Source organism: Paenibacillus sp. EC2-1 (assembly GCF_049311625.1).
Lineage (GTDB): Bacteria > Bacillota > Bacilli > Paenibacillales > Paenibacillaceae > Paenibacillus_AQ.
In genome coordinates, this window is record NZ_CP186006.1 from 4,627,501 (window position 1) to 4,684,513 (window position 57,013).

Annotated in this window: 61 protein-coding genes and 1 riboswitch (1 of these 62 cut by a window edge); of the genes, 11 read left to right on the forward strand and 50 right to left on the reverse strand. The window is 43.9% G+C overall.

Features of this window, described 5'->3' with window-relative positions; translation table 11 throughout:
• Positions 1-50, reverse strand: partial view of a hypothetical protein gene (locus tag ACK8P5_RS21720; protein WP_422658298.1) — the 5' portion only. Its footprint begins 832 nt before the window's first position; only the first 50 of its 882 coding nucleotides appear in the window; it begins with the start codon at positions 48-50; its stop codon lies off the left edge, out of view.
• Positions 51-168: 118 nt separating this feature from the next.
• Between ACK8P5_RS21720 and ACK8P5_RS21725 the strand changes: the two genes are divergently transcribed.
• Entirely contained in the window at positions 169-552 is a 384-nt protein-coding gene (locus tag ACK8P5_RS21725; RefSeq protein WP_422658299.1) for a YgzB family protein, read from the forward strand.
• A gap of 145 nt (positions 553-697) precedes the next feature.
• On the opposite strand, the gene ACK8P5_RS21730 is transcribed toward ACK8P5_RS21725, so the two are convergent.
• The 20 genes from ACK8P5_RS21730 to ACK8P5_RS21825 all read right to left on the reverse strand — a co-directional run bounded on the left by ACK8P5_RS21730 (position 698) and on the right by ACK8P5_RS21825 (position 15,752).
• Positions 698-2,314: a glycosyl hydrolase family 18 protein gene (locus tag ACK8P5_RS21730; RefSeq protein WP_422661544.1), complete on the reverse strand. Its 1,617-nt coding sequence runs from the start codon at positions 2,312-2,314 to the stop codon at positions 698-700.
• A 188-nt stretch (positions 2,315-2,502) separates the two neighbouring features.
• Positions 2,503-2,922: a peroxide-responsive transcriptional repressor PerR gene (gene perR / locus ACK8P5_RS21735; protein WP_422658300.1), complete on the reverse strand. Its 420-nt coding sequence runs from the start codon at positions 2,920-2,922 to the stop codon at positions 2,503-2,505.
• 89 nt (positions 2,923-3,011) lie between these two features.
• Positions 3,012-4,328, reverse strand: a complete 1,317-nt coding sequence (locus tag ACK8P5_RS21740; RefSeq protein ID WP_422658301.1) for a DUF4097 family beta strand repeat-containing protein — start codon at positions 4,326-4,328, stop codon at positions 3,012-3,014.
• Between the two features lie 33 nt (positions 4,329-4,361).
• On the reverse strand, positions 4,362-4,976 hold the full coding sequence (locus ACK8P5_RS21745; RefSeq protein ID WP_422658302.1) for a hypothetical protein: 615 nt from the start codon (positions 4,974-4,976) through the stop codon (positions 4,362-4,364).
• 152 nt (positions 4,977-5,128) lie between these two features.
• Entirely contained in the window at positions 5,129-5,842 is a 714-nt protein-coding gene (locus ACK8P5_RS21750) for an MgtC/SapB family protein (protein ID WP_422658303.1), read from the reverse strand.
• Between the two features lie 18 nt (positions 5,843-5,860).
• Entirely contained in the window at positions 5,861-6,325 is a 465-nt protein-coding gene (locus tag ACK8P5_RS21755) for a GNAT family N-acetyltransferase (protein WP_422658304.1), read from the reverse strand.
• A gap of 144 nt (positions 6,326-6,469) precedes the next feature.
• Positions 6,470-7,909, reverse strand: a complete 1,440-nt coding sequence (gene gatB, locus ACK8P5_RS21760; protein WP_422658305.1) for an Asp-tRNA(Asn)/Glu-tRNA(Gln) amidotransferase subunit GatB — start codon at positions 7,907-7,909, stop codon at positions 6,470-6,472.
• Positions 7,910-7,941: 32 nt separating this feature from the next.
• Positions 7,942-9,396, reverse strand: a complete 1,455-nt coding sequence (gene gatA, locus ACK8P5_RS21765) for an Asp-tRNA(Asn)/Glu-tRNA(Gln) amidotransferase subunit GatA (protein ID WP_422658306.1) — start codon at positions 9,394-9,396, stop codon at positions 7,942-7,944.
• Positions 9,397-9,418: 22 nt separating this feature from the next.
• Complete coding sequence (gene gatC / locus ACK8P5_RS21770; RefSeq protein ID WP_422658307.1) at positions 9,419-9,706, reverse strand: Asp-tRNA(Asn)/Glu-tRNA(Gln) amidotransferase subunit GatC; 288 nt, start codon at positions 9,704-9,706, stop codon at positions 9,419-9,421.
• Between the two features lie 138 nt (positions 9,707-9,844).
• Positions 9,845-10,228 carry an ATPase gene (locus ACK8P5_RS21775; RefSeq protein WP_422658308.1) on the reverse strand — a complete coding sequence of 128 codons (384 nt, stop codon included), beginning with the start codon at positions 10,226-10,228 and terminating at the stop codon, positions 9,845-9,847.
• Positions 10,229-10,327: 99 nt separating this feature from the next.
• Complete coding sequence (locus ACK8P5_RS21780) at positions 10,328-11,104, reverse strand: ABC transporter permease (protein WP_422658309.1); 777 nt, start codon at positions 11,102-11,104, stop codon at positions 10,328-10,330.
• A complete protein-coding gene (locus ACK8P5_RS21785; RefSeq protein WP_422658310.1) occupies positions 11,101-12,027 on the reverse strand; it encodes an ATP-binding cassette domain-containing protein in 927 nt (308 codons plus the stop codon). The genes ACK8P5_RS21780 and ACK8P5_RS21785 overlap by 4 nt, the downstream gene beginning before the upstream one ends.
• Positions 12,024-12,218, reverse strand: coding sequence for a PLDc N-terminal domain-containing protein (locus ACK8P5_RS21790; protein WP_422658311.1), 195 nt, complete (start codon positions 12,216-12,218; stop codon positions 12,024-12,026). Before ACK8P5_RS21790 ends, ACK8P5_RS21785 begins: the two co-directional genes overlap by 4 nt.
• A 44-nt stretch (positions 12,219-12,262) precedes the next feature.
• Entirely contained in the window at positions 12,263-12,475 is a 213-nt protein-coding gene (locus tag ACK8P5_RS21795; RefSeq protein WP_422658312.1) for a hypothetical protein, read from the reverse strand.
• A complete protein-coding gene (locus ACK8P5_RS21800) occupies positions 12,472-12,810 on the reverse strand; it encodes a YxlC family protein (protein WP_422658313.1) in 339 nt (112 codons plus the stop codon). The genes ACK8P5_RS21795 and ACK8P5_RS21800 overlap by 4 nt, the downstream gene beginning before the upstream one ends.
• A gap of 2 nt (positions 12,811-12,812) precedes the next feature.
• Positions 12,813-13,340, reverse strand: coding sequence for an RNA polymerase sigma factor SigY (gene sigY / locus ACK8P5_RS21805; protein ID WP_422661545.1), 528 nt, complete (start codon positions 13,338-13,340; stop codon positions 12,813-12,815).
• 226 nt (positions 13,341-13,566) lie between these two features.
• On the reverse strand, positions 13,567-13,761 hold the full coding sequence (locus tag ACK8P5_RS21810) for a hypothetical protein (protein WP_422658314.1): 195 nt from the start codon (positions 13,759-13,761) through the stop codon (positions 13,567-13,569).
• 173 nt (positions 13,762-13,934) lie between these two features.
• Positions 13,935-14,570 carry an MBL fold metallo-hydrolase gene (locus tag ACK8P5_RS21815; RefSeq protein ID WP_422658315.1) on the reverse strand — a complete coding sequence of 212 codons (636 nt, stop codon included), beginning with the start codon at positions 14,568-14,570 and terminating at the stop codon, positions 13,935-13,937.
• Between the two features lie 4 nt (positions 14,571-14,574).
• A complete protein-coding gene (locus tag ACK8P5_RS21820) occupies positions 14,575-15,141 on the reverse strand; it encodes a thioredoxin family protein (RefSeq protein ID WP_422658316.1) in 567 nt (188 codons plus the stop codon).
• Between the two features lie 2 nt (positions 15,142-15,143).
• Positions 15,144-15,752: a DedA family protein gene (locus tag ACK8P5_RS21825; RefSeq protein ID WP_422658317.1), complete on the reverse strand. Its 609-nt coding sequence runs from the start codon at positions 15,750-15,752 to the stop codon at positions 15,144-15,146.
• Positions 15,753-15,905: 153 nt separating this feature from the next.
• Between ACK8P5_RS21825 and ACK8P5_RS21830 the strand changes: the two genes are divergently transcribed.
• Positions 15,906-16,220 (forward strand): hypothetical protein, encoded by a 315-nt coding sequence (locus ACK8P5_RS21830; RefSeq protein WP_422658318.1) that lies wholly within the window; start codon positions 15,906-15,908, stop codon positions 16,218-16,220.
• Here the strand turns inward: ACK8P5_RS21830 and ACK8P5_RS21835 are convergent.
• The 5 genes from ACK8P5_RS21835 to yyaC form a co-directional block, all read right to left on the reverse strand.
• The gene (locus ACK8P5_RS21835) at positions 16,198-18,351 is read right to left on the reverse strand and encodes an O-antigen ligase family protein (RefSeq protein WP_422658319.1); all 2,154 of its coding nucleotides are present in this window, start codon (positions 18,349-18,351) and stop codon (positions 16,198-16,200) included. The two genes, ACK8P5_RS21830 and ACK8P5_RS21835, sit on opposite strands and share 23 nt — an antisense overlap.
• Positions 18,352-18,525: 174 nt before the next feature.
• The gene (locus ACK8P5_RS21840; RefSeq protein WP_422658320.1) at positions 18,526-19,746 is read right to left on the reverse strand and encodes a class I SAM-dependent methyltransferase; all 1,221 of its coding nucleotides are present in this window, start codon (positions 19,744-19,746) and stop codon (positions 18,526-18,528) included.
• A gap of 85 nt (positions 19,747-19,831) precedes the next feature.
• Positions 19,832-20,512, reverse strand: a complete 681-nt coding sequence (locus tag ACK8P5_RS21845) for a DUF6483 family protein (protein ID WP_422658321.1) — start codon at positions 20,510-20,512, stop codon at positions 19,832-19,834.
• Between the two features lie 160 nt (positions 20,513-20,672).
• Complete coding sequence (locus ACK8P5_RS21850; protein WP_422658322.1) at positions 20,673-21,464, reverse strand: alpha/beta fold hydrolase; 792 nt, start codon at positions 21,462-21,464, stop codon at positions 20,673-20,675.
• Between the two features lie 105 nt (positions 21,465-21,569).
• Positions 21,570-22,109 (reverse strand): spore protease YyaC, encoded by a 540-nt coding sequence (gene yyaC, locus ACK8P5_RS21855; protein ID WP_422658323.1) that lies wholly within the window; start codon positions 22,107-22,109, stop codon positions 21,570-21,572.
• Between the two features lie 167 nt (positions 22,110-22,276).
• On the opposite strand from yyaC, the gene ACK8P5_RS21860 reads away from it, so the two are divergent.
• On the forward strand, positions 22,277-22,501 hold the full coding sequence (locus tag ACK8P5_RS21860) for a DUF1128 domain-containing protein (protein ID WP_422658324.1): 225 nt from the start codon (positions 22,277-22,279) through the stop codon (positions 22,499-22,501).
• Positions 22,502-22,597: 96 nt separating this feature from the next.
• Here the strand turns inward: ACK8P5_RS21860 and ACK8P5_RS21865 are convergent, their stop codons facing one another.
• Positions 22,598-23,314, reverse strand: coding sequence for a pirin family protein (locus ACK8P5_RS21865; protein ID WP_422658325.1), 717 nt, complete (start codon positions 23,312-23,314; stop codon positions 22,598-22,600).
• A gap of 159 nt (positions 23,315-23,473) precedes the next feature.
• Positions 23,474-24,478 (reverse strand): asparaginase, encoded by a 1,005-nt coding sequence (locus ACK8P5_RS21870; protein WP_422658326.1) that lies wholly within the window; start codon positions 24,476-24,478, stop codon positions 23,474-23,476.
• A 294-nt stretch (positions 24,479-24,772) separates the two neighbouring features.
• On the opposite strand from ACK8P5_RS21870, the gene ACK8P5_RS21875 reads away from it, so the two are divergent.
• From ACK8P5_RS21875 to ACK8P5_RS21885, 3 genes are all read left to right on the forward strand, one after another.
• Positions 24,773-25,030: a GlsB/YeaQ/YmgE family stress response membrane protein gene (locus ACK8P5_RS21875; RefSeq protein WP_422658327.1), complete on the forward strand. Its 258-nt coding sequence runs from the start codon at positions 24,773-24,775 to the stop codon at positions 25,028-25,030.
• 50 nt (positions 25,031-25,080) lie between these two features.
• Entirely contained in the window at positions 25,081-25,488 is a 408-nt protein-coding gene (locus ACK8P5_RS21880) for a YtxH domain-containing protein (protein WP_422658328.1), read from the forward strand.
• A 93-nt stretch (positions 25,489-25,581) separates the two neighbouring features.
• Entirely contained in the window at positions 25,582-26,046 is a 465-nt protein-coding gene (locus ACK8P5_RS21885) for a DUF5665 domain-containing protein (protein ID WP_422658329.1), read from the forward strand.
• A gap of 51 nt (positions 26,047-26,097) precedes the next feature.
• On the opposite strand, the gene ACK8P5_RS21890 is transcribed toward ACK8P5_RS21885, so the two are convergent.
• The 11 genes from ACK8P5_RS21890 to ACK8P5_RS21940 all read right to left on the reverse strand — a co-directional run bounded on the left by ACK8P5_RS21890 (position 26,098) and on the right by ACK8P5_RS21940 (position 38,118).
• Positions 26,098-27,084 (reverse strand): magnesium transporter CorA family protein, encoded by a 987-nt coding sequence (locus ACK8P5_RS21890; protein WP_422658330.1) that lies wholly within the window; start codon positions 27,082-27,084, stop codon positions 26,098-26,100.
• Between the two features lie 130 nt (positions 27,085-27,214).
• Positions 27,215-27,985 (reverse strand): sigma-70 family RNA polymerase sigma factor, encoded by a 771-nt coding sequence (locus tag ACK8P5_RS21895; RefSeq protein ID WP_422658331.1) that lies wholly within the window; start codon positions 27,983-27,985, stop codon positions 27,215-27,217.
• Entirely contained in the window at positions 27,982-28,434 is a 453-nt protein-coding gene (gene rsbW, locus ACK8P5_RS21900) for an anti-sigma B factor RsbW (RefSeq protein ID WP_422658332.1), read from the reverse strand. Before rsbW ends, ACK8P5_RS21895 begins: the two co-directional genes overlap by 4 nt.
• A gap of 16 nt (positions 28,435-28,450) precedes the next feature.
• Positions 28,451-28,789 carry an STAS domain-containing protein gene (locus ACK8P5_RS21905; RefSeq protein WP_422658333.1) on the reverse strand — a complete coding sequence of 113 codons (339 nt, stop codon included), beginning with the start codon at positions 28,787-28,789 and terminating at the stop codon, positions 28,451-28,453.
• 116 nt (positions 28,790-28,905) lie between these two features.
• Complete coding sequence (locus tag ACK8P5_RS21910) at positions 28,906-30,582, reverse strand: response regulator (protein WP_422658334.1); 1,677 nt, start codon at positions 30,580-30,582, stop codon at positions 28,906-28,908.
• A 17-nt stretch (positions 30,583-30,599) separates the two neighbouring features.
• The gene (locus tag ACK8P5_RS21915; protein ID WP_422658335.1) at positions 30,600-31,469 is read right to left on the reverse strand and encodes a CheR family methyltransferase; all 870 of its coding nucleotides are present in this window, start codon (positions 31,467-31,469) and stop codon (positions 30,600-30,602) included.
• Positions 31,470-31,533: 64 nt separating this feature from the next.
• Complete coding sequence (locus ACK8P5_RS21920) at positions 31,534-35,199, reverse strand: response regulator (RefSeq protein WP_422658336.1); 3,666 nt, start codon at positions 35,197-35,199, stop codon at positions 31,534-31,536.
• The gene (locus ACK8P5_RS21925) at positions 35,196-36,368 is read right to left on the reverse strand and encodes a PP2C family protein-serine/threonine phosphatase (protein ID WP_422661546.1); all 1,173 of its coding nucleotides are present in this window, start codon (positions 36,366-36,368) and stop codon (positions 35,196-35,198) included. The genes ACK8P5_RS21920 and ACK8P5_RS21925 overlap by 4 nt, the downstream gene beginning before the upstream one ends.
• A gap of 217 nt (positions 36,369-36,585) precedes the next feature.
• Positions 36,586-36,933 (reverse strand): general stress protein, encoded by a 348-nt coding sequence (locus ACK8P5_RS21930; RefSeq protein ID WP_422658337.1) that lies wholly within the window; start codon positions 36,931-36,933, stop codon positions 36,586-36,588.
• A gap of 77 nt (positions 36,934-37,010) precedes the next feature.
• Positions 37,011-37,538: a hypothetical protein gene (locus ACK8P5_RS21935; protein ID WP_422658338.1), complete on the reverse strand. Its 528-nt coding sequence runs from the start codon at positions 37,536-37,538 to the stop codon at positions 37,011-37,013.
• 61 nt (positions 37,539-37,599) lie between these two features.
• Positions 37,600-38,118 (reverse strand): DUF948 domain-containing protein, encoded by a 519-nt coding sequence (locus ACK8P5_RS21940; RefSeq protein WP_422661547.1) that lies wholly within the window; start codon positions 38,116-38,118, stop codon positions 37,600-37,602.
• A 272-nt stretch (positions 38,119-38,390) separates the two neighbouring features.
• Here ACK8P5_RS21940 and ACK8P5_RS21945 point away from each other — a divergent pair, with 272 nt between their 5' ends.
• The gene (locus ACK8P5_RS21945) at positions 38,391-38,555 is read left to right on the forward strand and encodes a DUF1328 domain-containing protein (protein ID WP_422658339.1); all 165 of its coding nucleotides are present in this window, start codon (positions 38,391-38,393) and stop codon (positions 38,553-38,555) included.
• A gap of 103 nt (positions 38,556-38,658) precedes the next feature.
• Here the strand turns inward: ACK8P5_RS21945 and ACK8P5_RS21950 are convergent, their stop codons facing one another.
• The gene (locus ACK8P5_RS21950; RefSeq protein ID WP_422658340.1) at positions 38,659-39,234 is read right to left on the reverse strand and encodes a hypothetical protein; all 576 of its coding nucleotides are present in this window, start codon (positions 39,232-39,234) and stop codon (positions 38,659-38,661) included.
• A gap of 227 nt (positions 39,235-39,461) precedes the next feature.
• Between ACK8P5_RS21950 and ACK8P5_RS21955 the strand changes: the two genes are divergently transcribed.
• Positions 39,462-39,845, forward strand: coding sequence for a hypothetical protein (locus ACK8P5_RS21955; RefSeq protein WP_422658341.1), 384 nt, complete (start codon positions 39,462-39,464; stop codon positions 39,843-39,845).
• Between the two features lie 74 nt (positions 39,846-39,919).
• Here the strand turns inward: ACK8P5_RS21955 and ACK8P5_RS21960 are convergent, their stop codons facing one another.
• A complete protein-coding gene (locus ACK8P5_RS21960) occupies positions 39,920-40,789 on the reverse strand; it encodes a cation diffusion facilitator family transporter (RefSeq protein ID WP_422658342.1) in 870 nt (289 codons plus the stop codon).
• 258 nt (positions 40,790-41,047) lie between these two features.
• On the opposite strand from ACK8P5_RS21960, the gene ACK8P5_RS21965 reads away from it, so the two are divergent.
• Positions 41,048-41,230: a hypothetical protein gene (locus ACK8P5_RS21965; RefSeq protein ID WP_422658343.1), complete on the forward strand. Its 183-nt coding sequence runs from the start codon at positions 41,048-41,050 to the stop codon at positions 41,228-41,230.
• A 72-nt stretch (positions 41,231-41,302) separates the two neighbouring features.
• Here ACK8P5_RS21965 and ACK8P5_RS21970 read toward each other — a convergent pair whose 3' ends face one another.
• The 5 genes from ACK8P5_RS21970 to ACK8P5_RS21990 all read right to left on the reverse strand — a co-directional run bounded on the left by ACK8P5_RS21970 (position 41,303) and on the right by ACK8P5_RS21990 (position 46,718).
• Positions 41,303-42,928 carry an ABC-F family ATP-binding cassette domain-containing protein gene (locus ACK8P5_RS21970; RefSeq protein WP_422658344.1) on the reverse strand — a complete coding sequence of 542 codons (1,626 nt, stop codon included), beginning with the start codon at positions 42,926-42,928 and terminating at the stop codon, positions 41,303-41,305.
• A gap of 213 nt (positions 42,929-43,141) precedes the next feature.
• Positions 43,142-44,146, reverse strand: coding sequence for an MBL fold metallo-hydrolase (locus tag ACK8P5_RS21975; protein WP_422658345.1), 1,005 nt, complete (start codon positions 44,144-44,146; stop codon positions 43,142-43,144).
• A gap of 83 nt (positions 44,147-44,229) precedes the next feature.
• On the reverse strand, positions 44,230-44,331 hold the full coding sequence (gene cydS / locus ACK8P5_RS21980) for a cytochrome bd oxidase small subunit CydS (RefSeq protein ID WP_422658346.1): 102 nt from the start codon (positions 44,329-44,331) through the stop codon (positions 44,230-44,232).
• A 6-nt stretch (positions 44,332-44,337) separates the two neighbouring features.
• A complete protein-coding gene (locus tag ACK8P5_RS21985) occupies positions 44,338-45,369 on the reverse strand; it encodes a cytochrome d ubiquinol oxidase subunit II (protein ID WP_422658347.1) in 1,032 nt (343 codons plus the stop codon).
• Positions 45,369-46,718, reverse strand: a complete 1,350-nt coding sequence (locus ACK8P5_RS21990) for a cytochrome ubiquinol oxidase subunit I (RefSeq protein ID WP_422658348.1) — start codon at positions 46,716-46,718, stop codon at positions 45,369-45,371. The genes ACK8P5_RS21985 and ACK8P5_RS21990 overlap by 1 nt, the downstream gene beginning before the upstream one ends.
• Before the next feature lie 313 nt (positions 46,719-47,031).
• Here ACK8P5_RS21990 and ACK8P5_RS21995 point away from each other — a divergent pair, with 313 nt between their 5' ends.
• Together ACK8P5_RS21995 and ACK8P5_RS22000 are read left to right on the forward strand one after the other, a co-directional pair.
• A complete protein-coding gene (locus ACK8P5_RS21995; protein ID WP_422658349.1) occupies positions 47,032-48,165 on the forward strand; it encodes a virulence factor in 1,134 nt (377 codons plus the stop codon).
• Between the two features lie 100 nt (positions 48,166-48,265).
• Positions 48,266-48,448, forward strand: a riboswitch (Lysine riboswitch).
• A gap of 106 nt (positions 48,449-48,554) precedes the next feature.
• Positions 48,555-50,006, forward strand: coding sequence for an amino acid permease (locus ACK8P5_RS22000; protein ID WP_422658350.1), 1,452 nt, complete (start codon positions 48,555-48,557; stop codon positions 50,004-50,006).
• Positions 50,007-50,071: 65 nt separating this feature from the next.
• Here the strand turns inward: ACK8P5_RS22000 and ACK8P5_RS22005 are convergent, their stop codons facing one another.
• The 4 genes from ACK8P5_RS22005 to xylA form a co-directional block, all read right to left on the reverse strand.
• Positions 50,072-51,214 (reverse strand): transglutaminase domain-containing protein, encoded by a 1,143-nt coding sequence (locus ACK8P5_RS22005; protein WP_422658351.1) that lies wholly within the window; start codon positions 51,212-51,214, stop codon positions 50,072-50,074.
• A gap of 143 nt (positions 51,215-51,357) precedes the next feature.
• Complete coding sequence (locus tag ACK8P5_RS22010) at positions 51,358-53,709, reverse strand: YcdB/YcdC domain-containing protein (protein WP_422658352.1); 2,352 nt, start codon at positions 53,707-53,709, stop codon at positions 51,358-51,360.
• A 320-nt stretch (positions 53,710-54,029) separates the two neighbouring features.
• Positions 54,030-55,523 (reverse strand): xylulokinase, encoded by a 1,494-nt coding sequence (gene xylB, locus ACK8P5_RS22015; protein WP_422658353.1) that lies wholly within the window; start codon positions 55,521-55,523, stop codon positions 54,030-54,032.
• 160 nt (positions 55,524-55,683) lie between these two features.
• Complete coding sequence (gene xylA / locus ACK8P5_RS22020; RefSeq protein ID WP_422658354.1) at positions 55,684-57,000, reverse strand: xylose isomerase; 1,317 nt, start codon at positions 56,998-57,000, stop codon at positions 55,684-55,686.
• Positions 57,001-57,013 lie beyond the last annotated feature (13 nt).

Consider the following 57,013-nt stretch of genomic DNA (forward strand, 5'->3'; position numbering starts at 1 on the left):
TCATTGTCAACCGAATTGCTATAATAAAAAGAAAAGTTGGTTAATTCCACGATTCCCTCCATACATTTCTTGGCGAATTTTGGCCAATTCAGTTATAATGTAATTCTACATGTCCATGTAAGTTCCTTCTTTTATAGAATAACTATTTGAATGACAGGAGCACTTATCATGATCTTTAAAACTGCAAAGATTAATGCTTTTCGTACTTGGGGCTTGTTGCTGACAATGATCGGCATGGGTCTTATGGTACTCGGGACAGCTGGTATCGTCTTCTGGGGCCAATCTGGAAAAATCGTTGCCGGTATCGGTCTCGTGCTTGGACTAATCACCATGATGGGGAGCCTAGGTATCTACTTCTGGGCAGGCATGCTTTCTACAAGCGCTGTTCAACTCCAATGCCCTGAATGTTCAAAACTGACGAAAATGCTCGGAAAAACAGACCGCTGCATGTTTTGTCGAACGATGTTGACGTTAGATCCTAACGTAGCAAATGTAACAGCTGAAGAACTCGAAGCTCAGCAGGCTGCTGCTAAATCAACAGAAAACTTCTGATCGAGCGGAAACTACAACAGAGACCAATCATAATCATATTTGTACAGAAATTTAGGCACTAGCCGCTTACAAAGCGATTTAAACGTACAATAGACAAAGGACCGATCCCAAAAGGGTCGGTCCTTTGTCGTAACAAAAAGAATAATTAATTATGAATACCTTTTAACACATGCCAAGCCTCTTGAACAGCAAGGCTACGTGTCCACGATGCAACTCCACCCAGCTCAAGCGATTGCGCCATCTCAACTCGAGCCTTGAGTGAGGTTTCGTCTTCAATCCAAATTCTTTTCAGTGTCTTCTCTTCTTTGTACTCTACATAATTCTGTCCAGCAGCTGCATCAAACTGAGGTTCAAGTTTCTTCTCAAGGATCAACTTTCGAATCGTGTCCATGCCAACGGCAGTTGAGGACACCTTGCCCCCTCCATTCTCACCCTGTTCTGTCCATATACGTGTATACATAGGTATACCCAGAATCAATTTAGATGATGGAACATCATCTTCTTCAATAATCCGCTCTATCGTTCTTCTCGACCAGGACAATGAAGATACTGATCCGGCTTTTGGGCTCGAAGCCCAATGTTCGTCGTACGACATAACCATCATGTAATCTACAGCCAATGCGAGTTCACGGCGATCTAGGAATGCTGACCACATTTCACTATTTGATTTTGGCGTCACATCAATAGATATAATAAGTCCTTTTTGCTGAGCTAGAGGTTTCATTTCTCTCATGAACTGAACAAGGTTTTCTTTATCTTTTGTATACACGTTCTCAAAATCGATATTAATGCCGTCCAACTTATATTTCTCAGCATACTGAAGAATCTGTGTTATTGCACGAGACCTGGTTTCAAAAGATGATAAAAAGGAAGTGGTGATATCGGGATCAAAGCTATTACTCATAAGAGCCCATACCTCCATCTTTTGACCATGTGCCCACTGCACATATTCCGGGTCCGCCTTCGAATCGACGTTTCCTTCGCCATCCACTACACTAAACCAAGTAGGACTAACCACATTGATTCCTGGCAGTTTGCCAATAGATTTCGGATCTGGTCTTCGGGAATAAACAGCTTCCCATACCAGATTCACTGACTTTCCTTTCCACTCGGATTCAGCTCTTGAGACAGGTGCGGGCAAAGTATCAACCTGCTTTTCGCCTTGTGATTCGATCTGATCTGTCTTTACATAACCGGTAAACCCAGAATCCGTCTGCACAAAATACCAACCTTGCTCCTCTCCCCACACACGAAGCCGCTCACCTGCAGGCATGTCCATAAGAATTGGAGACTTTACGGAAGCCCCCTCTCTTAAAGCCACTGTATCTCCGCTCTTGGAAGGCTGAGCTTGAGCAAGTGTGATACGGTCACCAGCATTCATCAGAATGACGGCACTGTTCTCTCCTTCCTGATGTACAGTAATACCATAGGCTTTTTTCAAAGGAACTATAGGCACATAAACCACACCATTGATTAGTTCAGGCGCTTCCGAGAAGGAAGTGTTCTTTCCGTTCCATTTCCCTTCAATACGATCTATCTTCATACGTGCAACTGTTGAGGCTGTTGTTAATATGATTGATTTCGTTTCTTTCTCATAACGTATATGTGAATCGACGACCTCTTGCAATACAGGCAGTGGAAGCTTTAAATCTTCTCCCGAGCCCATTGCCGGGTAGTCCATCATCTTTCCTTGTACAAAAATCGGTTGTTTCATCCCTCGCCAGTCTGGCTCGGTATGTGTAGAATTCGGAAGCCTGTCCATCACTCCCCACCAAAGTCCTGCCACAATAAGAATGATGCCAAATAATACAGACTTCCGCCCACGACGGCGTCTTCTCTGTCTACTTCTAACTGCCAATACTGTCCCCCCGTTTCAATCCATTTGTTGTGTATATAAAAAAATAAAAACGTGTGGAATCTGTTATTCCGCACGTTTTATGAGAACAGATATTATTTACAGGATTTGCAGATCCCGTACAGTTCCATTCGAAGCCCATTAACCTGAAATCCCGTGCTCTTCTCTGCCTCACGTTCTACATCTGCCAAAGAAGGATAACTGAAGTCCTCTATTTTGCCGCACTTTTCGCAAATCACATGATAATGATCGGAAACGTTGGCATCAAACCGGCTGGAGTTATCGCCGTAGGTAAGTTCACGCACCATGCCCGCTTCGATAAACATTTTCAAATTGTTATATACTGTGGCTACGCTCATACTTGGAAACTTAGGTTCCAGAGCACGATATATATCATCAGCAGTCGGATGACCCATCGATTCCACCAAATAGGCTAAAATCGCATGACGTTGCGGCGTAATGCGGACACCAGTTGTTTTCAATTGTTCCAGTGCATGCTGCACGGCCGTTCCCATGTTGTCCACCGCCTTCATAGAATCAAGATTGTATTACTTAAAGTTTAAAACAGCTTATTTTTTATTGTACGGCTACCTTCGGAATTTTGTCAATGTGGAAGGGGCGTCTGCCCACGTTCAATTGGAATATCATACTTCGGGTAACTTTTAAAGATGTTAAGGTCACTGTTGCCCTCAATCTTGAGGTTAAACTCACCCGTTCCTTGTGTTCCCCGTACCGTCTTTTGCTCGACCGTAAAATACGGAATTTCCGTCTGGATGCTTCCATAGTTGATCACACCTTCAAAGTTGTAATCCCCTACCACAGGAATGTGAACATTCATCTCTCCTACACCACTGTATACATTCCAATCACCACCGATAAGTCCGGAGCGTACATCTATACTTCCGTTGAGTGATTCAACATTTAGATTCTTTTCAGCGTCATACACCTTTATATTTCCATTCCGGGTCTTCAAGTCAATGTCTTTTGAAAATCTTTTTGCTAAAATATTGCCGACTTGCGTAGTAAATATACCATTACCTGTAACGTCAAATGCCTTTACATTGCCACGATTCGTAGATAACTTCACATCACCCATTACATTTCGTACGTTCAGATCACCATTTAGTGTTTTGCCCGTCACATCTCCGTAAACACGACTTAGAGTGATTGGCCCATTTCCGCTCTCTAGCACAATATTACTGATTGCCTGTACATTCAACAATTTCAATGCACCATTCATCGTGCGAATCTCTAAATTAAAGCGTCGGTCGTCCGGGATTGCGATATTCAGGTTCATCTTGGGCTGTCTTTTTCCAGATTGGCCATAAGCTTTACCCTTCGCCCGAATAATAATCGTATTCCCTTCGTCTGCTTCGACGGTCGACTGCTCTGCGATCCCTTCTGCCACTCCCTTATCCTCTTGATCCACCCATATTTCTGTATCCACGATAATATGATCTACATCCGACTTATAAAGCGTAATATCTCCATTCAAGTGATCTATCATGATTTTACCCGTGTTTAGAGAAACCGGAATTTCTAACGCTTTCAACTGAAAGCTATTATCCGCAGCTTCACTATAATCAACTCCGGCTGCCGTCAAATTCAAACTAACCCTATTCCAAAGATGAAGAAAATGTTCTTGTTGAGTCACAACAAAGACTGAAGCAACTATACATACTGAAATGATTACTCCACGAAAATCGCCACGAAAACGAAATTCTCCCTGTCGTCTCTGGATATAAGATGCCGTGAATCGCAGTAAATACTCGATGCCCCAAATGATAAATAGGGCCGGCCACCATTTGAGCAGCAGAAAAATATGATCTGTACCATTTAATTCATCTGCAAGTAAAAGAGCTCCGGTAACGATAAGCAAAACGGATGCCGTATACCGTCCAATTCTAATTCTGTGCTTCATCCCTCTTCCCCCTACTCTCGTATTCCGGCATGACTATGACCGTTTTCGATTACGTCCTGTTTCACGAATCACAGCCAATAGTCCACCAAGGATAAGTAGTACGGCGGTTATCTCTGCGCCATAATCACGTATTCCAACTTGTAGCCACTGCGGTTTCTGATGAAATAAAATCAGAAGTACTCCACCCCCTACAAGCATCAAACCAAATGAAAGCCCACGTTCCCCCTGAAACGGATTTGCTCTAGAAGGCTTGTCATCTTGAATGTTCGTGGTGAGTGCTGTAGTTTCCTCACGCCGACGCCGGGAGAGTATAAAATCTGCCGTTTGAAGTACATCGTATACGTTATAAAAGTATCCGATTGGAATGAGTAGACCCAGTATAATAAGTAACGGCACATTGATCTGCATACCGATGGATGAGAAATATAACATTGCCGATATATCAAGTATAAGCAGCATAATAAATGTAATTCCTTTACGATATAGGCCCAAGTAGACATGTCCCATCCCCGGGAACAGAGCTGCTAGCAAGAGTGCGGGGAATTTTCGCCGTCTTCTCTGTAAGCCCGAATGCTTTTTTACCCTTAGCGTTCTTTTCAATTTCGACTTCGGCTTATGTATTGGTGCTTGATGCTCCGGTACACTCATGAGATGTTCTCCTTCCCGTTCAATAGTACGTACACTTGTCTTGATAGTACCCTAAACGAAAGGCACAGTAACTGTAAAATAAATGGATAACCTATAAAATAAAAAAAGCCACTGCCCTTCATTTATTAGGGAGTGGCATTTCTCTCTGTGATCTATTCTGCAGTCACCATCGTCACTCCACCCATATCACGGACCTGTTGAGTCAGTCTTACAGGATCGAATTTCCTGTCCGACAGCACTTGTAATGAGATTTCAACACCTGCGATGGCCGGCTGAACATCTCCATATGGGATAGCGCTTCGTTCGTTAATAATCAGCTTCTTGATCACGCAGCCTTCATGCTTAAGCATTGCGGAAATACCATCTAAAAGTCCAGGAGCATTCGAAGCATGTATTGTAATGAGGTGAAGCTTACTCCCCCGAATGTAGCGCTGCTCCAATTTATTGAACACAACCAGATTTAGAAGAATCAGCATCGTAGAAACGATAGCGGCAAAGTAAAATCCTGCTCCTATAGCAAGGCCAACTGCTCCAACCACCCAGATCGACGCAGCTGTTGTAAGTCCTGTAATGGATTTACCCGTAAACAAAATGGTACCAGCGCCAAGGAAACCAATTCCTGTAATTACAGCTGTCGCCAGACGGGCGGGGTCAATTCGCACATTTACCTCTTTCACAAAATCTGTAAAGCCATAAATCGAAAGCAACATAATAAGGGTCGAGCCTAGACATACCAAAATATGAGTTCGAAGTCCTGCTGCATGATTAGAGCGTTCACGTTCCAGCCCAATTAATCCTCCCATTAACATGGAGAGAAGTAATCGTACCAGAATATTTAAATTATCAATAACCCAAGGGTTATTCAAAGCCGTCCCTCCTTTTTTCTAGGTGTTAGTGATAGAGAGATAAAACTCCGTTAGCTCCACACCTGGCGCCACTTCAAATGTATGTACCGGTGTGAACCCAAATTTTTTGTACAAACTGACCGCTGGGGTGTTCTTTGTTCCCGTCGATACGATAAACAACGAGGTGTTCGCATACGTATCCAGTATATATCGTATCAGACTTGCTGCAATCCCTTTTCTAAAATGAGCAGGATGTACCATCATTCTAGAAATTGTCACCTGAGTATCTTCCTTTTCCACTGCAATAGCACCAATCAATTCTTCATCTTCATTAAACACACCATAAAAATCTTCGCCACTTGCTGAAATGGTATCGAATGTGTCCATAAGCGGGGGGAGTTCTGTGAAACCGATCAATTTTCCCTCTAAAGGATACGCCATGTGCTGCAATGCCCATATTTGTTGTACCATGTCACGACTCTCTAATGACAAAGAACGTATCATCCCCTCTAACCTCCTGTAGTACTGCCTCTAAAAAGCCCGTACTTATATATAATCCCTATGAAGCTAAATGATAACGAGAAAGCTCTAATCAGAAAAAGAACTCGCCTGATTTCACAGGCAAGCTCATCTTCACAAATTTATATATTAACTATTCAATACATCAACCAGCAATTGATTAGCAAGCGCCGGATTGGCTTTACCTTTACTCTCTTTCATAACCTGACCCACGAGAAAACCAATCGCTTTCTGTTTCCCCGCTTTATAGTCCTCAACGGACTGAGGATTAGCAGCGACCACTTGCTCTACAATCGCTTTGATTGCTCCTTCATCACTGATCTGAACGAGCCCTTGCTCTTCCACGATCGCTTGAGGAAGTTTACCCGTCTCAAGCATTGCTTTAAAGACAGTCTTTGCGATCTTGCTGCTGATCGTACCCTTTTCAATTAAACCTATCATCTCGCCGAGGCCTTGTCCGGTGATCTTCACCTGTGATAGCTCAAGGTTGTTAGCATTCAGGTAACCCATCAGATCACCCATAATCCAGTTAGCAACGGATTTGGCATCTTTCGTATAGTTAAGGCTATCCTCAAAGAAATCAGCCAGTGGTTTCGAAGCAGTAATAACTCCAGCATCATAATCCGGTAGACCATATTCGGATGTATAGCGAGCCTTACGTGCGTCAGGTAGCTCTGGAATCGTAGCTCGTACTGTCTCTTTCCACTCATCACTAATTCGTACCGTCACCAAGTCTGGATCTGAGAAGTAGCGATAGTCGTGAGCTTGTTCCTTACCACGCATGGAAAGAGTCTTTCCTTGAGCTTCATCCCAGCGGCGAGTTTCCTGAACAATCACACCGCCCTCATCAAGAGTTTCAGCTTGTCTATATTCTTCATATTCCAATCCACGCTGAACACCACGGAATGAGTTCATATTCTTAAGCTCAGCTTTCGTTCCAAGCTCTTTCTGTCCCCAAGGACGAAGACTGATGTTAGCATCACATCTTAGTGAGCCCTCTTCCATCTTCACATCAGATACATCACAGTACTGCATGATCGCACGAATCTTTTCTAGATAAGCCTTAGCTTCTTCCGGTGAAGAGATGTCCGGCTCAGACACAATCTCCACAAGTGGAGTACCCACACGGTTAAAATCAACGAGTGATGCATAGCCTCCATCGACATGTGTCAATTTACCCGCATCTTCCTCCAAGTGAAGACGTGTGATTCCGATTCGTTTTGTCTTGCCATCCACTTCAATGTCGATCCATCCATTCAAGCCGATTGGCTGATCGTTCTGCGAAATTTGATACGCTTTTGGCGAATCTGGATAGAAGTAATTCTTTCGGTCAAACCTGCTAACGTCTCCAATTGTACAGTTGAGAGCCATCGCTGCTTTGATCGCATATTCTACGGCCTGACGGTTCAGTACCGGCAGCACACCAGGATGCCCTAAACAAATCGGACACGTATGTGTGTTAGGTGGAGCTCCAAACTCCGTGGAGCATCCACAAAATATTTTGGAATTCGTATGCAATTCAACGTGAACCTCAAGTCCGATTACCGTTTCATATTTAGATGTAGACATGTCTTTGTTTCCCTCCTTCTCTGACGGGCACTTTATAGCGTAGGCCGCTGTTTGTGGTGTTCAGTATTTTGTTCATAAGCGTGAGCAACACGCAGTACAGTAGACTCATCAAAAGCTTTACCTATCACCTGCATACCGACAGGCATACCACCTGCAAAACCGCAAGGAACACTAATGGCAGGCACACCTGCAAGGCTGACCGGAATAGTCAATATATCGTTCAAATACATCGTCAGCGGATCATCAACCTGAGCTCCGAGTTTGAAAGCCGTTGTAGGTGCTGTTGGTCCGATGATGACATCATATTGTTCGAATACTTTATCGAAATCTTGCTTAATGAGTGTCCGCACCTTTTGTGCCTTCAAATAGTAAGCATCATAGTAACCGGAACTAAGTGCATAAGTTCCTAGCATAATCCGGCGCTTCACTTCATCACCGAAGCCTTGGCTACGGGATTCATGATATAGATCTAACAGGTTTCCTGTATCGATACGTTGTCCATAACGAACCCCATCAAAACGAGCCAGGTTCGAAGATGCCTCTGAGGAAGCGAGCAGATAATAAGTAGCCACGGCATATTCTGTATGCGGCAAGGATACCTCTTCCCATACTGCGCCCAAACCTTCAAGAACCTTCAAAGCGTTCATTACACTTTCTTTCACTTCAGGGTCGACGCCTTCACCCAAGTATTCTTTAGGAACAGCAATACGAAGTCCGGAAATATCTCCGCTGAGTGCGCTAGCATAATCAGGGATGTCCACTTTCGCAGAGGTCGAGTCCATGGAGTCATAACCAGCAATCGCTTGTAGCACGTACGCAGAATCTTCAACATTTTTAGTTAAAGGTCCGATCTGATCAAGCGACGAGGCAAAAGCAACTAAACCAAAACGGGATACAAGGCCGTATGTAGGCTTCAGACCAACAACGCCACAGTATGAAGCTGGCTGGCGGATAGATCCGCCTGTATCTGATCCGAGTGTGAAGTATGCTTCTCCCGCAGCAACAGCTGCTGCCGATCCACCACTTGATCCCCCAGGTACTCGCTCCAGATTCCATGGATTATGAACTGGAGAAAAGCTCGAATTCTCATTCGATCCGCCCATGGCAAATTCATCCATGTTGAGCTTACCAAGCGTTACTGTATCAGCCGCACGAAGCTTAGACGTAACGGTAGCATCATAAACTGGATTAAAATTAGACAAGAACTGGCTTGCACAAGTTGTACGAAGTCCTTCCGTCACAATATTATCCTTAATACCCACTGGTAGGCCGAACAAAGGGCCCCGAGCTTCACCCGAAACCAGCTTGTCATCAAGCCGCTTCGCTGCACGGCGAGCTCCATCCTCATTCAGTGTAATATAAGCCTTTACTCGATCTTCACGCTCCTGGATATTTTGAAATGCGTGATCTACCAGATCGGTAACCGATAGCTCCTTCTCTTGCAGCTTGTTATGTATCTCTGACAATTTATAATCAAACAGACTCAAGACTGTGTCCTCCCTTCAATTTCTACTCTAGTACCGCTGGTACTTTAAACTGTCCATCTTCCTCGTCTGGTGCATTAAGAAGTACCTTCTCAATCGGTAAGCTTTCACGCACCTCGTCTTCTCGCATCACATTGCTAAGATCAAGTACATGCGTTGTAGGCTGTACACCTTCTGTGTCCAATTCATTTAACTTCTCGGCATATTGTAAAATTGCGTTCAGCTGGCCGGTGAACATTTGCTCTTCCTCCGGTGTCAAATTCAGACGGGCTAGCTTAGCAACATGCTGAACGTCTTTCGGTGTAATGTTCATCATTTTCACTCCTCTTCGTTCCCCTTCTATACTAAAGGGATAAAGTCTGCGGATAACTTTTCTCATTATATTGTAGAAACATGGACAATTCAATCATAAGGGATATTGCAAAAAGAGCCGGCCCTTAGGCCGACTCTCTTAAATCCAAGCTCGAAGATTCACTTGTTTGATGAAGTCTGCCTGAGACAATGTTTCCTGTGTCTCTTCTTCTTCCTCTTCGGCGGATTCCACATCCCCGTTCATCAATTGATGAAACAACTTTTCATTATATGTCGACAGGGCAAAATCGATCAGCGCTTCCCGCTCGACACGCTCGGCTTCCTGCTTCAACACAACAGATTCCAGTTCAATATCATCAGCTGGAACAAAAAAATTACGGTTGAGAGACGGAATTCGAACCACGTAATCGAACGCGTTGTCCGGATTTCGATCATATGCAATCACATAGGCATACTGACCAATCGGAAGATTCTGCTCAAAGGTGTCCTCGATGATTGTAACCTTTTCCCCTAAACGCAGCATCGTCTACCTCCTGAGATGTCATTCTTTTATCTCAATAGTCTACTAAAAAGTAATAGAGATGTCCATGCTGTTTACATAAAAGCTAATGCAGCATTGATTCTAAACCTGCGAGGATAAGGGTCTCTGTCTTAATAACTTCGCTCCTATGGCAACGGACAGTATCAAAATGATCACTGCAGACCAGACAGGTGCCCATGTTATAACGCCACTTCCCGTAAGCCAATCTACTGCAATTTGACTAAGTCTTCCTGGATTCCACATCCAGTTGGAAGGGAGTAGGCTGGAGAGCAATGAGCAAACAGCTGCTATGCCTAGACTAATAAAGGCTACGGCAGGCCCTTTAAGTACTGCACCAAGTGGCAGCACAAGCGTCACAATCCAGGCGAGCCATAGGGCATAAATTGCACCTGCCCCCATAAGCATATCCCATTCCACCGGGCCAATTAACTGATAAGTATAGTAAGCCGATCCCGCCAATCCGATTCCAATGGAAAGCAAGAGTATGGTCATCATCGCTGCCCATTTGGCAGTGATTACAGAAACGGTTGAAACCGAGCGAGCCAGTACCAATTCTATCGTACCCGTCGCGCGTTCACCGGCGACTACATTCATTGCAGATAACACGAGAACCAGAAGTCCAATCGTACTGAACTGACTTAAGGTTGCAGCAATAACCTCTGCAGGCGGTGGTGTTGTAAACAATGCAGCTGCTTCAGGCGGAATATCCCCTGACATGCTAAGAATTTCTGGTAGATAGACTGTTGTCACCGGCTGCATGATGCCAAGCAGTAAGAAAACGATGGGCACCCATATGAATTTATGGTTACGCCAAGCTTCAAGCATTTCCTTCTGATAATAGATCCAAATTCCTTTCATGAGCCCACCACCTTCATAAACATATCTTCAAGTGAGGATGCTCCAGCTTCAAAACGTAGAAGTCCAATTCCCGTATCGGAAATCTCGCGAAGTAGAGTCGTTCGGGCAAGATCCATATCTGTTACGAATAACTTGGCTCCGTATGCCCCAAACTCTGACTCTTCTACAAATTCACGATCGGTCAGACTATTTAGCCATTTCTTCTCTCGTTCCCTATGCTCCACCTCAATAATCAACACGGGTTGACGATATTTCATGCGTAGCTCCGCAAGCGTGCCGCTCTCTGCCATTCGCCCATCTACCATAAGTACCATATCATCACAGATTTCTTCAGCATCATGAAGCACATGTGTAGAAAATAAAATTGTAACATCTCCACGTAGTGTAGTCATGAGATCCATAACCTCTCGACGTCCAATTGGATCAAGCGCCGATACCGGTTCATCGAGCAAAATTAGCTCTGGATTATGAACAAGGGCCTGTGCAATACCGAGCCTTTGCTTCATTCCTCCGGAGTAACCAGATATGCGGCGTTTGGCGGCTTGCTGTAGACCGACCATCTCCAGCACCTCCGAGCTTCGCTCTGCTGCTTTACGTTTCGAAAGCCCTGACAGTTTGGCACTAAAATTCAAATATTCGATCCCAGACATCCAACCATAAAACTTCGGGTACTGTGGTAAATAACCGATACGATTTCTCCAGTTGATTATCGGTTCTGCCCCAGCGGGTATATAAGATATTTCTCCTTGCGTAGGTGAGAGAAGTCCTGCCAGCATACGTAATGTCGTTGTTTTGCCAGCACCATTTGGACCGAGAAGTGCAGTGCAGCTTCCACGCTGTAACACGAACGACAATTCATTAACAGGTACTACACTTCCGATTCTTTTGGTGAGATCTCTAATTCTAAGCAGCTCATTCGTCATACTTCCTTCCTCCCAGCAACAAAGTAAGCGATGCTACCTACTATATTTAATAGTACAATGATGAGCACCCACATCCATTTCGGACCACGCAAGTTCGCCGTCTCTACCTTATATAAGGATATCAACGCAGTAACCATCAGTACGAACTGTAATGCAATCAGAGGCCAGATTAATCCCCAGTTGATATTCATATCCATTCCAATCACCTAACTTTCTTTATCATATATAGAAGCAATTAATTTTTTCGATAATCTCGGCGAATCACAATGAGCCAATACAGCAGTAGTGGAACAGGTAGCGATATTGATCCCCATAATCCCCAGAACCAAGCCATTTTGCCTAAATCTCGACTTCTTGCATTCCGGAAAAGCCATGCTCCCTGTAGTAATACAAGTATACAAAGCAAGACCAACAGCCACAGTGGGAGTGTGCTTATATCTTCCTTCATTGGATCTCCCTCTTCCCTTTACCTCTAACTCCCTCGCTAAATAACAAAATAGCGATGCCTGTTAACAAGCTAATTCCGTGAATAATTAAGAAAACTCTTGGTATTGCTAATGCTGCCATCAAACAGCTACCCACGATGAACACCGCAACCAAGAGAAAAATCAAAAACTCTTTTCTCTGCCGGAGATGACGATTCTTAGCAGTTCGCACAGCCAACATCTCCAGTTCCTCGAAGGAGGGGGAATTCACCTCTTCAAACATCTGATCCAATCGATCAAATTGACGATTTAAGCCTTCCATCCACAGTTCATCCTCAAGCTTAGGATCCTTCCCCATGTTCACTCATCTCCTTTTCGTAATTGTCGTATACCGTAGGCTACTCGCGATTTCACTGTACCTGCTGGAATGCCGAGCATTTCACCGATCTCATCATATCCATATCCGTAATAGTGCTTAAGCAATATAGCAACACGATGTTCTTCCGTTAATTCGGACAAGCCTTGGAGTAAATCGTTCCACTCCGCTCCCCGGTATTCCACTTGCCATCGCATAGCTCTTGCTGTTTGCTGTTGTTCCTGCACAAGCCATGCTTTCTCCCGTTTCTTCTTCCTAGTCCCATCAATATATAGTCGAGTAGCAATCGTAATCATCCAGGATGTGAACGAGGAAGTGCCATTATATCGAGAGATGTTCTCCATACATCGCACAATGGTATCCTGTGCAGTGTCCTCAGCCAGCATGGGGTCCATCGTTACCTTAATTAGGTACTTATATAGGAAGGAGTAGTGCTTCTTGAACAACAGAGCCATTGCAGCTGTATCTCCTTGTTGTGCTCTGCAAATTAAATCCTTGTCATCAAGGACCATGATGTATCCATCACCTTCTTTCACGTTCTACCTTAATACGTTTAGGATGATCATTTCGTTCAAATCAATCTATAAATTTATCGTGCACTAAAAAGTTACGGATTAGATCAATCTTTCAAAAATATGTATGCATTTAAGGCCATCGTACGTTGATAACATGAAAAAAGAAGCCCTCCCCAAGCAAAACAATCTACTTACGGGAAGACTTCTTATTCTTACTTTCTTCTTATCTATGTCGAAGATTCTGTAAACGATGGTGCCAAGGCTGTCGAAATAAACTTGCACCACTAATAAATCGATCCCAAACAACCTTGGAATTCTTCTCCGTCTCTATTAAGCGATATAATTCTGTGCTATCAGCGATTTGTTCACACCGAACGATGAAAGAATTGTCCAAAAGCGATAGGTCATCATACTTCACAACATTTCCCCCTACACCCTGCCAAATATGAGCGCATAAAAAAAGAACGCAAACCGGGATGTACTCCACAGTCTGCGTGCTTCGCAATGGTTATCAATTAATTAACCGTATTGTATCAATCTTGTCTTCATTTGTCTAGCATTAAGCCTCATTATTTGTCGGATATTTCCTATTTAGCTATTCGCCGAAATATATGGGTTCCTCTGTTTCTCATAACCGATGGTTGTACGAGGACCGTGTCCTGGATAAACTGTGACTTCATCAGGGAAAGTATAGAGCGTATTCTGAATCGAATCGATCAGATCACGTTCACGTCCACCCGTTAAGTCTGTTCGACCCACACCCATCCGGAATAACACATCCCCAGAGAACAAATCATTCCCACACAAAAAGCTAACACTTCCTGGAGAGTGACCCGGTGTATGATACACCGTAAAGGTATGACCAATGAAGTTCAGCTTCTGCCCAGCGGCAAGATCGAATTCAGCTGGATCTGTAGATAGAGGTGGACTTACCTCTGGCCAATTCAATGAGCCGTTTAATTTCGGATTCCCGAGCCAATCACTTTCCAGATCATGCAGATAGACCGGGCAGCCTTTAAGTTTCCGAATTTCTTCTACGCCACCCATGTGGTCAAAATGAGCATGCGTCAGTAAAATGGCTTCGATATCTAAATCAGCAATCCGTCTAACAAGTGCTCCAGGATTCATACCCGGATCTATAATGATAGCTTTGCCTTCCTCTGATCCAGTTATTAAATATGCATTCGTCTGTAACGGTCCTAGGTTAAATGTTTCAATATTCAGCATGTCATTAAAACCCTGAGATCAATTCACGCAGTTCTGAGATAATGACTGCGCTAGACTCTTTTCCTTCCCCATATGCTTGTATCATCTCTTGGCGAACCCGTGCCATCTTCTCCTGATAATCGGGGGCTTCACGATCACTGTTATCCTTCTTGAACTCGATCATATACTTCTGAACATGTGCAGGTCTTGGTCCCCACTGACCAAGTACGTAACCGCCAGTATCTGCAAAAATAACAATTGGAACGGAGCGTCCTCCCATGGTCAGAAACTGATCCATCACATCTAAATGCTGCTCCATTACGAGCACTTCGGTGTCGAACCCCGCCGTTTCAAGTGCATGGAAGACTACCGGTACATTACGAACTACATCTCCACACCAATCCGCAGCTAGAATAAGCACACGAATATCATCTCGAAACTGAAGACTTTCGAAGAATTCACGATCCTCATCATGATTCCATGAGAATTGATCATAATTAGTTTGAAACTCTTCCTTATTCTTCTCCATCCCCTCCATAAACTGCTTCGGGGAAATTCCGGTACCTAGCTTGTGAGATAAATCAACTGCCATATTTAAGACCTCCCTTTTCTGGATCTAATCCATTTGATTACAAAATAAATAATCATAAGTGCTAACGCGCCAAGCAAAAAATCTCGAACAAATGGAGCTGCCTTCTCATCAATATTCTCCCATTGTTCTCCAAGCACCAGACCCAAATATAAAAATAACGCCGTCCATGGTATGACCGCCAGGGTGGTAAGAAGCGTAAAGCGCCAAACGTTCATCTTGGAAATGCCTGCCGGAATAGAAATCGCATGTCGTACGACGGGAACAAAACGGGCAGTAAAAATTACGCCTGTGCCGTACTTCTTAAACCAATCCTCAGCGTAATCGACATGCTTCTTCTTAATCAAGATATACTTCCCGTACTTATCGAGAATGGGCCTGCCGCCGTATCGTCCGATCCAATACACAAACAGCTGGGCCATAACCCCACCGATTGTACCGAAAATCATAGCTCCAAAAAAGTTGATCTCACCGATGAAAACGAGATACCCGCCATATGCAAGCACAATTTCACTCGGTATAACTTCAACCATAAGACCAAGCATAATACCGAAATACCCTAGGCTCTGTATCCAGTCAAACAATCGTCCGACCAAATCATAAACAACCTCCACGTTCTCCCCTCTTCCTGACAAGCCATCGCTCTTTATATTAACTTATTCTATCACAGCTCTGGACATGCCTTCTAGTGAGCCCAATTGATTCGTCGCTTGTGACTCTGGCCTGTATTATCACATATGGTAAGTTAAAAGGAGTGAGCACAACTTATGCATACATCTCACAATAAGCAGACTGGCAGTCGCCCACCCACACCCAGAGGCATTCGTAGAGCCTGCGGCAAGGAACTGTACCGGACGACAAAGCGACTCAAGCAGTATGTTTCACCCGAATTAATCAAACAGGGGGAAGATCTGTATTATCGAAAAGTGATTGGTAACCTCATCTGGATTCACGATAACTACAGTAATAAAAAAGCGCTGTGTGACTGGTGGGAGAAAGAGGTATGTGCTGAACTTTCTGAACTATGGCAAATACCTGAAAAACCGCTGGCTTCCGCGTTTAGAGATGCTTTTGGCGGATAACAAGCGGTTGTACATTTATAGATTTAATCATTCGTTCCAGTCTTTCGCCTTCTAGTGTCGCTTGTTGTGTAATCCGGAAATTCCGATCATTTCGGACCTTAACATCTGCTACAAGTAGCTCCCCCCTATTTCGATACAATTCATAGAGACCGAGCGCGGCATATGCTGTGTGTACAGCTACTTCTTCTCTGCCTGAAGCCCACTGCTTCTGAGCGATATTCGCTAGATAAAATACAGCTTGTGTATGTTTGGTAGCATTATATTTGTCGTTATTTAAGCTGATTCGATACCATTTTGCAGCTTGTACAGCATCTCCGCTCATCGCATGTAGTTCAGCCATTCTCCAAGTGAGTTCCGGATGACCCGGTGAGCGGTTAAGACTATTCATCAAAAGAAGGACCGCTTCGTCTGTTGAAAGTTGATTGGACAGCAGCAATACAGGTTCTACTGAAGCAGGGTTCCAGCTTATTGCTGATTTCAACAACTTTTCACGCTCTCCCATGTTCGAAGAATGCATTGCCTGTTCATACGCATGGTTACCCTTCCAGTATAAAAAAGCCAGCGCTGTCCAAACGGTTATTCCAACCATGCTTATTATTAATACATGACGCAGGTTGAAGGTTCGATGTGGCTGAGATAAAAGTGTGATCTTGAGGTTTATTTCTTTCCTCTCACTCTCATCTCCCATTACAGCAAGCCAAAGAAGCAGAAGCCATATCAAACCAAAGCTCCAATCAAAGTCGATCATACTATGAAGTAATAGGACTAGGAATGAAGGAAGTAGGCGTGGGCAATTACGGCGAATTCGGAATGCAGCCATGAACAGTAATGTTAAGACGATCAAAAGACCGATGCTACCGATGTTTAACAGTAAATCGATGTAGCCGCTATGGACTTCAGAACCCACATAAGGCTCTGACTGAATTGCTCGGTATGATAGGCGCCATGTGTCTCCACCTTGTCCAAACCATGGTGCGGACCGAAATAAAACCCACGCATCCTTATACATAAGCTGACGGGCACTCATCGTCTCTCCTTCTCCTGCTAAACGTGAGCCCACCGGGATTAATACCGTAAGTAATGCAATGATGTAACAAACGGCTGCCGTGATCAGCCTAACTGGATGCGAGTGAACGGCGTCCTGTGGCTGAGCAGAAGCCATGCTATGCGAATGCCCGAGGGCGGAACTCGCGGTAGCGGGTAGCCCCCTGCCGGGGCTGTGCTTCGCAGCCCGGCATAGCAACAGGCCGGCGAACATGCTGCCGGCCCAAAGCCCGGCCAGCCATAGCAGGCCGGGCAACACCGCTGGAGCCAGCTGGACGATTGCCAGCTGGCGGTAGAGCAGTGCCGCGCCTAGTATGGGCGCGGCAGCAGCCGCAAAGATCGGCGCCGCGAAGCGCCGATCTGCGGCCAGCCCGGCCGCGCACGCTAGTGCGGCCGCGATCCAGGCGCCGCGCGACTCCGTCAGGAGCAGCGCGGCGGTGTATGGCGCGAGCGGCAGCAATGCCGCCGCAGCGCGAAGCCAGGAAGCCCGCCCGCGGAGCGCGGCGGGCAGCGCAAACAGCCGCTCGAGCAGCATGGCGGCCATCACTGCCCCGAACGCGTTCGGGTATTGCATCAGACCGCCAAGCCTCGCGCCGGTAGCGCTAATGGAAAGATCATCCGTACGAAATATCCCGTACGGCACATCAAGCAGTCCGTATACGGACAGAAATGCACTGCCACACAAAATCATACCGGTTGTATGCCAAACCCATCGGAGCAGCTTACCATCATCTCGCCCTCTTTTAACGATCCAGGCAATCCATAGAATACTGCCAAACAAACCCCAGCGAATAATTTCATCCCCAGTTCCCTTCATAGACAAAGGTTTATTCACCCCGTGCCATGTGTAAATGAACAGCATAAATCCTGTAAGAATCAACAATGGAAATAGTGGGCTTTTATGCTGGATTGAAATTTTTTTATCACCAAAAGCTAAATAAACCATAAGGAATAGCAGACAGACTACTCCCCAAAATGTGCTGATTGCATATACATCCCGATCAAAAAACAATCCAGCACGCAGACTGGCACTCCACATCACAAGCATTAGTATCCATACACCCATATACTGAACTACCTTATTCATGAATTCCCCCCTTCCACATTGAAGATCCGTGTTTATCGCTTTCCATATCTCCATTGTGGTCGAGCACCAAACATTGTATTCGAACGTTAGGCTTGGAAAATCGTAATTCATAAAGTAAAAAAAGCGGATTGATCTTGGTCAAGTCCAAGGTCAATCCGCTATATAAAACTTCATCTACTTCACTTCATCATTTGCTTCTTCCGATAGTCTTGCTTGTGGAATCAGATCCCGGCAAGCTTTCTCCAAATATGGAGCAGCGCTCAAGAAATCCCTAAATGCCGTATATTCCTGCCACAACCTATCCTTATCTCCAGCCGTTCCCTTCACAGCCCGAATGAGGATGTTTTTCGGTGTGTGCTCCATATCAATAAACTCTAGCAACTGAGTACGATACCCCATGATATCAAGCAGCTTGGCACGGATCGCATCTGTTGCAAGTGCTGAAAAGCGCTCCTTCAAAATCCCATGAGACAAGAGAGGATCCATTACAGGATTCTTCACTTGTGAGAACAGCTCGTGCTGACAGCAAGGAACGGATAGAATAACCGATGCCCCCCAGCGAACTGCCTTTTCCAGAGCCGCATCTGTTGCCGTATCACAAGCGTGCAATGTAACCACCATATCTACTTGCTCTAATTCATCATAATCCGCAATGTCCCCGACAAGAAATTGCAATTGTGAATAATTCAGCTTTTTCGCCAGCAGACTACAGTGTTCGATGACATCTGCTTTCAGATCCAAACCGACGATTTTCAACGATCTTCGCACGGTGACCGCCAAATAGTGATAAAGGGCAAAAGTAAGATAGGATTTACCGCAGCCAAAGTCCACAATTGTCAACGGACGATCATCCGGCAAATGAGGAAGCACATCCTCAACCATTTCTAAAAAACGGTTGATCTGCTTAAACTTATCGTACTTTCTCGAAAAAACTTTCCCTTCGTCATTCATAATCCCAAGCTCTACTAAGAACGGGACAGGAGTCCCTTCTTCCAGTACATAGGTCTTTTTACGATTATGTGACATGTCACTTTGTGTCTTCGTAGGTGACTTGGTTAGAATAGACACCTTGTATTTTTTAGATACAAGCACCTGGTAATCTGCTTCAGGTGTACAGACGATCGCTTGTCGGAACGTTTCTTCCATTAGTTTCGTCATTACAGCTTCTGCTTCTTCAAAAGGCACATTCTGATGTGTTACCTTCGTTCCAGAATAGTAGGCAAATTGATAATGGAGCTTGTTTTTTAATTCAACGGGTTTAACCGTCACTTTCGTATAAGAAATCCCATCCCGCTTGCGCAGCTGGCTGAGGGTAGCTGTAATCAAAGATGTATCATCAATGATTTGGTGAATAAGTTTACGCAGTGCATCCAAGTGGGTACATCTCACTTTCATGTTGTATTTGCAGCCCATAAAACCACATTAAATATGATAACATCCCCGGTCAATGTTGCCCAAGTTATGCTTACAAATTTCTAGATTAACACCTGGTTATCTTCGGATCTATCCCATGTGAAAATCGTTCATTCCATTCCTTAAGTCCTTCCTCCACCTCGATCAGCGGAAGTCCTCCTCGCTCCAACACTTCCGGCTGAAGTGCAAGAAGTCGTTCATAGAAAAGCTTACCTATCTCATAGTCTAAAGCTTCACGTCCAAGCAGTCGATAGAGGCTGTCCTCTGCCGAAGCAAACTTGCCTTCTTGTACAGCGTATGTAAATAAAAGGTGTTCTGTCGCATCAGATAACTCCTGTATACGGACCCGCTTCAGGAGATCATTAATACGGTGCGGTAGATCGTATAAACGCGGATCACCACCATGTATCGATGCGGATAGATATAAGTGAAGGACCTTCACGAATAAAGTATTCCCTTCCTCCTGCTTATCCATATCCACAAGAATATCTGCCTCTTCCTCCAAAAGCCTCGCTGCACTCTGAAGCTTGTCCGCCTCAACGATTTCACCATTACGGAAGAGCTGAACGATGTCCTCTGGAGATAAAGAATGTAACAGTTTTGAATTCAGACGGAATTGACGACTTAGCATTTCATCGATTTCCCAGAGGGCTTCGGTATGCTTCTTCTGCTGCTTCAATCCGAATACCTTGGATAACATCTGTGTCATTTCCTCCACAAGACGAAGAAGATAATCCTTCCGATACATACCGCTTCCTCATTTCTAAACGAATCTCTTCCTATTAATACCCTTATAAATTGTAAAATATCTGTCTGTAGATTACCAGTACATGAATTCACTTACTAAATATAAAAAAGCCGGAGCATCTCATCTCCGGCTTCACACTTCTCACCTTCATTAACAAAAATTATGAGGAGTGAACGTTATTTAAAAATTGTTGAATGGCTTCGCTCAATTCTTCCGGTTTCTCCATCATACTCATATGTCCCGCCTCATTAATAACAACCTGCGTAACATTAGGATGATCGGTAGTAAAGACACGTTCAGTTGGAATGAGCCCATCCTTCTCCCCTGCAACTAACAAGACCGGAAGAGGTGACGCGGATAGAACATCACGTCGATCTGGTCTCTCTCGCATCGCAAGTGCTGCACCGATAGCTCCTTGCGGTGGTGTTAAATAGCCTATTTCCTTGGCCTTTTGGATACATTCGGGCTGTCTTTCTTCCATTCCCGGTGCAAATAGACCTGGTACAAGACTATCAACAAAGTTAGTGATCCCTTCTTGTTGAATAACACTTACCGCTTTTACCCTCTTCTCCTTGGCTTCCTCCGAATCCGGAAAACCTGTAGAGTGAATTAACCCAAACGCATTCAATCTTGAAGAGTATCGTTGGACAAATGACAACGTTATGTATCCTCCAAGCGAATGTCCAAGCAGTGTTGCCTTTTCAATCTCCAGCTCGTCCATCAGAAGCAGCACATCATCAGCCATCTGTTCAATCGTATAGGGACCCATCGGCGCATCTGAGCGTCCATGACCTCTAAGATCCGGTACAATGACCCGGTAGTCGTGCAGATAATTCAGTACCTGTTCCCAGTAAGAGGAGCTTCCGCAATATCCATGCAGCAGAATAACGGGTTCTCCCTGTCCCTGTTCCAGATAACATATCGTATGACCGTTGCATTGTACTTTATCCATTACAATACCCTTCTTTCTATTTATTGCTGCTATTCGAAGCAGCTACAGTTTTGTAAAGATGTACTATTATTAACCCATAAATCGGTCTGATTGAAACGTCTATCTTCAAGGTTTTAGTCCGAAGGCAGATGCTGCAGCCTGTGCTATCTCCTCCGCCATATTCATCACCAAGTAAAGCGAAGTTACTTGCAGCGTCCAGTACGGCTTAGGCCCCTGTACATTCACCACTGCAGCAATACTATAATCTCCTACAGAAGGAAGTGGCTTTCCCACAGACTGAGCAGGATGAAGAGGACCAGCAGATACAAAGAAACTATGGACAGAAGAAGCCTGGCCTAAGCAAGCATCGATGGCAATCACAACCGTTCCAACTTCAACCTCCATGAGCTTCGCCTCAAGATTACAAGCATCACACGGATCGGGGAGCGTTCCAATTACATTGGGAAATCCATATTCGAGCAGCCTACTTCCTGTCAGAGGGCCTAGTGCGTCACCTGTTGAACGGTCAGTGCCAATACATACAAAAGTGATTTGGTCCTTGGAATATAGCTGGGATATGTTTATGAAAAAACTATGCAATTGTTCTCCTGACAATTTGATTTTTGTTGCAGGTTCTGCCTGCCGAAATCCCGCATAATCGCCCATTACCTTCCCCCTTCAAATACAAGCATTTGCTACAGATGCATACAACATATGACTTATCATTCTCCTGATTTTAACCTAATGCGTGAACGGTGGCAAAAACATTGGTTCGTCCGGCGGCGGCATGGTACAATACAGGGACGAAATGAGTGAGAGGAAGGGTGCCGAATATGGATCTGAATGAACAATCTCAAGAGAACATTGAGTATATGATTGAACAAATTAAGCTAAAGCTCCGCATGGCTTCAGGTGCTGCAATGCAGGCTTCAGCCTTCTCCAAAGATCAATATGAAGATATACGTGATCTGTATGATCTGGTTATGAGTAAGAAAACACTAAGTATCTCTGAGGTAGAAGCTCTTGTATCAGAGCTTGGACGCTTGCGTAATAACTAATCTCTAAAGAGTAAATGTTAGCTAAAAGCCCCCACCACGGCCCTTTCTGAAAGGAAAACCGCGATGGGGGCTATTTCAATTTCTTAGGTGAAGTCATTACGGTAAATCAATCAAAATCAATTCTGCATCTCCATCACTTGAAGTACCTTTAAGTGTAATCTGATCGCATCCTTGAAGACGAGCAGCATCCCCTGGAGTTAAGTCAAATGATCCATCTTCACAGGAGATTTCAATATTACCTTTGATAAGATACACATGGACTCTACGTCCCTCCGCAAGAGAATAATTGATTTGCGTTCCGGTCTCAAGAACGGATCCATAGATTATGGTATCTAGAGCAATTGAAAGTGGAGCTTCTCCATCACGCCCACTAACCAAAGGCAACAAACCATTTTTCTGCTGGTCCCGCTCGAAAGTCTTTTGATGACGTGTTGAAGTGATATCCGGCTGATTCGGTAAGAACCACATCTGAATAAAACGGGCATCCTCCGTATCTGATCCATTCTTCTCACCATGCGTTAATCCTCGCCCAGTACTAACAACTTGAACAGCCCCCGTTTCGAGCCGTTCCTTACCATTCTCATCTTCGTACTGAATGTTTCCTTCCAATACAATATTAACGATTTCCAAGTCATGGTGTAGTTCCGGATCAAACATGCCGCCTGGCTTTAGAATATGATCATTATGAGCCAGAAGAGAACCGAAGTGCTCATTATGCGGATCGTCGTACTCCGCAAAAGAAAAGCTATATTCGCTGTGTACACATTCTTTTTGTGATGTATGTCTTTCCGCCGCAGTCATGATCTTAATCATGCCCGCTCACCTCCGCGTCTTCACTTTCCATGTAGGAAAGCGAGATAAAGTTTTCTCCCTGTGGGATTATACTTTAATACCCCGGCGGATTTTAAATTAATCATCAATCTGAATATAGTCCTTACCTGAAGCAACCAAGATATGAGGAAACTGATGTATCTAAACGCGTTGTAAAGTAAAGACCGTCTCGGCTCTACCCACCTTTTGTCCCCCATCATTATAGATATCCTTGGTGTATGCTTCCTTTAAACGATCCATGGTGGCTTTGTTCTTATAGCCGATCTGATCAAGAATGGATTCAGCAACATAGCCCCATTCTTCTTCAGAACCATCCAATATTTTGAATGTAATCCCCAGTCTCTCTTCCTTGAGCCCAAAGCAGTAGACTCCTTTAAAACCACCCTTAGCAACAATATTCTTATCCTGTAGCAGCAATGTATCTACTCTACCGCTTCCTGCCACCATAAAAGGGTGAGCATTCATCGCCTTCGTAATCTTTTCAACTGCTAAGCGTGTAGCTTCGTCTTCAATTCGATCCGGACAGGCAAGCTTCATATAAGCTGTTGCTAAAGCATGCATAGGTAATGCAAACACCGGAAGACCACAACCGTCCGTTCCGAGAATAATCTCGTCTGTAGATAAGCCACTCATATAGGCTACCGTATTTAATATCTCCTGCTGTACAGGGTGGTTAGGGTTCTCATACCCTTCAAGGGTATATCCCTTCATCTGACTGTAAGCTAGTAAGCCCAGATGTTTACCTGCACAATTATGATGAAGTTTACGTTTATTACTTCTGTTACGGATTAAAGAATGTCTAGCTTCATCATCAAGCGGGTAACTAGAGGCACATACAAGCCGATCTTCACCAATCCCTGTTTTGTTCAGGAGATTAATCAATGTCTCTTGGTGCTCATGCTCCCCTCGGTGAGATGCAGTCATAATTGCAATTTCTTCATCTGTCAAATGATAATGATTCGCTAATTGTGCACGAATAGCAGGAATAGCCTGCAGAGGCTTAGCAGAAGACCGAGTAAACGTTACATAGTTAGGGTCACCCGCATACGCTTCAACCTTACCCTCTTCATTAACGATACATATATGCCCACTATGGGCGCACTCCATAACATCTGCACGATATTCCTTCACTAGCATTGTCTCCATGATGCCTCACTCCTTCTGTTGCTTCATCCCTAAGTTGCTTAATTAAGTATAGTACAAAAATCAATATAGATCAGTAGGCAAAAATAAACACAAATAAACATTACGAATTTTGTAAAGCTTCAAAATCTTCAAAATTTAACACTTTTATCATTCTTACTTATAATTTTTACACAATACCTTTCATTTACTCTATTTCTCATCTTTCTTGTTTCAGTGCCAACTCTCAAGTTTAAATACCAGATAAGCAAGCCCAAACAAACAAGGGTCAAGACATCTGAATAAGGAGGCGATGATATGTGGGGAATAATTATCAGCATCGTGATGGCAATTGTTATTGGAATCATCGGTGATGCCTTAGTAGGTAATGATATGCCAGGTGGTATTATCGGCTCCATGGTTGCCGGCTTTGTCGGTGCTTGGCTCGGACCCATGCTTATGGGTTCATGGGGGCCTGAAATCGGCGGTTTCGCAATCGTTCCAGCTATTATCGGTACAGCTATCTTCGTATTCCTGCTGGGACTCGTATCCAAAATGTTTAGACGCACTACCTAATCTTCCCGATTAGACATATTAAATGAAATTAATCTAAAGGAGTGAATGTCATGAATCACACAGAACAAGAATATCCGGTACAGAGTGGATCAACTTTCTTTAAAGGTGCTTTCATTGGAGCTTTGGTTGGAGCTGCAGCAGCCCTTCTATTCGCCCCAAAACCAGGTCGTGAACTCCGTGGAGATTTGTCCGAAAAGATTACATTAGTTACGGATAAAACCAAAGAGGTCGCTGGTGTTGTTGGTGATAAAGCTACAGACATTGCTAAGACCGTAGGCACAAAAGCTTCCGACGTTATGACCACAGTTAATGAAAGTCGAGGCAACATCATGGCAAGTGTTAAACAAGCTTCCAATGATGTAAGTGATGAAGTTGCAACTGCTTCCGAAGACGTCAAACATGTGACGAAAAATGCTTCCTCTGACGTCAGCCAAGAGTTGAAGACACCTAGAATCTAAACCGCAACTTTCGGGTTATAGCCAGCTGACACAGCTGGCTATTTTTATTTCAGCTTCTTCCCCATCATTATCAAAGGAAAGTAGGGATTCGATATGAGCAAAGCAGCCCCCTATAATGGCAGCGGAAGTACAATTGAACATTCAGATCGTCCTGAGCGTTCACGAAAGCGCGACCATGACCGAGATCGTGACAGGAATTTAAAAAGAGAAGAATCTTCAAAACACTCTGCTCAAAAGTCGAATACTCGCGGAGTATATGAGGTAGAAGAGCATCCCTTTGAGTTAAGACATGAAGTCAAACGACTGAATACTCGTCTGGACAAAATTGCAGATTCTCTTGAAAAATCTGACTTTAAGGACATTGTTGAGAATTACATGAACCCTAAAAAGCGGATGATTACCAATTTTACCGCTGGTCTTTCAAGAGGACTTGGAATGACTATAGGTACTTTCGTTATTCTCGGTATCCTGGGATATATACTTAGCCTATTTGTTGACTTGCCGCTTATTGGTGATTATATCTCTGAGTTACAGGGATATATTGATCGATCTAAATAAAGACAGCAAAGAGTCCGGTCAATGGAAGCTTCCGGACTTTTTGCTGTTCGTTTATATATTTTTGTTACGATCCCGAGATTTAACCCTAAGAATATCCCCTGTCCATCCCTTCATATGCATCCATAAATACATGCCTGCGGTCATGGCTAATGTTAACAACATAGAAGCAGTGAAACCCCATGAATACTTGATTAAAGGAAGATTATCGAAGTTCATTCCCCATATTGCACCTATTACCGTGGCCGGTGTAAAGATGACTGTCATGATTGTCAGGGTCTTCATGATCTCATTTCCTCGAAATCCAGCTATCGCATTGTCGATGGACACAAGTGTATCGATTTCACGTTCATAATGATGAAATAACCTTTCCATTCGTTCTACCCTATAAAACAGCTGCTTATAGAATCGGCTATCATCTAAATCTTCTTGATACCCCTCTTTGGAAGCCGTAATCAATTCCTGAAAGGATATAAATGAATTATTCCAAAAGATCAACTCGAACCTTGATGTTAAAATACTATCCATTAGATAGCGCTTATTCTGATGCTTCATCCCCGCCTCTAGTTTCCGCAGGCGATGCTCAAACTTATCCATTCCAACATGAAAATAATGCAGGATGGCTCTGGAGAGGACAAACATCCCATCAATCGGCCTCGTACATTGATGCAGCATGGAGACGCGCCCCTCCTCTCGCATAATTCCTCTCGTATGTTCATCCAGATTGAAGGTGATTAACGCGTCTCCATCAATATAAAAATAAAACTGTTCATTCGAATGATCATCATTCACAGCAGAAGCAACGGTATAGAGGATAGAACCCACCATAATAGGATTTTTCCCATCGGGAAAATGAACAGACAAATAGTTCTTATCTTGAAGCGTTGAAACAAGGTCAAACCATTTCGATGAATAAGGAAATTGATTACGCAATTCTCCAATTAGAGGTGAATCCCAATTTCTGATTTGAAGGTCATACCAACTCCATCCACCTCCAAAATGATACACATTGTCTTCCTTATCCAGCTGCAAGATCGTCACCCATCACTCACGTCCTTCTTCATTTGTCCTATTTATTATCACTAAAAAGGCACGCTTATCCTTCTTTCAGGAATAGCGTGCCTTTTATGTAGGCTGGTCTTTACACCTGATATAGAAAGGCTTGTCCATATCAATACGATGAATTAGACATAATTTGTTTCAGCTTCTCTGTTGCTCTCTTCTGTATACGAGATACACTCATCTGTGAAACACCAAGTTTCTGAGCAATGGCTCTCTGCGATTGACCATCTTGGAACGCAAGTAGTAAGACTTTTTGCTCCTGCTCTTTCAACTGACTTAAAGCCTGCTGTAAATCCATTCGCTTCTCGACGGAATCAAAATCATTCACATCCGAGCTAATAAGCTCACCAAGGGTAGCGCCGGTCTCTTCTTGTGATAATGGAGAATCAAGAGATACATAATGATAGCACTCACGCCCTGCGAGAACTTCTAACGTCTCCTCAACCGTCAATTCCAGGTACTCAGCAATCTCCTGTACAGCCGGTGATCTTTCTAGTTTGATGGTTAATTCATCGATAGCATGCTGAACGAGTGCGCCCTTCTCCTTAATACGGCGTGGAACTTGGATATACCAAGATTTATCTCGCAAAAAGTTCTTCATGTGACCGATCATACTCTTCATCGCATAAGGCTCAAAAGGAATACCTAGACTTATATCATATTGTTGAAGCAGACGGATCAGAGCCATCTGTCCAACCTGATATAAGTCCTCATAAAGGTCTGGCCTATTCCGGGCAATTTTGCCTGAAGCCATCTTAACCATAGGTTCATACTTTTTAATTAAGACCGTAGCGATCTCATTATCTTTCGTCTGCTGGTATTCCCAGATCAGACTAATTGCTTCATCTCTTGACTCTGGGGGAGTCACCTTTTCACTCATACTGGCTCCTCGCTTCTCGCAAGCCGCTTAGTAAGAATAACTTGTGTACCCTTTCCTGTTTGATTCGTCACACTTACTTCATCCATAAGTGCCTCCATGAGATAGAAGCCAAGACCACCAATTTGAACTTCATTCAATTCTTTATCATGAAGAGTTGTACGGTTGTCTACCCGTTCATCACTATCAAAACTCTCCCCTTCGTCTTTGACCGTGATGGATAACGAATCAGCAGAAACGTCGAACACAACTTCAACCATACCTGCTTCTTGACCGTATGCATATAAAACTGAGTTATTGCAAGCTTCTGAAACCGCAACTTTCATGTCTTCGATCTCTTCATAAGAAAATCCCATTTTTGATGCAATACCATACAAATTCAAACGAACAATATCAACGTATTCTGCACTGGCAGGTAAATTCAGCGTAACTTTATGTGCTTCAGCATTCATTTTTTTCTTTCCTTTCCTATTGGGAATTCTCCTGAGGGGCAAAGAACTTCGCAATACCGGTCATATCAAACAGCTTCTGAATTTGTTGAGGAACCTCTTCAACAGCAAAGCGTGCTTGCATACCATGTCTTGCTTTCAAAATGGATAATAGAATTCCGATCCCTGTACTATCTATATATGTCATGTCCTTCATGTTGACGATCAAATCCATTTCTGAATTGCTCACAAGTGGTTCCATAACTAATCGAAAATCTGGTGCAACGGACAAATCAAGTTCTCCGCTTAAAAACACCGTGCAGACACCTTCACCCATGTGAGTCTTAGCATTGAATTTATCATTATTATTTGTATTCATAGACACTCTCTCCCGCAATTTGTTTTTCATTACAAATAACCCGTTATTTCATGTGTTGAAACAACCCAGCAACCATTTTGTTCATGGTTTTTTTTGACATGACAGGTGCGGTCGATTTACATCACCGATTGTTGCCCATGAGATAGGACATGTTCATGATATGTGGGCAGTGCATACTTAGACAAAACTTGCTTAATACCGTTGATTTTTACTGGCTTACTGATATATTCATCCATACCAGCCTCCAGACAACGTGTCTGTATACCATCCATAACATTAGCCGTCATAGCAACAATCACAGATCTCTTTCCAAACACCTGTTGTTTCCGAATTAATCGAGTAGCCTCCAGACCATCCATGACTGGCATTTGAAGGTCCATAAATATCATGTCATAATGGTGCCCTGCCCTTACCAGCTTCACAGCCTGCTCTCCATCTTCAGCAATATCTGCTTCTAGACCTATCTTACCAAGCATACTTAACATAAGCTTTCGATTAATGGGGTGATCATCTACAACGAGTACATTCGGTAAACAGTTCCTTTCTTTCATATCATATGCATCATCGGGTTTATCCTGGCCTCGCAGCGGGTCTTCTTCCTCATGCTGGCGAACCTTAATCGTAAACAGGAAGGTTGCGCCCTTCTCTTCCGTAGATTCCACCCTGATTTCTCCACCCATCATCTGAACCAACGACCTACAGATTGCAAGACCAAGACCAGTCCCACCATACTTTCGAGTCATAGATGAATCCAGTTGGGAGAATGGCTTGAACAATCGGTCAACTTTATCCGCCGAAATCCCAATGCCCGTGTCCTTAATATTAAACTCAAGGGTTAGGGATTCATTCTCTCTCTCAATCAGAGAAACGACGAGATAAACTCCCCCTTGATTCGTAAACTTAACCGCATTAGATACGAGATTCATTAACACCTGTCGCAGACGTCCCATATCTCCATACACCATTTGGGGGATTTGATCTTCAATAAAGTACAGCAACTCTAAATTCTTCTTATTAGCTTCAGCTGAAAAAAGTCCAAATACCTCTTGCACACAAGATTTCAATTCAAATGGATGCTCTTCGAGCTCCATCTTCCCAGACTCCATCTTCGTAAAGTCTAAAATATCATTAATGATAGAGACAAGTGCATCAGCACTGTTCCGGATGATGTCTGCATATTCCCTCTGTTCATCCTGTAGGTCACTATCCATCAAAAGATCAATCATCCCGATCACACCATTCATGGGTGTACGAATTTCATGACTCATCATGGCTAGGAATTCGGTTTTTGCTTTGGCTGCTATCTCAGCAGCATCCTTTGCTTGTACAAGCTCATGATTAATCTTTTCCAGTTCCTGTGTCTTTTGATGAAGCAACATAGACTGTGTCTTGAGTCTTTTGTTCGTCAAATGCATATCTACAAAACCCTCAATCTTAGACTTCAGAATCTGAGGAATAAACGGTTTGACCATATAATCAATAGCACCGGCAGAGTATCCAGCAAAGAGATGTTCCGCCTCCTTGCTGTTCGCCGATATGAAGATGATGGGAATGTCTTTCGTCTTGTCTCTTGCTTTTATTAACCGTGCTGTCTCAATTCCGTCCATGCCTGGCATTTGAACATCAAGAACAATCACAGCGAAGTCATATTTCAAAAGACATCTTAATGCTTCTTCCCCGGAAGTCGCCTTAATCAGCGTGTATTGTTCGCTGTCTAGCACAGCTTCCAGGGCAAGCAAATTCTCAGGGCGGTCATCTACCAGCAAAATATGAATTGGATCATGAAACACCATGGAATCCTCCTAAAACTCTATTTAATCTTCCGGTAAATCTTCTCTGCCCGATCAAGCGCTTCATACGAATCACTATAATTCGTAAAATGAATCGACTCCTTGGCTCCCAGTACGAGAATACCAAAATGGCTTAAGCTCTCATGAAATAGTCCATGCACGTGATTGCGAAGTTCATCGTTAAAATAAATCATGACATTCCTGCAAAAAATGACATTAAACTCATTAAATGAACGATCCGTCGCTAAGTTATGTTCTGCAAAGATCATGTTTTTCTTAAGGAACGGATGAAAAATAACCGAGTTATACTTCGCCGTATAATATTCGGAGAACGAGCGTGTTCCACCTGCCTCCAAATAGTTCTTGGTGTATTGTTTCATGCGCTTAATATCAAAAACGCCTTCCTTGGCTTGCTGCAATGATCGTGAATTCATGTCTGTAGCATAAATGCGCGCCTTATCATAAAGACCTTCCTCATGTAGCAAAATAGCCATGGAATATACTTCTTCGCCTGTAGAACATCCAGCATGCCAAATACGGATATATGGATAAGTCCTCAGGAGTGGCACTACCTTTTGCCTGAATGTTAGGAATAAGTTAGGGTCCCTGAACATTTCCGTGACCGGAATCGATAAATTATATATAAGGCGTTCAAAGCACGCCCGCTCATGTAATACCTTTTCTTGCAATGACGATATGGAGGACAGACCTTCGGCATGCACATGATGCCAGATTCTTCGCCTCAATGAAGGGAGCGCATAGTTGCGAAAATCATAACCGTAAAATCGATGAATGCCTTCAAGTAAAAGTTCAATCTCGATTTGTTCCAGCTCCCGGTCGTTATGCTCCTCCGTGTTTAGTTCAATATCCGTTTGGTCACTTGATGTCATGATTGTACACCGACTTTCTCCCTTTACGTTAGTCTATCAATTATTCTTTACCCAAAACTCTCTCTTACGAATACAACCATACGCGCATTAGAGAAAGAAGTTGCTCTGTTTGAATTGGCTTTTTCATGTAATCGGAGGCACCAGCCTCAATACATTTCGCCCGATCTTCTTTCATCGCTTTTGCCGTGAGCGCAATGATTGGCATCTTTTCAAATTGAGGCATTTGACGCAATCTGCTCATCGCCTCATAGCCGTCCATTTCCGGCATCATCATATCCATTAGGACGAGGTCATAATTCGGATCAGCCTCTAATAGCTCTAATGCTTCGCGTCCGTTCTCGGCAAAAGTCACCTCCATGTTGTAACCTTCCAGCACACTCGAAAGGGCAAACACATTTCGAATATCATCATCTACAAGCATGATTTTTTTGCCTTCAAAAAGAACTTCTTTATTATGCAGCTTTTGCAATATTTTACGCTTATCCTCCGGTAAATTCGCCTCTACTCGGTGCAAGAACAGTGTCGTCTCATCCAGCAATCTCTCTGGTGATTTAACATCCTTAATAATAATCGACTCCGCATATTTACGCAGACGGGTTTCTTCCTTGCTATCGAGTTCTTTCCCCGTATAAATAATGATTGGTAAATCGACAAGCTTCTCATCATCGCGAATTTGATCAAGCAAATCAAAGCCTGTCATATCCGTCAACATCAAATCAAGGACCATACAGTCATATCTCTGTGTTCTGAGCTTCTCAAGAGCTTCCTTACCTGTAGATACAGCTGTAATCGAAACATCATCATGACCAATAAGTTCAATGATGGAATGTCGTTGAATATCGTCATCCTCCACGATGAGCAGTTGTTTCATAGATTGCTCCGCATAGGACTCAATATGAGAAAAGGCTCCTTCAAGCGCTTCACGAGAAGAAGGTTTCTTCAGGTAAGCGATCGCCCCCATCATAAGTCCTTGCTTCACTTCATCCACAACGGAAACGACATGTACAGGAATATGACGTGTTACCGCTGAGCTCTTCAGCTCACCAAGCACAGACCACCCATCCATAACCGGCAGTTGAATATCTAGAATAATGGCGTCAGGCTTGTACGATTGGGCCATCTTAAGACCGATGTCCCCTTGTAATGCGACTAATGCTTTAAAGCCGCGACCTCTTGCCATATCCAGCAAGATCTTAGCAAACTTATCGTCATCCTCAACGATTAAGAGTACCTTATCTGTAGGTCCGATATCATCCCGATCATCATCAATCTGAACGGATGGATTCGCTTCCCCTTCTTTAACTTTCTTAGGAGCAACAAAGCTTTTATCTATTAGAAGTTCACTTGTTGTTTGAGTTGTAGCTGCCGCTTCTTGCTTCGCTGAATCTATGGCTTGTTCACAAGGTAAATACAATGTAAAGCAGCTACCCTGTCCTTCTTCAGACTCGAGATTTATGCCGCCCCCTAGGAGACGTGCCAATTCCCTGCTTATGGACAATCCAAGTCCCGTTCCTCCATATTTTCGACTCGTTGTACCATCGACCTGTTGGAAGGCTTCGAATATCAAGTCTGTTTTATCTGCTGGAATACCAATTCCCGTATCGATCACAGAGAAAGCAATATAATTACGTTCTCGATCCAAGAAAAACGGAAGTTTATCCGGATCACCGTGAGTTACGTTGACTTCAACTGAACCCTTACTTGTAAACTTAAAGGCATTGGATAGCAGGTTTCGAAGGACCTGCTTCACCCTGTGACCATCCGTGATAATGCTCTCAGGCACACCATCCTCGACATGAACTTTCAGTGCAAGGCCTTTCTTAAATGCAACAGGAGCAAAGTTCTGCTGAACAAACGCTTCGATTTCGGTCATATGCACAGCTTCATTATTAATCTCCATCTTGCCTGCATCCACTTTGGATAGATCAAGAATCTCATCGATCATTTTAAGAAGGTCCGCACCCGACATATAAATCGTCTGAGCATATTCAATCTGCTTAGCTGTTAAGTTACCACCTTTATTCTCAGAAAGAAGCTGGGAAAGGATCAGCAAGCTATTGAGTGGTGTTCGAAGCTCATGTGACATATTCGCCATAAACTCCGATTTGTATTTGGTCGTAACCGAAAGCTGCATCGCTTGCTTCTCCAACTGTTCTTTCGCTTTCTCAATTTCGAGATTCTTCTCTTCCACTTCTTGAACCTGTTCTTCCAGTGCACGAGTCTTAGCAACAAGCTCTGTATTGTAATGTTCCAGTTCCTCTTGTTGACGCTGAAGTAGCTCTTCTGAGCGTTTAAGCGCCTCTGTCTGCTCTTCCAAATTCTCATTCGAACGACGAAGTTCCTCTTGCTGAGTCTGAAGTTCTTCCGATTGACATTGTAGTTCTTCTGTAAGTGCTTGAGACTCACGCAAGAGTTCTTCTACTCTCATACGTCCCATAATACTGTTGAGCAATGTCCCTAGTGACAGACTTAACTGAGATATGAGCTGCTCCTGAAGTGAAGTGAATTGCTCAAAAGAAGCCATTTCCAAGACACCAAGCAACTCATTTTCGAACAAGATTGGATAAATCATAATCGATCCTGGCTTGGACGATCCCCATGCTGATTGAACCTGCATGTAATTCTCTGGCGGATTGTTCAGCATAATCGATTTCTTATCTAGTGCCACCTGTCCCACCAGGCCTTCTCCAATCGTAAAGGAACTTCTAGGTGCATCGCCACCTTCAAAAGCATACGATCCTCGAACCATTAATTTATTCGGATCTTTATCTTCCTCACGGATATATAGAGCACCATAATGAGCACCAATCACTGGGGTAAACTCACTCATAAAGCGCTGACCAACCTCTTCTAGGGATTCAATCCCTTCAAGTAATTCGGTAACTCTAGCCAAGTTAGAGTTCAACCAGGACTGATCACGCTGAGCTTCTAAGTACGTCTGCTCCAGTCTCTGCTTCTCTTCAATATCCTCTGCCATTTCTTTGAACACCTGAGCTACTTGTCCAATCTCATCTTTTGAGGTGACCTCAATCTCTTGGATCTCCCTCATACGACCCTGACCAAAGCTTTTGATCATCAAGTTCACCACATTAATTCCACGAGTAATACTCGGAACTACCCATAGAATAACGATCAATCCAATCAAAAGTCCCACGGCCATAAAAAAAGTTGTCATCTGAATAGATCGTTCATAGGCCGTTTTGGCTTCATCAATATCTTCTGTTATCCTTGCATTCTGGTAACTCGATAATGCATTCAGACTGTTTAGCATTTCTTCTTGGACATCTTGTCCTGCTGTAATTCGGTAGGAGTTAGCTGCATCAATATTGCCATCTGAAAGAAGATCCAGTGCTTTAGATTGATATCCTCCGTATTCCGATCTAGCCTTCTCAATCCGATCAAGCAATTGCTGTTCTTCAGCCGAATTTCCACTCTTCTTAAGAGACTCTAAGATGGAATCTACCTTCTTATCCATCTCCTTAATGCGGTTCACGGTTTGCTCTGAATTAGCTGTTTCATCACTCAGCATCATGTTCGTAAGAGCCCGTGCCATATCATTCACTTGTCCACGCACCGCGTTGGAATCGCGAACCTTTAAATAACGCTCGCTGTATATTGTATCGAGTTGACTGTTCATAAAACTGATTCGATCATAACCTACCAAGGTTAATACAAGCATGATTGCCAGCAGTGTCGTGAACCCGATAACTAATTTACTTCTAATCTTCATTCTGTTCCTCCACTCCCTTTAAGGGTGATCCATACGAGACATTTATCGTCATCTCGTTCCTCTGCTGGATTATCCACAAAAAATCGTTCCTTCATCTCTTCTTCTCTCCACTTATGAGAACCACTTAAATGCTGCTTCAAGTAATCAAGCTTATCCTCATGACTTCCAGATACAAGCTCCAGAATACCATCCGTGTACATAGCAAGATGTGCATTCCCTTCATAATGAAAACTCCGTGGCTCCATCCCATCAATGCGATCAAATAATCCTACAGGACAGCATCCTTGATCAAGAGTCATCACCGAACCGTCTTCTTGAAAGAACAACGCAGGCGGATGGCCAGCATTCACATAATCGACTCGCTTCATACGCGTATCAACAACTAAATAGATAGCCGTAAAATAATACTGAATCAATTGATTCTCTAGATGAAGCTGATTGAATCTACGATTAAGTTCTTGAATAACTTTCTCCGGTTCTACATAAGTGGTCACCGTGTCTTTCAACACAGAAGCAATAAACATACAGAATAATGACGAAGAAATCCCATGTCCCATCATATCAAGCAGTATAATCCCATACCGGCCTTCACCAAGTGGATACCAAGCATACAAATCACCTGCTAATTCAGCAGACGGCTGATATAAGGCATGAATCTCAAAAGATTCATCTTCAATAGGTAGACTCAGCACTGCATTTTGCACCATGGCAGCTAACGTTAATTCATCTTTAATCCGTTGTTCTCTGTCTTTGTGCCAATCCTTTTCATGTTTCAGACGAAGAGCTAGACGAATGCGGGCCATGAGTTCGACTTTATTGATCGGCTTTGTCACATAGTCTACGGCTCCAGCATCAAGTGCCTCAGCCAGCTTTTTCGAATCACCTACAGCAGTCACCATAATAATCGGAATATCTTTCAGATGATCATATTGCTGCACGATTCGGCAAGCTTCGATTCCATCCATCTCCGGCATCATCATATCTAGTAATATCAAATCAACGTCAACGCGTTTAGGTCGTAATTCTGAGGAGTGATCCCCAATACCGATATACTCCAGCATTTCTATGGCTGAGGATGCAGTTACAATATTCCGGTATTGTTCTTTCTTAAGAATTTCTCGGATAATTATGACGTTAGTCGGATTGTCATCAACAATTAGTATTCTCATGGCTCTCTCCTTAACGATACTCTCTATGCGATTAGACATCCTTTCTCGAACTATTATACTATATAAATCACTTAATAGATTGTTTCGAGAATGGCTCCACCTCATGAAAAATCCATTTATTTCAAAAACATAGATAAGGAATGAGACAGTCCTGTCCCATTCCTTATCTATGTTTAAAGCCCTATATTCTACACGGAAATGTACCAGTCGAGCTAGCTCAAGCGTGATCTTTTTTAGCAATAACGAGAACTTTACCCATGTCCAGTTGCTTCTCATAAAAGTCAGCTTCTGCCTCTGTAAATCCTAAAGATACAATTTTAGCACGAAGTTCGTCACCACGGGAGCGGAACAAGTTGGCAATCGAATCAAACACGCCTTCTTCCTTGATCCCAATCTCTTTAGCTTCTGAAGCTTGAGCGATACGCTCTGTCTTGTCAGAATCATGCGCGATTACATAAATATGATCTGCAGCGTAACCGGAAGTTGCTAAGTTCTGAATTTCTTGAACGGCTAAAGTTCCATTCTCAACAATTTTTGCATAGGCTTGTTTATTAGTAGTTTCCATAATTTAAAACCTCCTATAGGATTGTACTAGGTTAGAGCCCTAGATTATTTAACCGAATTCGAAACTTTTGAAACAGGTTATTCGCTATATTCGAAAAATAAATCGACACCAACGATATTCCCGTCCATATGATCTTTAAATACCTTAATAACTTGGTGGTCCTGCACGTAGACATCTCCATCCTCGCCTTTGAAATAAGGATGACCAAGAGAGTCCGTGATGTGACCGGTTGTCAGTAGAATAGACTGATCATTCACCTGAATGGATTTAGCCGAAGGCTCCACATGAACGTAATCCGTCAACCCGTCAAATAGGCCAACCGTCATATCTTTATAATGGTACTCCGTTGTACCTAATAAAGGATCCTGTGTAACTTCAAGCGGCTCACCCAGCTTACGAATCACATCTTGCGCAGTGTCCGCTAAAGCAATTCCATTAAGCGTCTCATAACGATCAATCTGCTCTTTCTGCGAAGCAGGAGCATCTGAAAGTATTGAGGCTTGATTTACAGGTGCAGTCATTTCAGTTGCGGACACAGGCGGGAAGCCTACTCCGCCACTTAAGGGCGAAAGCATACCCATCAACAGCAGCACGACATTCAACATATTACTTCACCCTTTCTATTCTTACAGACAACCGGTTCATCACTTACCGATGTCCAGTCCCTTAACGGGCTTTCTGACGACGAAACTTACTCCATACCCCTGCTGCAACATCAACATAATTCAACCATTTTCCCGCATTCGAAGATTTAGACTCATGATATACGGAATCATAGCTCTGAAAAGTTCGATCCTGAGCTGTCATTGGCACTACGGGCTGTTGCACTTCCTTCTTCTTCATGGTCGTGTTTGCTTTAGACTGATTGAACTTGCTCACAACTCCCGAAGATACCTGTTTTACCGCAAAGGTCACCTCACTGAGCGCTTCACCCAAATTCTTAACCGTATCCATCACTGGATCAATCTGCTTCATTTTGTGTTGGACATCGACGGTTATATCGTTCGTGTTACGAATCGTCTGCTTCACTTCATAACTAAGTTCATCAATTGTGGTCTGAACTTCTTGAAGTGTTTGAGTCACCTTATCCAGAGAGCTTGTTGCTGCCTTCAAAGTCTTAATTAGAAAGAAGACAAGAATTGCAAAAGCAATAGCGATAATCGCAACACTAATCTGTGTCAGCATTAACATGACCTCACTTTCCAGTATGTTTGTCTCGATATTTCATAGTTACCCTCTCTCTTTCAGCACGAAACAATACTCATGATGATCGATGTATGCCATCTTGCCCTTTTGTTTCAAGCCAAATCCTCTAGGTTAAATGAGAACTACGAGGCGCTGGGAAGTTCGTTCCCATGCTTTGGATGGAAGCCAATCTCTACATAATAGAACATCATCAAGAAATGACGAGAATGCCTCCTATCTAAAAAAATTATATGAAAGAAGGGTGAATTATTATGTTAAGATGGTCAGTCATATTGTTAGTCATTGCACTCGTCGCAGGAATTTTCGGCTTCTTCGGAATTGTAGAGGCTGCAACAAGTATCGCAAAAGTACTGTTCTTCATCTTCTTGGTTCTGTTCATCGTCTCTCTCTTTACCGGTCGAAGAAGATCAATGTAGCCATTCAATACTAATTCACTAAAACCATTACAAAGAGATATGAAAAAGGTTAGGAATACAAAAGAACAGCCTCTGGTCAATGGACCAGAGGCTGTTCTTTTATCTACCATAATGAAGGAATTGATAACCAATCAATTTTAAACGTAAGTTTCATGCCTTCATCCAGAAAATCAACTTTTTTAACCGTTACAAGATCAGGAAGATATTCTTTTAAGGAAATTTCAATAGGGTCAAGCTTGAAAATAGATGGTGGAATATCTAAACTGCGAATTGTCGTCAATTGATGCTCCAGGGATAGATTACTTCCATTTGCAGTCATATGGAACTGAAGCGTCGCACCAAAAGGCAGTACCCCCCACTTCCCATTCACATCTACAGTCATATTCTGACCGTCTATATGAAAATCAGCTCCTGTAAGATCAACCCCAATGTTATGTTTATTCATATATTCAATCATGTTTTTTTTGCTCATCTGTGCGAACTCATCTTTACTTAGTACGATTTCTGGCTGACGGGTTTCCACCATTTGAAGAATCTTGTCTTTTACATCAATTGAATGGTACTTTAGATCAAGGCTCTTTGACGGTGAAATGTACCAAATCCCTGCTCCAACGATGATTACAATAAATATCAACAGTCCAAGCAGTATCCGTCCGCCTTTGTTCTTACGGCGACTCATCGGCTTCCCTCCTCGGATGTACCCTTATTTCGAACATGAATACTGTTCCAAAGTATAGCTGAATCGAACTACCTTGTCACGCCATACCCACTGAACTCGTTATTAACCGAAGTATTAAAACCCACATTTTTCAAAAAACAACTTGATAAATTGGTTCAATTTACCTCCTTGGTGGTTAAATCGATAATGTCGCTACATAAATCAAATTTCTAGGAGGAGACGAAACAATGAAAAAAACAATTAGTATTACAACAATGCTGGGCCTTGCACTATCCATGACTGCGGTAGCAGGTGCTGATCCTGTTAAAGCTACAGAATTAGTTCCAGCTACTACAACGACTACTGTCGTTAAAGAAGCAGACTCAGATTCGCTCAATATCCCAACACTGGACGAGCCAATCATCAAAGCACATGAGGTTGTGCTTAACCCGACTAAAATTATCGAACTTACTTCAATAACATACTTCTACGATGCACCTAATGGTAAAATCCTCGGTGCTCTCGCACCTCAGAAAGTAAATACGACTAGAACCAACTCTCAAGAAGTAGTTGAAGGTGAGTGGGTTGAAATTTATACGTGGCTCGGAGCCGCTTGGATTTACGTAAAATAGCAACTAACTAACATAGAACATATAAAAAGAGGACTGCGACGAATCGCAGTCCTTTTTATATGCCGTTCGCAGATTTATATATCCTTCGGTTCAACATGTACATGAACATTCATAATGTTATGATACTTCACCATACGTTCCTCAATGGTATCACTAATTCGGTGTCCTTCGATGACACTTAACTGTGGATCCACCTCTACAACGACATCTACCAGTACGTGGTTACCATGAATTCTGGCTTTAACATCCTTAATTCCTTCTACTCCTGGGGTCTTCGCAATAGTGCGTCTTAGATCCAAGAGCCGCTCCTCATCGAATCCATCCGTAAGACTATGTGTACAGTCTCTAAAGATTTCATAAGCCGTTTTACAGATAAGTACCCCAACTGCAAGCGCAGCTACCGTATCAAGCCAGGGAAGACCAAACTGAGCACCAATGATACCTACAGCGGCTCCAACACTAACCATTGCATCTGACAGATTATCTTTGGCAGCAGCCATCAATGCCTGATTATTAATCTGTTTAGCCAATCGAACGTTGTAACGATAAACGCCGTACATCGCAACCGCACACAGTCCTGCTACTCCAGCAGACAGTACATCTGGTGTAGATTTGCTTCCCTCGAAAAAGGAACTTATCGCTTCCATAAGCACCTGAAGACCAACCACTGCCATAATAAATGAAGCAATTAACGCAGCTACCGTCTCTGCTCTAAAATGCCCATAAGCATGATCTGAATCTGGTGGTTTGCGTGAAATCTTCAATCCAATAAGTACTGCCAAGGAAGCAACAATATCTGTTAAGTTGTTGAATCCGTCAGCAGTCAGGGCGCTGGAAGCAAATATGTAACCACAGAATAATTTAAAAGCCGAGAGGATTAGATATGCGATAATACTAATCCATGCTCCCCGCTCTCCCTTTTTGATGTCATCATATGCGTTCACCGGGAAATGTCTCTCCTTTACTGCTTCTCCTATGGCCAATAAGGCCTTTTTTCAAAACTTCTTTATTATCCTAGCAAAGGCATAGGTTGTGGGTCTAGAGAAACGTTGTGAGTCTAGAGAAACCTTGTGAGTTGAACGAAAAAGAGTTGCTCCAGGCAAAAATGCTGTTTTCCAACCGATATATTTATTGTTGCCCTTGCCGTCCGTTTTAAAAACGAATAAAATGAGGACAACTCATAATCCGAGGAGGAAACAATCATGTCGGAAAACAACGATTCACGCAAGGTGAGTCTAGCTGATGCGATCCGTCAGAAACTGGAGCAAAAGAAACAACAAAACTCTTCTACAAAACAAGGTTCGTTCCAGCCTGGTACAACGCAAAAAATGAAGAGTCAAAACAACAAGAAGCCGAACAACCAGCGCCGTCGTACAGGCGTGTAAATCGTCACTTCAATCAGACCAAAAAAGCTGCCCTTCCATTGAAGGTGCAGCTTTTTCGTATGCAAATTGGTATTATACCTCAGCTGGATACATACTATCCCGAAGAGCTTTGATTTCTTCACTCTCCAGATACTCATCATAACTCATCTGACGATCGATAACACCGTTAGGTGTAATCTCGATAATCCGATTCGCAATGGTCTGAATGAACTGATGGTCATGCGAAGTGAACAGGATCGTTCCATCGAAATCAATCAGTCCGTTATTGAGCGCAGTGATGGATTCGAGGTCCAAGTGGTTCGTAGGCTCATCAAAGATAAGCACATTCGCACCATTAAGCATCATTTTAGCCAGCATACAACGAACTTTCTCTCCACCGGACAGAACGCTCGCCTTCTTCAGTGCTTCCTCGCCGGAGAACAACATACGTCCAAGGAATCCGCGCAAGAATGTCTCGTCCTGATCTTTGGAGTATTGACGAAGCCATTCTACTAGGTTCAAATCAACACCGTCGAAATAAGCGGAGTTATCTTTCGGGAAGTAAGCTTGAGTCGTCGTTACACCCCAGCTATATTCTCCTGCTTCCGCTTCGGTTTCCCCAGTGATAACTTGGAACAATGTAGACTTCGGCAGACCGTTCGGTCCAACAAAAGCAATCTTGTCGCCCTTGTTTACAACAAAGCTTACGTTATTCAGAATCTTCTCGCCTTCAATTGACTTCGTAATGCCGTCCACCGTTAGAAGCTGCTTACCTGCTTCACGCTCTGGTTTAAAGTTAAGGAACGGATATTTACGGTTCGAAGGACGAAGGTCATCCAGCGTAATTTTATCGAGTTGCTTCTTACGAGAAGTCGCCTGCTTCGATTTCGAAGCATTCGCCGAGAAACGCTGAATAAATGCTTGAAGTTCCTTGATCTTCTCTTCTTTCTTCTTGTTCGATTCACGCTGAAGTTCAAGCGCCAGCTTACTGGACTCATACCAGAAGTCATAGTTACCGACATACAGTTGAATCTTACCAAAATCGATATCCGCAATATGCGTACATACCTTGTTCAAGAAGTGACGGTCATGGGATACAACGATAACGGTACCTTCATAATCCATCAAGAAATTCTCGAGCCATTGAATGGACTCTAAATCCAAGTGGTTGGTAGGCTCATCGAGGAGCAGGTTGTTCGGACGACCAAACAAAGCTTGCGCCAAGAGAACTCGAACCTTTTCATTACCACTTAGTTCTGCCATTTTCTTATCATGAAGCTCACGCGGAATACCAAGTCCGATCAAAAGTGCAGCAGCATCTGGCTCAGCATCCCAACCATTTAGCTCAGCAAACTCACCTTCGAGTTCACCAGCACGCATACCGTCTTCTTCAGAGAAATCAGCCTTAGCGTAAAGCTCGTCTTTCTCCTTCATGATCTTGTAAAGGCGTGAGTGTCCCATAATAACCGTCTCTAGAACCGGATACTCGTCATACTCATAATGGTTCTGTTTAAGAACGGCCATCCGCTCATTAGGCGTCATATGAACTTCGCCTTGGTTCGGCTCGATTTCACCGGACAAGATTTTAAGGAAAGTGGACTTACCTGCACCGTTAGCTCCGATCAAGCCGTAACAGTTGCCTGGCGTGAATTTTATATTTACATCTTCAAATAGTGCTCGTTTGCCATAGCGGAGCGTAATCCCGCTTGTACTGATCATTAAGCATTACCATCCTTTTTAACTATTGGTTTGTGCACATTATAGCATAAGAACTCCTTTTAACGAAGCTTTGCCGCCTAAAAACGTCATTCTGACGCATTCAGACAGAGAAAGTCCTATAACAATGGAAAAAACCTCCTGAATTAAACCTGTCGCACGACAGGTCTCAGAAGGCTTGTTAGTTAAGAGCAGTTCTTCTATAGAATCCATGAATCAAGACTCTACAGCTCTCCGTTCAGGTTGTACCTTAAAAGTCTCTCCATAACTCAGCACACGAATTTGATCCTCACCGATTCCGAGCCGTTCGCGCTCGATTTCCATTCGCTCAAGTGCTTCCTGCGCTGTATCATCTGCAAGACGAAATGTTCCGTAATGCATGGGGATCATTATCTCAGCCTTCACATCCAAAAATGCCTGCAGCGCTTCCTCAGGATTGACATGCTGTGATGTCATGAACCATTCGGGTTCATAAGCTCCAATCGGCATCAATGCAATATGAATATTAAATCGGTTACCGATTTCTTTAAATCCTGGGAAATACCCGCTATCTCCGGCAAAATATAAGTTTGGCGGAAGAATACGCGTGGTATCATGAGAATCCGTATTCTCATCTGGCTTATCCTTCTGCTGAAGTTCGGGCTCCAGCACAAATCCACCCCAATGCGAGGTATTGGTGTCAAATGGTGTGCGCCTTGTCCAGTGCTGGGTAGGAACGAAAGTTATGGTGACGCCGCCAATCGTCGTGGTCTCCCACCATTTCAGCTCAATGACACGCCTAAACCCTTTGCTCATCATTTTACGCTTAAGCCCTACAGGGACGATAATGGTTGTACCCTCCCGGTACAGCTTTCGAATGGACGAAAAATGCATGTGGTCATAATGCGAATGCGATATGAGAATAACATCAAGCGGTGGTATCTCAGCAATAGGAATACCTGGCTCTCCAAGACGTTTTGAAAGCCCCATCCTTTTCGCCCATACCGGATCAGTCACAATATTAAGCCCTTCATATTGGATGAAAAATGTCGCATGTCCGACCCAGGTTACGGAGGTTTCGTGCCTATTTCCGTGTAAATATTCAAGATCAGGCGTCAGATTCGGAATGACGTATGAATAGTCTTTTTTCTTATTTCGTCGTTCGTCACGCCACTGCTTAAATTGCTTCAATGTCTTATCTGTACTGACGTTATCGATATTGTTATAGCGGATTTTTGGCATTATGCCTCCTCCTTCCATACGTTAATTTTACCCCATTTACTCGTAAGTGCTCAACTTTGCTAGCAAAATGAACAATATTAATTTTATTCAGAAGGATCTTTAAATTTCATTGCATAGATCACCATAAAAACGATCGAAACCGCAACAGTCAGCATGGGAGCGATAAAAATAGTGAAATACTCCATTGCTTCTCACCCCTTTTTACCGGATTTTCCGAGAATGTAATTGGCATCAAACAGAAAAAGCCGCATGAGCAAGACAAGTGACGGAATCAACACACATAAACCAAGCACAAACGCTGTAATCATAGAAATCGCCATAGTGTCGTTCGTGATGCTTTCATGAATATTGATATATTTATACAACACGTATGGTAAATGTGACCGTCCATACCCATACCAAGCAAAGGCGAACTGAAGCATAACCATAATAAAAGCTAGTCCAAGCCATTTCCGCTTCCAAACCGCATAAACCGCAAACAGGAAGCACAGGAATGATGCTATAAACATCCAAGACATATCCAGCATAGCTCTAAAATGTTCTGGATTTTGCCGATTTAAGGTCAAAAATGCAAAGAACGAACACAGTATGGTTGGTCCACTCCAAATTAGTGCGTACCCACGGACGATGCCAAAGGCAACCTCATCCCCCGCTCGTTTCGCGTAATAAGACAAGAACATAGCCGAGATATACAGGACACTAACAAGAGCAAGCAGAATGACAGACCATGTATACGGGTTCGTGAAGAAGCTAATCCAATCGATCAGTACCTTATCACCCTCCAGATAGATAATTCCTCCCTCTGAAATGGCAAGAATCGTGGACAGTGCTGCAGGAATGAGCAGGCCTGTTGCTCCATACAGTCCCATATATATGATGTTGTTATCCTTGTTGCTACCATAAGTATTATAAGCATAGTAGGCTCCCCGGATCGCAAGCAGCACGGTAGCAAGGCTCCCAGGAACAAGGAGTGCCGTACCGTAATAGAACGCTGCATCAGGAAAAAATCCAACAAGCCCTACGACGAAGAAGATTAAAAACACATTGGTTACTTCCCACACCGGTGATAGATACCTTTGAATAATGTTATGTATCTTGTTCTCATGCCCGGTCAAGACGCTGTAATAGCTGAAAAATCCAGCCCCGAAATCAATTGACGCTACGATCAAATACCCGAACAAAAACGTCCAAAGAATCGCAATTGCCACTACTCCGTAACTCATTATGCATTGCCTCCTTTGTCATTCAGTTCAAGCATTCTAAGCTCGTCCTCCGCATTCTTATTACGAAACAACTTGCCCAAGACACGGATTGCAGACACCGATAGCACCAAGTATAAAATAATGAACAGCACAAGCATCCACCCTACACTTGTTGAGGTAGTCGCTGCTTCAGACACTTTCATGTACCCTCTCAGCATCCACGGTTGTCTGCCTACTTCCGCCAAGAACCAGCCCAGCCAGATCGCTACCAAAGCCAGCGGACCAAGTGCGAATAGAGCAATAAGCAGCCATTTGGGATACGGCTTTTTACCCGGAAGTTTTTTACGGAAGATATACAGCAGTGGAATGACAAGAAGCATTACACCATTCGTAACTTTTAAATCAAAGAAGTAATGCACCATAAGTGGTGGACGTTCATCTTCAGGAAATTCATTCAGACCGATTACTTTCGTATCGGGCCGGTTCCCAGCAAGAATACTCAGTGCATACGGGATTTTCAAAGCATATCTGATATCATGATTCTCATCTAACACCCCACCATAAATTAGAGGAGCTTTCTCCATCGTCTCAAAATGCCATTCTGCTGCAGCCAGCTTCTCCGGTTGATACTTCGCAAGAAACTTACCCGAGAAATCACCGATAGCCACGGTGGCAACTGCAAAAACAAAGGTGGAAATGACCGTCAGCTTCAACGCCTTTTTGAAATAGGGATGCTTGCTTCCTCTTAGAAGACAGAAGGCAGCTATACTTGCAAGTGCAGCAGCACTTGTCGTATAAGCTGACGCCAGCACATGGCTAACCTTCGTTGGTGTCGCTGGGTTGAACATCGCTACAAACGGATTAATATTCGTAAACACACCATCCACCAGCTCAAAACCTTGAGGCTGGTTCATAAATGCGTTCAAACTCGTAATGAATATAGCTGAAGCAGAGGATGCGATCGCAACTGGAATCAATAGCAAAAGGTGAGTCATTTTATTCTTAAAACGATCCCACGTATACAAATAGATACCCAGAAATATCGCTTCGATAAAAAATGCAAAGGTCTCCATAAAGAGCGGCAGCGCAATCGCCTTACCTGCAACTCTCATGAAGGTTGGCCACAGCAGACTCAGCTGTAATCCAATCGCCGTACCTGTGACGACACCGACTGCGACTGTAATAACAAACCCTCTTGCCCAGCGGCGTGCCATCAACGTGTAGTGGTTATCTCCGGTACGAATGCCGCGCCATTCAGCAAGTGCAAGCATTAAAGGGATACCAACGCCAATCGTAGCAAGAACAATATGTACAAATAAAGTTAATGCAGTTAAGATCCGGCTCATCAAAACAGGGTCCAGCGATGACATAAGGTTCACTCCTTGTTGTTTGGGCTTAAATAATAGGTTGTATATGGACTAGCTGAAGTAATGCATAAAGCGAATCAAGGCCTTTACCGTTCCATAGAGCATGATCGCTGCTACAACAAAACAGACCAGGGCAAGTCTTTTTTCCTGCTTATCCGGTAGCATAAATAGCCTCCTTCTATCACCATTATCAGTTTTACAATCCCTTCCTCTTTTTATCCAAGAAAGGTTTAAAAAGTTTATGGGTCGTGAGTTATGTTTGTTCCTGTCTTCAAAAGAGGTACAATAGGTAAGAATGAGAAGGAGGTTAATTACGATGAAAATTACGTTTATCGAGCCTACCCCGAGTCCAAACTCCATGAAGCTCCACTTGGATGAATCACTCGAACCCGGGATTCGCAAAACATATACGACAGATAATGAACGCTCTGCTCCTACATGGATTCGTGAGCTTCTGCATATTCCTGGGGTGAAAAGTGTTTTTCATACTGCCGATTTTATTGCTCTAGATCGAAAGGGAAGCGCTGACTGGCCTTCTATTCTTGGTGAGGTTCAAGAGAAATTTGGACAGCAAGGTCTGAAGACAGGTCTTGAAGACAGTGCGAGTGAACAATCCGGTTTTGGAGAAGCGGAGGTATTTGTACAGTTGTTCCGGGGAATACCGATGCAGATTCGTGTAAAAGGTGAAGGCCGCGAAGAGCGTATCGCCCTCTCCCCTCGCTTCACTCAAGCGGTAACCGAGGTTGCCTCGGCCATGCTCATCAAGGAACGAAAATTGAAAGACTATGGTGTTCGTTACGGTGAGCTGGCCGATATCGCCCGCGAAGTTGAGCAGGAAATTGAAGCCGCATATCCACAAGAACGATTGGACAAGGTGGTTGCTCAGGCGATCGCACACGGTTTAGGAGATGAAGAATTTGTTGAGCAGCGCCGTAAGCTAACGGATGAGGAAATCCAAACCGCAATGAAACATCCAGATTGGCGTGTGCGTTATGCAGCCTTTGAGCTCTTGGAGCCGAAGGAAGAACATATTTCCATTCTCTCGGACGCTTTGAAAGATCCTAAAATGCAGATTAGACGTCTCGCGGTTGTATACCTGGGCGATCTTCGTACACCTGAAGCAATGGAGCTTCTGTATGAAGCGATGCGTGATGACACACCTGCCGTACGCCGTACAGCCGGAGATACATTGTCCGATATCGGTGATGCAGCAGCTACACCTGTTATGATGGAGACACTAAAAGACAGCAGCAAACTGGTACGGTGGCGCGCCGCTCGCTTCCTGTATGAAGTTGGTACGGAGGATGCTCGCTCTGCACTCGAGGAAGCCGCACAAGATCCAGAATTTGAAGTGAGTCTGCAGGCTAGAATGGCCCTCGAGCGGATTGAATCTGGAGAAGAAGCTGCAGGAACTGTATGGCAGCAAATGGCGAAGCGATCTAAACAATAACAGCGGATGTTATATTTAACCATTGATCCAACCGCATTTCTTGTCTTATACTTAGACTCTCTTCAAATAAAATGAATAATTAGATAGCCTCATCATTCCACGATGAGGTAGAGGTTGCGAATAGGATCAGTAGATGTGTTAAGGTGAAGAGACACCCATGACGCACAGTTGAAAGGTCTATTCGCCGAAGTATGTGTTATGCTCTTGTAACGCCTGCTGGGGCCGCTCCTGAAAGGGACGGAACTGTCACGGGATTCGTATCCCGTGTTGTGCTATCTTCATGGAGGTTGATGCGGTATACCAAGGGCCGCAGGTCATAACCTGCGGCCCTATTTATGTTATTTCCTACCCTTGTGATATGAATGTAGAAAGAAGGAGTGTTGTTCAACATGAGATCCAAGAAAGCACCAGCGACTTCTCTTAAGACAAGTTTAAAAGCACGGCATATGACAATGATTGCTCTAGGTGGCTCGATCGGAACCGGTCTGTTTCTTGCAAGTGGAGGCGCCATCGCTTCAGCAGGACCAGGCGGAGCCCTTATCGCTTATGCTGCCGTAGGTTTGATGGTATATTTTCTGATGACGAGTCTGGGGGAGCTGGCTACTTATCTGCCGGATTCAGGATCCTTCAGTACTTATGCGACACGTTTTGTTAGTCCCGCATTCGGTTTTGCTGTTGGTTGGAACTTCTGGTATAACTGGGCAGTCACCATCGCCGCTGAGCTTGCGGCTGCTACGGTAATTATTAAATTCTGGTTCCCGGACAGCCCGTCATTCCTATGGAGCCTCTTGTTCCTTGCTATTATGTTCGGTCTGAATTTTCTCTCAGCTAAAGGTTATGGTGAATCGGAATACTGGTTCGCTATGATTAAGATAATTACGGTTGTCCTGTTTCTGATCGTCGGCGTTTCCATGATCTTCGGGATTCTTGGTGGTGAGGCAGTTGGCTTCACGAACTTCAATATGGACGGCGGTTCTATGCACGGTGGATTCTTCGCTCTGGTTGGTGTGTTTATGGCTGCAGGCTTCTCGTTCCAAGGGACTGAGCTGATCGGGGTAGCTGCTGGAGAAAGTGAAAATCCAAGGGAGAATGTTCCTCGTGCGATTCGCCAGGTGTTCTGGCGCATTCTGATCTTCTATATTTTCGCTATCCTGGTTATCGGTCTGCTTATTCCATATACAGATCCAAGTCTGCTGCAGTCCGGCGTGGACAATATTGGTGTCAGCCCGTTTACACTAGTGTTTGAAAAAGCAGGTCTGGCCTTCGCAGCTTCAGTTATGAACGCAGTCATCTTGAGTTCGGTACTGTCTGCCGGTAACTCGGGCATGTATGCATCTACTCGTGTATTGTATGCAATGGCTAAGCAAGGCATGGCTCCTAAATGGCTCAGCCGATTGAATAGTCGTGGTGTGCCGGTAGGCGCCCTGATCGTGACAACTGCTGTAGGTATGCTTGCTTTCCTAGCTTCCTTTTTCGGAGACGGCGTGGTCTATATCTGGCTTCTAAACGCATCAGGAATGTGCGGATTTATTAACTGGTTAGCGATTGCTGTTAGTCATTATCGCTTCCGTAAAGCTTATATCGCACAAGGCCATGATCTGAAAGATCTGCCATTCCGTGCTCGCTGGTTCCCATTCGGTCCATTATTCGCATTTGTACTCTGCTTGATTGCCATCCTTGGACAAGGTGGTTTCAGTGGAGATATTGATTGGTATACGATTATCGCAACTTACTTTAGCATACCGCTCTTCCTTTCCATCTGGTTCGGTTACCGTCTTGTGAAGAAGAGCCGAATTACCCCACTTAAGGAATGTGATTTGAGTACGAAGACTAATCTATAATATAAAGACAGGCCGCTCAAGGTTTAAACCTTGAGCGGCCTGTTGTTTTAAGTGATGAGATTTGCTTACCACGAGATGTGGACCTTCAAATCATCCGTATCATCCAAAAGACTATGATAGTATTTAATCGCACCGACACCTGATTTACGCTGAAGATTCTGCAGCACAACTAGCAAGTCCGTTTCCTTCCCATCGAACCGAAAGACCAGCTCCGATCTACCTGCTTTATTCGCTGCCTTCACCTTGCCTTGTAAATCACTATATGTCTTTACGATCGCTTCTTCCTCATAGAGATGGTAGTCTAATTCTTTCATGAGCTTCTGGTATAGTCCAGATTTAGAAGATCCCTCAGATACTAATGCTTTTAAGGTATTCCGGTACAATGTATCCGCCTTCGGATAGGTTTTCGTCCACGTATGGTCTTTACCCATCTGTGCATCATTCCTTAGATAATAGGTGTAGGATACCGTTCCATCACGGTTAGGAACTGGATCATTCCATGTTGTATCTAAGTGGTACCATTGCCCATCCACTAAAACCAGATTCCAAGCGTGAAGCTGTCCCTGTGGATTTCCTTCTGCATATGCTGTACCTTCAACGATCTTATTCTGAATTCCCGACTCTTTCAGCAGCTTATAGGTTAATAAAGAGTAACCCTGGCAAACTGTGCTACCACTACTTAGCCCATCATAGGCGGTATATTTCTGAAGTGAAGTATCATATTTCAAATTCAATATAACCCAATCGTTAATGGCCTTCACTTTCTCATGATCATTCATCCCCGGCTTCAACAGATCCTTCAGAATCTCCTTCACCTTCTGATTCACGTATGCGGTCTGCTCCGCTGTTTCACGGTAGGTTAAACGAACAGTGACGTCAGCAGAACTTGAGGTACCGCGATAATCATAGCTGTAGCTAGCAATTGTATAGTGAATATAGGGGTCGCTATCCATCGCCTGATCGAGCGCATCCTTAAGATGTGTCTTTAATGACTTGGTATGGCCCTGATACACAAAACGAACGGTCGATTCCCTGCTATTCATTGCAGCAAGCAGCTTCTGTTGAATCGCGTTAACGGATTTCACAACTGCTTTATTGGAATTGGCATATACATCACTGATTTCAACCGGTTCAGGGACTGCAGCAACGGTAACCGCTAATGTCCCGACCAGCAGCAGTTTTATAAATGCCGCCCGGTTTAATTTCATGGGTACACCCGCCCTTCGTCTTCCACACTCTCAGCATGGTTATTGTATCATATTACCCATGGGCCGTAAGCTTCTGTTTAGCCTTTCCAAGTTCAAAACAAGGATTGTCTACGCTGATCAGATAACCTTCAAGAAAGCAATGGTTACCACATGAAATTTTCGTTCATGAACGAATCACTCTTCCCTGCAAGTTCAGACAAACGTAGTAGCACTTCCGCAGCCTCTGCACGTGTAACGACCCGCTGAGGCATGAACTTTCCATCAATCACAGGGATTAATCCCAGCTTCATCGTAATAATCGCAGCTCCTTTATTCATAACAGAAGCGGAATCGATAGCTCCAGGAATGACATCATCTTTGGTGAAGGTAAGACCCAGTTTCTCATAATTCAACATCTGAGTCAGCATAAGAGCAAGTTCGTCTCGAGTAATCTTACGTTCTGTACTAAAGGCGGCATCCGGCTCATATGGGAGCCAATTCTGTGATACTAAACTCTGAATCGCTTTATAATATTTATTCTCTGGCTTAATACTTCCGTATGGCTCTGTGTTCTCCCCATAATACTGATCCAGAGATGAGTTCAGGGCTCTGGCAACGAACAGATACCAGTCTCCAGTCGTGATTTCCTGATCAGGAGATATCTTCTGATCTTCATCCGGAATCATCACCCGATACTGAACCATTGTATTCAATGCTGCTTCTGACTTATGTCCCTTCGTATCTTTTGCAGGAGCAGTCTCTGTGTTCGAATACTCAAGTAGGATCGTATCATGCCACTTTCCAGTTATAGCATCAAGTGGTATTGAAATTAAGTACATCGAGTTGATATCCTTCCGTACCGGATAATACACGAGCTTCGTGCTCGGCTCACCTGATCCATTCATGGACATATAGCCACCATATTGAGCGAACTTAAGCTTTAACTCCGTCTCCTTTAGAAAGGCTGCCTTCGCTTCCGCTTCTGTAATAACAGGCTTACTATTTAACGGCAAGTCAGATATTTGTGCAAACGAATAGTTAGCGAACTGGTTCACTTGCCCATCCATTCCGACTGCAATTGAAAGGGTATCTCCTGAAATCGGTATACCGCCAGCGTATCGAGTAAATGAGAATTGATAGTTCTGATACGGATCATTTTTCCCTGGCTCAACGCTACTCGTGAGCTTCCATTCCTTAGCAGCATCGGGTGTTAGTCTGGAAATGGTACGAAACGCAATTTTCTCGGCATCTTTTTTGGATACCTTATTCACTGCGGATGTTTTATCCTGTTCCGACTTCATTCCTGATTCAAAACGATAGGAATAAAAGTTATACGTATAAATCTGACCTGTCTTTGAATCGACCTCTACGGAGAGATCCCTACCATTTTGCAAATCACTAAACGAGATACTCCACACACTAGATTCCTTGTCACTCCAGCGTTTTCCCAGTCTTTTGTTGGTTGCTTTATAATTTTTTGAGATGTCCATTTGCGATTGGACCCATTTAACAGCCTCATCTCCACTTAATAAAGGCTTCGGAGAAGGAGTATACACACCAGATGAAATTGGGATATCTACCGGCTTGTATTGATCTGCCTTAACCGGTTCTCCCCCATAATCTAGCACTTCTCCTGTATTCGCATCGATCGAGAAGCCCGCCTCCGTCTTCGGAACATACCCCAAGAAATATGACCCCCGCGTTCTGGCAAACTGTGCAGAAGGAATGTAAGATAACTCAACTTCAAAAGATTCCTCATATTGTTTTCTTACTGCTTCTGCTGAAATTTTAGCTACCGAAGAAGCCGGTGTTAGCTCAGACTGCTGCGTTCGATTGAACGTGGTTACCTGACCTTGCTCATCGAGCGACATGCTAATCATATCTGCATCCGAGGGGATTCCGTTTACAGATACATTAAAGTAAAACTCATATGTAGTGGGACTAAATAATGATTTCGTCATACCCATATACAAGGGATTCTCAACTAGTTCGTTTGCATTGACGCTCTTTATGTTCTTCTTAATCCATTCCAGTGCCTTCTTGGAAGCTGCCTCTCTGCCTAGTGGTTGCGCGGGCCCTTCCTGTAAAGACATCAGCAGATAACGCGGTATATACACGGATACAATTTCACCGGTGACTGCATTCACTGAAGCGCTAAATCCAGTCCCCCGATTTCCTTTTTGAAAAGAGAACATAATCTCCCATACCTTTGCACCTGTGTTTGAATAGTTCTGTTCTGCGAATTCAGCATTCGTTGCTGTCGCTTTATTCAGCATTGGAAACAATCTTTTTATCGTCTCTTCTGCTTGCTTGGCCGAAATTTTGGCTCCTTCTGGAATCTCTGTACTCATATTCTGTGCCACGGTTTCTACAATTCCCCCTGCGTCTACTTGCGTAACGGTAAATCCATGACTTGAATTCCCCCATACTGGTTGTGCAAGACAGAGCATAGCCGTGGCTGTAACAGCACATACGGTAGACTTCATCTGAACAGACTTTTTAGACTTGTTCTTCAATTCATTCGCTCCCTTCACATGGCTCGGTATTTAGCATTAAGCTCAACTGGAACAGTACCATGCTCTTACGTGCAGCGATGTGTTCAACATAGAAAGTATGATCTGTGCAGCAAGGTCATAATAACTCTCCTACAATACAAACGGTTGTAAGGGTCGTCTGGTTACGCCCTGTTAACACGATATTTTAGGAAAATCTAACAATCCCATAGCATGTCACTCTATTTCTTATGTTTGAAATTATGAAAATAGACCTGTCTTGTCCAGACAAAAAAACGCCGCCCCTAACCAGGGACAGCGTAAATATCTGCAATAGCAATGAATCACCGGTGTTCCATTAACTGCTCACACACCTCGCGTGTTGTTCCATACACGCGCTGATAAGACGCAAACAATGCATTATACTTCGCCACGTTATCCGGATTCGGCTCGTATTTCTGTGCCGGACGTAAGAATGCAGATGCACACTCCTGCAGACTCGGGAACCAGCCGCAACCGTATGCTGCTAGCATAGCAGCGCCCATCGCAGGCCCTTGCTCGCTTTCAAGCTTTACAATCGCAGCATTAAAGATATCGGCTTGCATCTGGAGCCAGCTGTCATTCTTAGCACCACCGCCAATTGAAATCACGGTGTCGATGATTTTACCAGAAGCTCGTAAAATATCGATGGATTCACGTAACGAGAATGTAATGCCTTCAAGTACGGCGCGTGCGAAATGTGGGAGCCTATGTCCTGCATCCATGCCAATAAAGCTACCACGAATATTTGCATCCGGATGTGGCGTACGCTCACCCACAATATATGGTGTGAACAGAAGTCCTCTACTGCCGGCTGGAATTTCATGAATCCCACCTAACAATTCATCAAAGGATATGTCAGGAGCAAACGTTCTTTTAAACCATTCCAGACTGTATCCTGCCGCAAGGGTTACGCCCATAATGTAGTATGCATCTTTCTCACTGTGATTAAAAAAATGCACTTTGCCTTCGAAATCCACCTCTTTACGCTCCTCGTAAGAAAGCACCACACCAGACGTTCCTATACTGCACATGGTCTGCCCTTCAGCAAGAATGCCTGCACCAATTGCACCGCAAGCATTATCAGCCCCACCAGCAAATACTTTCGTAGCCTCTAAAAGCCCGGATTGCTCCGCGATCTCCGGAAGTAGCGTTCCGCTTAGGTCGAATGATTCCACTAGTGGAGGGCAGATGGAATGTGGTAAATGGAATGTATCCAAAATATCAGTACTCCAGGCTTTTCCGGTCACATCCAGCAGCAATGTTCCTGCGGCATCCGAATAATCCATAGCAATATGTCCAGTTAAGCAGTAACGCACATAATCCTTCGGTAACAGAAATACAGCCGCTTGTGTTAGAATGTCAGGTTCATGTTCCTGTACCCAGAGGATCTTAGGAAGCGTAAAGCCTTCCAGTGCACGATTGCGCGTAATACGAAGAAGCTTATCTCCAAGCGCATCCTCTATTCGTCGGCATTGTTCTGTCGTCCGGGTGTCGTTCCAAAGAATTGCTGGACGAAGCACCTTGCCCTCCTCATCTAACAGAACCAAACCGTGCATCTGTCCTGAGAAGCTCAGCCCTTCAATGTGAGAGGGTTCAATCGCGTTCTCTTCTATTAAACGCTTTAAAGAAAGGAGTGTCTTCTCTACCCAATCTTCCGGGCGCTGTTCACTATAACCTGGTTTTGGTTGACTCAGCGGGTAGGCTTCCGAATGCTCTGCTACCACTTTCCCACCGCGATCTACGAGCACCGTCTTTACTGCACTTGTGCCAAGATCGACTCCGATCACATAACTCATCTTAATTCCTCCTCATTGGTTAGTCGCAGCAAGTTAGATCCCTGGATCCACTCTGCTGAAACCTTTGGGGTGAAACAGCTTCACCGGCTTCCCTTAGGGGAGCCGGTGAAGTTAATCATTTCTCATAGAGCATACGCCGAGTAGGCATATTCCATCAGGTTTAGTTAGCAAGAATGTACTGGTTAAGCAGGCCCTTAAGCATTTCTTGGCGACCAGATTCATTCTTACGAGGTGTCTCGTTGTTCAATGCATACTCAGCCAAGGAAGCCAAGGTCGCTTTACCCGATACTACGTCCGCACCGATTCCTTCCGTGAAGCTGCTGTAGCGTTTCGCGATAAAGTCTTCGAAGACACGGTCTTCAATTAACTTGGCTGCTACTTTAAGACCTTTTGCATAAGTGTCCATACCTGCAATATGTGCAAGGAACAGATCCTCAGGCTCGAAGGATGGACGACGCACCTTCGCGTCAAAGTTCACACCACCACGGCCAAGGCCATCATTCATGAGCACTTCATACAGAGTGAGTGTTGCATCATAAATGTTTACCGGGAACTCATCTGTATCCCAGCCAATCAGCATGTCCCCTTGGTTCGCATCCAGCGAGCCCAGCATACCGTTCAAGCGAGCTACGCGAAGCTCGTGTTCAAACGTGTGACCAGCGAGTGTTGCATGGTTCGCTTCAAGGTTCAATTTGAAGTGCTTATCAAGGCCGTATTTTTGCAAGAATGCAATTGTTGTAGCGGCATCAAAGTCATATTGGTGCTTCGTCGGTTCTTTAGGCTTAGGCTCGATCAAGAACTGAGCGTCAAATCCGATCTCCTTAGCATAGTCAATCGCCATATTGAACAGACGAGCCAGGTTATCAAGCTCAAGACCCATATCCGTGTTCAGCAGCGTCTCATAACCTTCACGGCCTCCCCAGAATACATAGTTCTCAGCTCCGAGGCGTTTACCCACTTCCAGCCCCTTCTTCACTTGTGCAGCTGCATGGGCATATACATCTGCATTGCAGGTAGTTCCTGCACCGTGCATATAGCGTGGATTCGTGAACATATTCGCCGTGTTCCACAGAAGTTTCTTACCTGTCGATTTCATATGGTCTTCAATCATGTCTACGATTGTATCGATGTTGCTATAGAATTCACGCAGATTATTTCCCTCTGGGGCGATATCTACATCATGGAAGCAGAAGAACGGCATGTTCAATTTATCCATGAATTCAAAACCGGCTTCTACACGCGCTTTCGCAAGATCCATGCCGGAGTAATTGCCCCAAGGACGAACTGCTGTATCCGCTCCAAACGGATCAGATCCGCCAGCAGTAAGTGTATGCCAGTAAGCCATAGCGAAACGAAGATGTTCTTCCATCGTTTTGCCGGCTACAACCTCTTTCGGATTATAAAATTTAAAAGCATATGGATTCGTTGATTTGCTTCCTTCGAATTCGATCTTATTCACGTTGGTAAAATAGGCCATGAGATAAATCCTC

Bases quoted from the DNA above. Each gene is read 5' to 3' on its own strand.
- ACK8P5_RS21725 (WP_422658299.1), top strand. From the start codon at position 169: ATGATCTTTAAAACTGCAAAGATTAATGCTTTTCGTACTTGGGGCTTG.
- ACK8P5_RS21730 (WP_422661544.1), bottom strand. From the start codon at position 2,314: ATGGACAGGCTTCCGAATTCTACACATACCGAGCCAGACTGGCGAGGG.
- perR (WP_422658300.1), bottom strand. From the start codon at position 2,922: ATGGGAACGGCCGTGCAGCATGCACTGGAACAATTGAAAACAACTGGT.
- ACK8P5_RS21740 (WP_422658301.1), bottom strand. From the start codon at position 4,328: ATGAAGCACAGAATTAGAATTGGACGGTATACGGCATCCGTTTTGCTT.
- ACK8P5_RS21745 (WP_422658302.1), bottom strand. From the start codon at position 4,976: ATGAGTGTACCGGAGCATCAAGCACCAATACATAAGCCGAAGTCGAAA.
- ACK8P5_RS21755 (WP_422658304.1), bottom strand. From the start codon at position 6,325: ATGATACGTTCTTTGTCATTAGAGAGTCGTGACATGGTACAACAAATA.
- gatB (WP_422658305.1), bottom strand. From the start codon at position 7,909: ATGTCTACATCTAAATATGAAACGGTAATCGGACTTGAGGTTCACGTT.
- gatC (WP_422658307.1), bottom strand. From the start codon at position 9,706: ATGAACATTACACCGAAAGACGTTCAGCATGTTGCTAAGCTAGCCCGT.
- ACK8P5_RS21775 (WP_422658308.1), bottom strand. From the start codon at position 10,228: ATGCTGCGTTTAGGGGAAAAGGTTACAATCATCGAGGACACCTTTGAG.
- ACK8P5_RS21780 (WP_422658309.1), bottom strand. From the start codon at position 11,104: ATGAAAGGAATTTGGATCTATTATCAGAAGGAAATGCTTGAAGCTTGG.
- ACK8P5_RS21785 (WP_422658310.1), bottom strand. From the start codon at position 12,027: ATGACGAATGAGCTGCTTAGAATTAGAGATCTCACCAAAAGAATCGGA.
- ACK8P5_RS21790 (WP_422658311.1), bottom strand. From the start codon at position 12,218: ATGAATATCAACTGGGGATTAATCTGGCCTCTGATTGCATTACAGTTC.
- ACK8P5_RS21795 (WP_422658312.1), bottom strand. From the start codon at position 12,475: ATGAAGGAAGATATAAGCACACTCCCACTGTGGCTGTTGGTCTTGCTT.
- ACK8P5_RS21800 (WP_422658313.1), bottom strand. From the start codon at position 12,810: ATGGGGAAGGATCCTAAGCTTGAGGATGAACTGTGGATGGAAGGCTTA.
- sigY (WP_422661545.1), bottom strand. From the start codon at position 13,340: ATGGTCCTTGATGACAAGGATTTAATTTGCAGAGCACAACAAGGAGAT.
- ACK8P5_RS21815 (WP_422658315.1), bottom strand. From the start codon at position 14,570: ATGCTGAATATTGAAACATTTAACCTAGGACCGTTACAGACGAATGCA.
- ACK8P5_RS21820 (WP_422658316.1), bottom strand. From the start codon at position 15,141: ATGGCAGTTGATTTATCTCACAAGCTAGGTACCGGAATTTCCCCGAAG.
- ACK8P5_RS21830 (WP_422658318.1), top strand. From the start codon at position 15,906: ATGCATACATCTCACAATAAGCAGACTGGCAGTCGCCCACCCACACCC.
- ACK8P5_RS21835 (WP_422658319.1), bottom strand. From the start codon at position 18,351: ATGAATAAGGTAGTTCAGTATATGGGTGTATGGATACTAATGCTTGTG.
- ACK8P5_RS21840 (WP_422658320.1), bottom strand. From the start codon at position 19,746: ATGAAAGTGAGATGTACCCACTTGGATGCACTGCGTAAACTTATTCAC.
- ACK8P5_RS21845 (WP_422658321.1), bottom strand. From the start codon at position 20,512: ATGTATCGGAAGGATTATCTTCTTCGTCTTGTGGAGGAAATGACACAG.
- ACK8P5_RS21850 (WP_422658322.1), bottom strand. From the start codon at position 21,464: ATGGATAAAGTACAATGCAACGGTCATACGATATGTTATCTGGAACAG.
- yyaC (WP_422658323.1), bottom strand. From the start codon at position 22,109: ATGGGCGATTATGCGGGATTTCGGCAGGCAGAACCTGCAACAAAAATC.
- ACK8P5_RS21860 (WP_422658324.1), top strand. From the start codon at position 22,277: ATGGATCTGAATGAACAATCTCAAGAGAACATTGAGTATATGATTGAA.
- ACK8P5_RS21865 (WP_422658325.1), bottom strand. From the start codon at position 23,314: ATGATTAAGATCATGACTGCGGCGGAAAGACATACATCACAAAAAGAA.
- ACK8P5_RS21870 (WP_422658326.1), bottom strand. From the start codon at position 24,478: ATGGAGACAATGCTAGTGAAGGAATATCGTGCAGATGTTATGGAGTGC.
- ACK8P5_RS21875 (WP_422658327.1), top strand. From the start codon at position 24,773: ATGTGGGGAATAATTATCAGCATCGTGATGGCAATTGTTATTGGAATC.
- ACK8P5_RS21880 (WP_422658328.1), top strand. From the start codon at position 25,081: ATGAATCACACAGAACAAGAATATCCGGTACAGAGTGGATCAACTTTC.
- ACK8P5_RS21885 (WP_422658329.1), top strand. From the start codon at position 25,582: ATGAGCAAAGCAGCCCCCTATAATGGCAGCGGAAGTACAATTGAACAT.
- ACK8P5_RS21895 (WP_422658331.1), bottom strand. From the start codon at position 27,985: ATGAGTGAAAAGGTGACTCCCCCAGAGTCAAGAGATGAAGCAATTAGT.
- rsbW (WP_422658332.1), bottom strand. From the start codon at position 28,434: ATGAATGCTGAAGCACATAAAGTTACGCTGAATTTACCTGCCAGTGCA.
- ACK8P5_RS21905 (WP_422658333.1), bottom strand. From the start codon at position 28,789: ATGAATACAAATAATAATGATAAATTCAATGCTAAGACTCACATGGGT.
- ACK8P5_RS21910 (WP_422658334.1), bottom strand. From the start codon at position 30,582: ATGGTGTTTCATGATCCAATTCATATTTTGCTGGTAGATGACCGCCCT.
- ACK8P5_RS21915 (WP_422658335.1), bottom strand. From the start codon at position 31,469: ATGACATCAAGTGACCAAACGGATATTGAACTAAACACGGAGGAGCAT.
- ACK8P5_RS21920 (WP_422658336.1), bottom strand. From the start codon at position 35,199: ATGAAGATTAGAAGTAAATTAGTTATCGGGTTCACGACACTGCTGGCA.
- ACK8P5_RS21925 (WP_422661546.1), bottom strand. From the start codon at position 36,368: ATGAGAATACTAATTGTTGATGACAATCCGACTAACGTCATAATTATC.
- ACK8P5_RS21930 (WP_422658337.1), bottom strand. From the start codon at position 36,933: ATGGAAACTACTAATAAACAAGCCTATGCAAAAATTGTTGAGAATGGA.
- ACK8P5_RS21935 (WP_422658338.1), bottom strand. From the start codon at position 37,538: ATGTTGAATGTCGTGCTGCTGTTGATGGGTATGCTTTCGCCCTTAAGT.
- ACK8P5_RS21940 (WP_422661547.1), bottom strand. From the start codon at position 38,118: ATGCTGACACAGATTAGTGTTGCGATTATCGCTATTGCTTTTGCAATT.
- ACK8P5_RS21945 (WP_422658339.1), top strand. From the start codon at position 38,391: ATGTTAAGATGGTCAGTCATATTGTTAGTCATTGCACTCGTCGCAGGA.
- ACK8P5_RS21950 (WP_422658340.1), bottom strand. From the start codon at position 39,234: ATGAGTCGCCGTAAGAACAAAGGCGGACGGATACTGCTTGGACTGTTG.
- ACK8P5_RS21955 (WP_422658341.1), top strand. From the start codon at position 39,462: ATGAAAAAAACAATTAGTATTACAACAATGCTGGGCCTTGCACTATCC.
- ACK8P5_RS21965 (WP_422658343.1), top strand. From the start codon at position 41,048: ATGTCGGAAAACAACGATTCACGCAAGGTGAGTCTAGCTGATGCGATC.
- ACK8P5_RS21970 (WP_422658344.1), bottom strand. From the start codon at position 42,928: ATGATCAGTACAAGCGGGATTACGCTCCGCTATGGCAAACGAGCACTA.
- ACK8P5_RS21975 (WP_422658345.1), bottom strand. From the start codon at position 44,146: ATGCCAAAAATCCGCTATAACAATATCGATAACGTCAGTACAGATAAG.
- cydS (WP_422658346.1), bottom strand. From the start codon at position 44,331: ATGGAGTATTTCACTATTTTTATCGCTCCCATGCTGACTGTTGCGGTT.
- ACK8P5_RS21985 (WP_422658347.1), bottom strand. From the start codon at position 45,369: ATGAGTTACGGAGTAGTGGCAATTGCGATTCTTTGGACGTTTTTGTTC.
- ACK8P5_RS21990 (WP_422658348.1), bottom strand. From the start codon at position 46,718: ATGTCATCGCTGGACCCTGTTTTGATGAGCCGGATCTTAACTGCATTA.
- ACK8P5_RS21995 (WP_422658349.1), top strand. From the start codon at position 47,032: ATGAAAATTACGTTTATCGAGCCTACCCCGAGTCCAAACTCCATGAAG.
- ACK8P5_RS22000 (WP_422658350.1), top strand. From the start codon at position 48,555: ATGAGATCCAAGAAAGCACCAGCGACTTCTCTTAAGACAAGTTTAAAA.
- ACK8P5_RS22005 (WP_422658351.1), bottom strand. From the start codon at position 51,214: ATGAAATTAAACCGGGCGGCATTTATAAAACTGCTGCTGGTCGGGACA.
- xylB (WP_422658353.1), bottom strand. From the start codon at position 55,523: ATGAGTTATGTGATCGGAGTCGATCTTGGCACAAGTGCAGTAAAGACG.
- xylA (WP_422658354.1), bottom strand. From the start codon at position 57,000: ATGGCCTATTTTACCAACGTGAATAAGATCGAATTCGAAGGAAGCAAA.